Origin of the sequence: Hymenobacter sp. BT491 (assembly GCF_014349165.1) — a bacterium.
Classification (GTDB): domain Bacteria; phylum Bacteroidota; class Bacteroidia; order Cytophagales; family Hymenobacteraceae; genus Hymenobacter; species Hymenobacter jejuensis.
Genome location: NZ_JACSJJ010000003.1, coordinates 1149811 through 1203852, shown reverse-complemented (window position 1 = coordinate 1203852; position 54042 = coordinate 1149811). Strand labels below are relative to the sequence as shown.

The window sequence follows — 54042 nt, the reverse complement described above, 5'->3', positions numbered from 1 at the left end:
CCCTCTTAGAACAGCGCTTTGGCTCGGAACTGGCGCTGCTCTGCTCCATTCCCGGTAGTGGGCGAAAGACCGCGGGCATGTTGCTCTTGTTTGCCAGCGGCTTTGTGCATCTCGATAACTACCGCCAGCTCATCGCGATGGCCGGCTTGTCGCCCCGCGAGCACACCTCCGGTACCAGCATCCGGGGCAAGGTCCGGATTACGAAGATGGGCGGGGGCTTGATTCGGGGTAAATTATTCATGTGCAGCTTCGCCGCCAAGAAAACCAATGCGGCCTGCCAAGCGCTTTTTGACCGCCTCGTGGCCAGAGGCAAGAACAAGAAGCTGGCGCTGATTGCCGTCTGCAACAAGCTGCTCAAGCAAGCCTTTGCCATTGTCAAATCCGGCGTGCCGTATCAAGCAGACTTTACCTCGAAACTTGCCCTCAACCCTTGACTTTTAACACAGTTCATGTAAAGTAACGAAAGTGCTACTGCATGACAGCTTCTTGAACCGCTGCGTCAATCAAAGCTATTGGCTCAGCGCATTAATGTAAGGGCGCCCAAAATGAAAAGAGCCTGATAGGTATATCAGGCTCTCTATCAAGTATATACAAAGTGAGTGTTACAGTGCCTTCTTCCGGCTTTGCTGGAATTTCTTGAGCTGCGGATCAATCACTTTTTTGTCGCCCACGGCGATGATGGTCAGCTAGATAACGTGGGGTTTTGCCCCGCGTCCTCAAAAGCTGCTTTCTGGATGATGGAACCAATATAATCAGGTAAGCGTAATTACATTGTACGTACATTTGCTTCATGAACACGCGCATAATACGAGTAGGCAATTCGCAAGGAATTGTGCTGCCCAAGAAGCTACTGCAACAGTATCACCTCGTCGGCGAGGTCGACTTACAGCCCACGGTTGAGGGCCTGCTCATCAAGCCAGTGGCAAAGCCCCGCCGCGAAGGGTGGGACGAGCGCTTTCAACACGCGATTGCCCAGGGCCAGACCCCAGAGGGCGAACTGCTGGAGGGCTTTTCTGATGACGCCTTTGAGGAAACCGAATGGCAGTGGTAGCGGTGCAACGCTTCGAGGTGTGGCTCGTCAACCTCGACCCGACCCAAGGCAGCGAAATCAACAAGACCCGTCCGTGCGTAGTGCTTTCGCCCGACGAGATGAACCGCTACTTGCGCACGGTCACTATTGCGGCGCTAACCAGCACCCGGCGCGATTATCCCTCCCGCATCGATTGCACCTTCCAGGGCAAGGAAGGGCAGGTGGCCCTAGATCATATCCGGTCAGTTGATAAAACCCGCTTGGTGCGTCGTTTGGGCATGCTGCCCAAAGCCACTGCGCAAGAGATATGCGACCGGTTGCAAGAGATCTTTCAATATTAACGGCCGCTCCTAGCGCACCTCAGATCGTGCAGGGATTTGCCCTATGTACCGCCATCAAGTCACGGTATGCGGTCCCAGACTTGACCGTAGTAGAGCTTGCGGAGCGTCGCCTTCGTTCTGAGGCCGTAGGTAGGACACGCTCCACCCGTAACCGGCGTGGCTAAGACCACCACATGCGGGTATACCTGCCCGCCGACGGTCAGCGCCTGCCCCGGCGACATTGCTACATCGACCGGCAAGTTGAGCGTATAGCATATGGCCCCGCCTTGGGACGCCGGCGGACCCAAGTATTCGTTCCACATGCCCGCGACCACAAACGCGCCGCCGACGGTAGTACCGCTACCCGCCTGCGGGGTCGTGCGCCGAAACGAAAAGTAGCCGGCTTCATAGACCGAATCGACGCGATCCACGATGACTACCCTGCACCCTACGCGGTCACTTTCAACCAGAAGCGTTGAACGTTCTTCGGTTGGCTCGGTATTGCGCGAAGTGTTTCAGTGTAGCTGATTGAGCCAGTCTTGAAACCACTCTTTGGGCAACCTGACTTGATTCAAGTCTATGGCCTGTAGTTCTTCAATTTTATATGTACTCACCAAGTACAAATCCCATTGCGCATCCACATCCTTTAACACTTCATAAGTGGCCTCGTCGATTCCGGCCGCTTCTAATTCCAAGTCATTTACCACGATATACCCGAAGTGTTTGCTGCACCAATTCGCGAAGTCTTGATGACTGTAGGTTGCGTTGCCCTCTACCAGATTCGCTAACAGACTTATGAGATTCTCTTTCGAAAGCGGCAAGGAAATATCTTTTGCCCCCGTTTCTTCTAGAGCACCTCCTTTCTTGAACCGGTATGGCATGGGAGTTCTTTGTGTAGGGTAAAGTTTGTGCTGACGGCCAGCACGCACACTTTGTATATGCTTGACAAAGAGCCTGGTACAACAATCAGGCTCTTTGTTAAGCATATACAAAGTGAGTGTTACAGTGCCTTCTTCCGGCTTTGCTGGAATTTCTTGAGCTGCGGATCGATCACTTTTTTGTCGCCCACGGCAATGATGGTCATTTCTTCGGGACGGATGTATTTCTTCGTCGTTTCGGTGACTTGCTGCGGCGTGATCTGGTAGATGTTCTTTACCTGGTTGGTGAGGTAGCTGTCGGGTAGGCCGTGGAGGTCGAGCTGGTAGAGCTGCCCGATGATGCCTTCCGGCGTCGAGTTGCGCAGCACAAACAGGCCCGCTTCGTAATTCTGAATGCCTTTCAGCTCATCAGCCGACGGTGGCTCTTGGCGCAGGCGGTCTACTTCGTTCATGATCTCCTTCAGCGAATTGCCTGTCTCACTGGTGGTTACGTCGGCGGTTTCGGCCCAATCGGCGGCGCGGTAATGGGTGCTTACAGAGCTATACGGCGAATACGTGTAGCCCTTATCCTCGCGGATGTTGCGGGTGATGCGCGAGCCAAAGGAGCCGCCCAGCAGCGAGTTGGCAATGCGTAAGCGCAGGAAGTCGGGGTTGGACGGATCGACTACGGGCAGGCCAATGACCAGCGTCGATTGCGGCGCGCCGGGGCGGTCCTGCACCATCAGGTCGCCTTTGGTAGTGGGCTTGGCGATGTCGATGTGGCGCTCCGGGCCTTTGGTCCAGTCGCTGAGCGAAGCGGTAATGGCCTTTTGCAGGGCCGCCGCGTCGAACTTGCCGGCCGCGTACAGGTTGGTGCGCTGGGCGCCGTATTGCTTCTGGTAAAACGCATTGACCTGCTCCAGCGTGAAGCCGTCGATCAGGGCATCGCTGGGCAAGCCGCGGCCGTAGGGGTGGCCCTTGTAGAGCGCCGACGAAAACTTGATGCGCGCCTGGGTACCGGGCCGCGAACGGGACAGGTTCATTTCGCGCTTGAAGTCGTTTTTGATGCGCGTCAGCTCCGAAGCCGGGAACGACGGGTGCTGCACCAAATCGGCCATTAGGGCCACGAGGTCGGGGCCGTATTCCGAAAGCACCGAGCCCGAAATTATGGTCTGGTCGGCGCCCACCGACACGTCGATCGAGCCGCCCATGCGCGCGACTTTCTCCGATATCTGGTTGGCCGACAGCGTGGTGGTGCCTTCGCGCATCAGCCGGCCCACGATGTCGGCGAGGCCGTTTTCGTTTTCCGCTTCGTGCACGTTGCCGGCCTGCACAATCAAGCTCACCGATACTTTCGGGATTTCGCCGAAGGGCACCAGCGTCGCCTGCAAGCCGTTGGGCAACGTAAATTCTTGCTTAGCGGGCAACGAAAAGTCGCGGGGCGTACCGCCGGGCGGGGGTGTTTGTTTTTGGGCCAACACGGCCGAAGAGCTAAAAGCCAGCGCCGCGCTGCACAAGCCGAGGAAGAGGAGGTTTTTCATGCGTCGGTTTAGCTTTTAGCCAATGGGTTGATAATCAATACGGTACGATTGGTGGGCCGCAGATACTCTTTGATGGTTTTTTGCATCACGGCTGGCGTTACCTTCCGAAATTCCTTTTCGAGGTTGTTGATGCGGCCGGGGTCGTTGTCGAACAGGGCAAACGTGGCCAGCAAATCGGCCTTGCCGAAGCCGTAGAGGCTGCTGAGTTGGTCGTAGAGGCTGGAGCGCATCTTTACCATCGCCAAATCGAGCGTGGCCTGGTCGACGCCGTTTTTGTCGAGCTTCTCGATTTCCTGGGTGAGCACCGCCACCACCGAGTCGGCCGATACGGTGGGGTCGTAGGTCAGGCTGCCGCCCCAGTGCATCGGGCCGTTGTAGTCGAACATGTTGCCCAAATCGTTGATGCCGCCGCTGACCGAGCCCGCGTAGCCGCGCTTCTGCACCAGCGCCTGGTAGAGCCGGCTGTCGTTTCCCTGCAACAAAATCTGGTCGAGCAGGCCCATGGCGTAGTATTCGGGCGTGTTCTTGTCAGGCATGTGGTAGGCAAACGCCAGCGCCTGTCAGGCATGTGGTAGGCAAACGCCAGCGCCGGCTTGGTGGCCAGCTTGTCGTCTTTGGTGAAGCGCTGCTCCTTTTCCTGCCGGGGCTCCGTGAGGTCCACCTTAGGGGGCTGCGGCGCCGACGGAATGCCACCAAAATATTGCTGCACCCACTTTTTGGCCTCCGCCGGATCGAAATCCCCGACTACTACCAGCGAGGCATTGTTGGGCGCGTAGTACGTCTTGAAAAACGACTGCACATCCGTCAGGTTCGCCGCGTCAAGGTCTTTCAGATCGCCGTAGAAGTTGTGGGCGTTGTGCCAGTTCTTGTTGGCGTACTGCGGCATGTCGAGCCACGGAAACCCGCCGTAGGGCTGGTTGAGCACGTTCACGCGCACTTCGTTTTTCACCACGCCTTGCTGGTTGGTGAGGTTGCTCTGGTTGATGGCTAAGCCGCGCATGCGGTCGGCTTCGGCCCACAGCATAGTTTCGAGCTTGTGCGCCGGCACTATCTCGAAGTAGTTGGTGAAATCAAAGCGCGTGGAGCCGTTCAGAATGCCCCCGTTTTTCTGGATCAGCGAGATAAATTCGGCCTTGCCCAAGTTCTGCGAGCCCTGAAACATCATGTGCTCAAACAAGTGCGCAAAACCGGTGCGGTCGCGCGGCTCGATGCGGAAGCCGATGTTGTAATAAACGGCAATGGTGGTAATGGGCGCCGTTTTGTCGGGCGAGAGCACCACCTTCAGGCCGTTGTCGAGGGTGAAATACTCCACGGGCACCTGGTACGACGCAACGGCGGCTTCTTCAGCCTTCGGGGCGGGGGCGGTGGTGGTCACGCCCGTACTTGTTTTCTGACTACACGAACCCAAGAGCAGCAGTCCGCTCAGGCCCAGAGTCAGGAGTGGAAATCCGATTTTGTCCAAACGCTTCATGTGCATACAAGGCTTAAAACATGGTTTTATCGGCAAAATACTTAAATAAACCATGATACATAGGCGAAATGATATCTAATTATTTTCGCCCAAAATCAGGGAGTCCGAACCGGCTTTTTGTGTGCGCCGTTTCTTGGTTTGTGCTCGAAAGACAGCACGTAAAACCGCAAGGATGCACCTTGTATGTTATTATCTGGCAGTAGTTTATGGAGTACAAAAAAAGCGGGTGTCGCTCTGCGTTTCTCGCAGAGCGACACCCGTTGCAGGTTGCCGACACCATGCTGTTGCTGGCAGCCTAAATCTCTACTTTGAGGGTAGCCGGCTGCTTGGTCACTTCAAACAGCTCGCCGTGGGGCACGATGGTAATCTGGCCGTATTCCTGCAACAGCATGCGATACGCTTCGGCCACGGGGCGGGGCTTGCGGTCGAGGTCGTAGAGGCCGCAGGGGTTGACCTTACCAACTTTCTGGGCCAGCGCAATGTCCCAATCGATCTGATCGATAAGCGAATACCACGTAAAGCCGAGCACCGGCACGCCTTCCTTGCGCATGCGCAGAATATTGACCCACTGCTTCCAGAGCCACGTCGGGGCTTCGTGGGCGTCGAACACGTTGGTTTCGGTGTGCATCACGGGCTTGAGGTAGCGCTGGTAGTACTCGTGGGTGATGTTATACCATCCCAGCACGTCCATGCTGGTGCAGATCTCGCCGTTGGGCAGCACAATGCGTTCGTTGCGGCCGTAGTAGTCGTTGCCCATGATCTGGTAGCCGGGCGGCTCGCCGGCCATAAACCAGTCGTATTCCTTGCGCGTCAGGCCGTTGTCGAGCAAATAGGTAAGTACTTCAGCATCAGGATGATGTGCGTACAATAAATCCAGCGACAAAAACCGCAGTTTGTTCTCGATCTGGATGGAAGGTGTGCGTACCGCGCGCAGCTCGTGGGTAAATTCCGCCGATTCGCTTTGCACGATGATGCAGTCGGGGCGCACTTTGGCAATCTGCTGGGTGGCCATAATGCTGGCGGCCGTCAGGTGTTTCAGGGCCGTAATAAAGCCTTTGTCGGTGCGGAGCTGCTCGTTCCAGACGCCATCTTTGGCGCTGATGCGGGCCGACACATAAATCTCGTTGACGGGCGTGTAGTACCGCACCCACGGATAGCGCCGGGCCACGGCCGCGGCGTATTCGGCAAAATGCACCGGCAGCTCAGGGTTCTGGAAATTGCCGATCCAGTCGGGCACGCCGAAGTGCAGCAAATCCAGAATCGGCGTGATGTCCAGGCGCTGCATCTCGGCCATCACCTGGTCGGCAAACTCCCAGTCGTAATGGCCCGGTGCGCGATGAATATTGTAGTACGGTAGTCCGTAGCGTAACACCTTCAACCCCAGATCTTTCACCAGTTGCAAGTCTTCCTGCCAACGGTCGTAGTGCCCGCACTCCGCCAGCAAATCGCGGCGCGTGCGGCCGTGGTCGATGGTGGGGTAGGAGCACTCGATGCCCGTCGCAAACATGAAGTTGCCCGCCGCACCCGACGGCAGTCCGCTGCCATCGCGCCCACCCGCGCCGCCAAATTCGTCGCCCTCGTAGTGGCCATCGCCGAATTTCTCTTTTATGTGGGTCAGAAAGCCTTTGGGCATGAGCGTTGGAAATGAATAGGTTAGAATTTATAGAGCTAGAAAATCAGCTCCCCTGCTTGCAAAAGGAGGGGAGCTGATTTTCTAGCTCTAGTTCAGGCGTCGCGCCGTCTTTCTTTTTCCAGAAATTTATCGGCGGTGCGCAGGCTCAGGGCCATAATGGTAAGAGCCGGATTGACACTCAAAGCACTGGGAAATACCGAGTTATCACAGATATACAAGTTCGGAACGTCGAAGGCGCGGCCGTTGGCGTCCACCACGGCATCGTCGCCGCTGAGGCCCATGCGGGCCGTGCCAATGACGTGCGCATTGCGCGGAAAGGCCCACACGTCGCGGGCCCCAGCGGCCTCCCAAATGCGGCGCATCACTTGCTCGGCGTGGCGCGTCATGCGGGTTTCGTTTTCCTGGTTAGTGAAGTGGATTCGGGGCTTGGCGATGCCGCGGGCGTCTTTTTCGTCGGCTAGTTCCAGATAGTTATCGGCGTGCGGCAGGCAATCGCCCAGGATGTTGATGCCAGCGATGTGGTTGTATTGCTGCAAGTAGTTGCGAAGCGCCGGACCCCATAGCTTGCGCGCCCGCACCACTTGGCCTGCAAACGTAACGGGCATAACGCCAATGCTTTGCAATAAATAGCCGCCCGCAAAGTCGGCGTCCTGGGGGCGGTGGGTATCTTCAGAAATCAGCGAGCCGGGAATGCCTTTATAGGGCCGAATATCCTCGTCGAAGGTGCCCCACACCTGTATGCCGGTATGGGCCATGAAGTTGCGGCCTACTTGCCCGCTGGTGAGTGCCAACTCGTTGAGCAGCAAGATTCTTGGTGTTTCGATGGCCCCCGCACACAGAAACACGTTGCGACACGCCTGCCGGTGTGGCTGGCCGTTTTGGAGGTACACTACAGCGGTAATGTGGCCTTTTGTATCGCGCTCAATTTCAGTTACATAGCTATTGGGGCGAATGTCGGCGCCGTGGGCTACGGCCAGCGGAATAAACGTGACGTCCATGCTGGCTTTGGCGCCGGTGCTACAACCGGCCTGGCAGAAGCCGCGGTTGGTGCAGGCCTCGCGCCAGCCCACGCCCTCTTGGTAGTAGCGCGCCGATAGCGCCGCGTTGGCGGCCGGCGAAGTCCGTAAGCCCAGTTGTTCGCAGCCGCGCTGCATAAGCTGCGCAGCCCCGTTGAGCGGCAACGGCGCCAACGGATACCCTCGCTTGCGGGCTGGTCCCCACGGGTAGGGCGTCGGCCCCGAAATACCCAGAAAGTGCTCAAGCTCATCGTAATACGGTGCAAGCTCGTCGTAGCCGAAAGGCCAGTCGACGCCCACGCCGAAATCGCGGTTTAGGTGCAGGTCGTCGGGCTGGGCGCGGGGCGTGTAGGCGGTGTAGTGCAGCGTAGAGCCGCCCACGCCGGTGCCGGAGTTGTTCTTGCCAAAAGCCACAGGGTCTTGGCCCGCCGACAGCCGCTCGTCGTTCCAAAACAGGAAATTCTGAGCGTGCTCGTCGGTGGCAAAATCGCGCTGGGGGTTGTGCCACGGCCCGGCTTCGAGCGCCACCACTTTCAAGCCCGCCATAGCCAGTCGAGCCAGTAGGGGCGCGCCGCCCGCTCCGGTGCCAATCACCACACAATCAACCTCTTCTGTGGGAAGCTTCAGCGCAAGTGGTTCGGGCGCGGGCTCCAAAACGGTTTCTTCCTGCATCAGCTGTTTCAGCAACGGATCCTGAATTTCGGGCTGCACAGGGTTCAGCACGCCTTCTTCGGCTACTTCTTCGTCGGGCATAAAGAAAAGGTAAGAATATAATAAGTTATGTAAGTATTTGATTGTCAAATACTTACATGATATTTAAGTTGGCTCTATCGGTTGATTTCGGCATTCTTTTCCGGCTCGCGGGGCTCCAGCTCGCCAAGCTCGATGCGCGACCAGCCGGGCACATCGGCCATGCCGACGTAGCCAATTTCTTCCTGGGCCAGCGGATGCGCGTAGTAGAGTTCGGTCATTTCGGCCAGCATTTCCTCGAAGAACCTTTCGGCTGGCAGCGTCTCCCAAATGGCGCCCGGCGCCCGCGCCTCCTGTATTGCCTGGATTACAGCATCTTTCTGCTGATCAGAGAGTCCCGTGAAGTCCTGCTGATACATTGCCTGGGCGCTTTCCTGAATGCCACCCAGCCCGAGGCGGTACGTCTCGCGGTCGGGCGGCAGAGCGTCGTAGCGCCAACCGTCGCTGCGGCCTTCCAGCAGGCGTTTGTCAATGGCAATGGCCAGCTCGATGGGTTCCTCGCGGTCGGGCTGCGGGAAGATGCGGGCGCACACGGTCCGCAGCAGCTCGTAGGTAGCGGCATCGAAATACGCTGGCTCGTGCACCACCGGCTCCAGGCGGGCAAGTAAGGCCGCACGGGTAGCCTCGGTCACGAGTTCCGTGGCCAGCAGGGCACGCACAGTGCCTTCGGGATAGGGAGAAGCAGACATAAACAGGCAGGTTCAGGCAGCGGCGGTGGGCCACTGTCGAGGTGTAAACTGCTTACGGACAAAATCTTCCCGCGGCGAACCGATAAATTTTTAGAGCCTGCCTGCTTTGGTCACGCTTTACTTGAGCCGCATGATCGCCGCCATGGTTTCGAGGCCGTCCCAGAGGTTGCCGAGGCGCAGGTTCTCGTTCTCGGCGTGTTGATTATTGTCGTAATTAGCCACGGGCACCGTGATGGTGGTCGCGTTGAGCTGTTCTTTAAACGCGTACAACGGCAAGCTGCCGCCGGAAGTCGGCAGCGCCACAACCGACTGATTCGTAGTGGATTGTACGGCCGCCACAATGCTGCGCGCAATGGGCAGATCCATGGGGGTGCGCTGGGCGTTGTAGCCGGCTTTGGGCACCACGCGCACGATGTGCGGGTAGCGCAGGCGTTCGGCGTCGGTGGGCTCGTTGGTAGTCACAAAGAAACCCTGCCGCTGCATGTGGCGCACCACTTTCTGAATTTGCTTTTGGTACTCATTGCCCAGCACGAGGCGCAGATCCAGCACCGCCGTGGCGGTGGTCGGGATGACGTTCGCGGCCTGCGCGCCCACGTTGGCGCTCTGCAACCCGTTGATATTCAGCGAGGGCTGGTTGATTAGCTCGTTCAATGTCTGGCCGCCCCCGTCGGGCCGGACGAAGCCCAGCTCTTCCCGAATGGTCGCGTCGAGGTTGGGCACGTTGCGCACGGCCTGCTGCTCGGCGGCCGTTAGCGGCACCACGTCGTCGTAGAAACCCGCTACGGTGACGCGGCCGGTGCTGTCTTTCATGGAGGCCAGCAGCTGCGCGAGCGTCATGGCGGGATTGGGTGCCCAGTTGCCGTAGTGGCCGCTGTGCAACGGGCGTTTGGGGCCGTACACGGTCAGCTCCACGTTCACGTCGCCGCGGGCCCCAAACACCACCTGCTTGCGGCCCGACTGGTGCACCGGCCCGTCGCAAATCACCCACAGATCGGACTGAAGCAGGCTTTTATTGTTGCCCAGAATTTCGCTCAGGTGCGGCGAACCGGCTTCTTCTTCGCCCTCGAAAAAGAACTTAAGGTTGACCGTAGGCTTGAGCTTACTGGCTTGCAAGGCCTGATACGCCGACAAAATCGACATCACGCCGGCTTTGTCGTCGGAGCTGCCGCGGGCGTAGAGGCGCCACTCGGGGTTGAGGGCGGTGGCGGGCTGGGGCGCGGGCAACAGCTGACCGCCTTTGGCAAGCGAGCCGCTGGCCAGCGTCGGCTGAAAAGGACTCAGACCCGCGGCCCACTGTTTGGGATTGACGGGCTGGCCGTCGTAGTGGGCATAGAAAATCAGGGTGCGCTTGGCGCCGGGCGTGCGCACTTCACCATACACAGCGGGCGCAACGCCCGCAGTAGGCGCGCGCAACAACTGCACGCCGCTAATGCCGCGCCGGCGCATCATGTCGGCGATGAAGTTGGCGGTTTGGCGCAGATTGGCTGTGTCCGCCGCAACGTTCGGGATGGCCAGCAGCTGCATGTACTCGGCAAGTAGCTGATTTTCATGCGATTGCCGAAACTGCCGCACTTTCTGCAAAGCAGAATCAGGCGTGGCAAAACCAGCCAAGAGCAATAGGCCGCCGAGCAGCCCCACACCGTATGCTTTTCTCATGCGGTGAAGTAAAGGCTTCACCCTCAGAAAGCAAGCCGCCGATGCACTTCCGTTACTGGTCGCTGCTGAGTTTGCCGCCCGTTACGTGCACCAGGCTTCCCGTCATAAACGAGCCGTCCTGTGAGGCCAGCAGCACGTAAGCCGGGGCCAATTCTTCGGGTTGGCCGGGCCGCTTGAGCGCCACCTCGTACCCAAACTTGGCGATTTCTTCGGCCGGCATTGTACCCGGAATGTTGGGCGTCCAGACGGGGCCGGGTACTACGCAATTCACGCGTATGTTCTTCTCTCCCAAGTAGGTAGCCAGCGATTTGGTCAGGGCATGAATCGCCGATTTGGTGCAGGTGTAATCAATCAGTATAGGGTTGCCGGTGAGACCTACAATGCTGCCCGTATTGATGATGCAGTCGCCGGCCTGCAAGTGCGGAATGGCCGCCTGTGCCATCCAGATATAACCCAGAATGTTGGTGTCGAAGGTACGGCGAATCTGCTCTTCGGGGATTTCCTCAAATTTTTCCTGCGCCATCTGAAAAGCGGCGTTGTTGACCAGTATGTTCAGGCCGCCGTACTGGGCCAAGGTCTGGCGCACGGCTTGCTTGCATTGCTCGGGGTCGCGCACGTCGAGCTTGAGCAACAGGCACTTGCGTTTGCGTTTTTCTACCTGGCGCTTGGTTTCGTTGGCATCTACATCGTTTTCGTTGTAGAGCACAGCCACGTCGGCGCCTTCCAGGGCAAAGGCTATGGCCACGGCCCGCCCAATGCCCGAGTCGGCCCCGGTGATGAGCGCAATTTTCCCCTGTAACTTATTGGCTGCCTTGTAATTAGCAAAGTCCGTGTCGGGCTGCTGCTTCATGTCGGCTTGTTTGGCCGGATAGGGCTGCTTTTCGGCCTTCATGTCCTTGGCCATCAGGCGTTTCTCGGGTTTGGCAGGCGCCGCTTTCGGGGCAGTCGGAGTCTTTTTGGCAGCCATTGCTAAGGGAGGGATTGGTGAAGTCCTTAAGCTTACGCAAAATCAAGTTCGGCAGTCGATGTACGCACCGGATTAGACGCTCCGTAGACAATAGCAGCAACGAGTACCAACAAAAAACTCCTGCCCGGCATACGCCGAGCAGGAGTTTTTGACAAAATATAACTAACTGACTATTAGCTAGTTATTGTAGTGGCCGTTGGCTTCCTCCGTTTGGGGCTGCTCTTCCAGCGAAGGATAATCAATGAAGCCCTTGTCGCCGGGCACGTAGAACGTGCTGAAATCAGGCGAGTTGAGGGCGGCCCCAACGCGGAAGCGCTCAGGCAGGTCGGGGTTGGCGATGAAGGGTACACCGAAGGCAATCACATCAGCCTCGTTGTTGGCAATGGCCTGATCTGCAGTTTCTTGCGTGTAGCCCCCGTTCAGGATGAAAGTACCGTTGAAGATCTGGCGCAGGTGCGCGGCTACGGCTGGTACGCCTGCCGCGGCTGCCATCGGATGGCCTGGGCGCGCCTCGATTACGTGCAGGTAAGCGAGGTTAAACTTATTGAGCTGCTCGGTTATGTAGCTAAACGTTTTCACGCGGTCAGAGTCCTGGATGCTGGCGCTGCCTTGGGGTGAGAAACGAATGCCCACGCGATCGACGCCCAACTCATCTGTCACAGCTTCAACCACTTCCAATACAAAGCGCGCCCGGTTTTCGAGGCTGCCGCCGTACTCGTCGGTGCGCTGGTTGGGGCCATCTTGCAGAAACTGGTCGAGCAAATAACCGTTGGCCCCGTGGATTTCGGCGCCGTCGAAACCAGCAAGCTTGGCGTTGCGGGCCGCCAAGCGGAACTGCTCCACTACACCCGGAATTTCGCTGAGTTCGAGTGCACGCGGCGTCGGAACTTCTTCAAATCCTTGGCCCGTAAAGGCTTTCACGCCTTCCGGCTTGATGGCCGACGGAGCTACGGGCAACTCGCCATTGTGGAAAAACGGGTGCGAAACGCGACCCACGTGCCACAGCTGAATAAAAATACGGCCGCCCGCGGCGTGCACAGCGTCCGTAACTTTCTTCCAACCAGCTACTTGCTCATCTGAGTAAATGCCGGGCGTGTTGATGTAGCCCACACCCTGTGGCGAAACCTGCGAACCTTCCGTGATGATCAGGCCGGCCGAAGCGCGCTGCACGTAATATTCGATGATGGAATCGGTGGGGACGTTGCCTGGGTTGGTGGCCCGGCTGCGCGTCATGGGCGCCATTGCCAGGCGATTAGGGAGCGTAAGGGCGCCCACTTGAATGGGCGTAAACAGATTTGGAACTTGGCTCATGATTGTAGAATGAAGGGGAGCAGACGCTCAAAAATTGGTTGTGTTCGATTTGATTTTATGCAACTGATAAGGTGTGCAAAAGGTTTTGGCGAGCCTTCCCCCTAGTTTGCTACCACGGCAATGGCTGGCCTTTGTGAAAAAAGCCGCCCGTAGGACCATCGCTGGGCAGCGTCGCCAACTCCACGGCCGTGCGTGCACCTTCTTCGATGCTGAGTGGCGCGCCTTCGCCGCCAAGCTCCGTCTTTACCCAGCCGGGATGCGCCGAATTCACTTTGACGTTGGTGTCTTTTAACTCTCTGGCTGTAAGCACCGTGAGCATGTTCAGCGCCGCTTTCGACGACATGTAGGCCGGCATCAAAAAAGGGCTGTTGCTCATGGCCGTAAGCGAACCCAGGCGACTGCTGTGGTTGACGATGCGGCCCGCCGGACTTTGCTTAAGCAGCGGAAGCAGTGCCTCCGTCACGGCAAAAACCGCGAACACATTGATCTCGAACGTGCTCCGAAACAGCGCCACCGTAGCGTTGCCAGTAGGGTCTTCCTGCACCCCGGCGTTATTGACAAGAATATCAAGCTGGCCAAAATGCTGCTGAAAGAAAGCGGGCAGCGCGGCCACCTCCTCAGCGTTGGTCACGTCGAGCTGCACGACGTGCGCCTCGAAACCCTCCTGACGCAGTTGGTTGGCGGCTGCGTTGCCACGAGCCTCGTCGCGGGCGCCAATCACCACCGTAATGCCTTGCTGGCCCAGTTGACGGGCTATTTCCAAGCCAATGCCTTTGTTGCCGCCCGTAACTAGGGCTACTCTCTTTGCCGGTTCGCTCATGTGTTGCCGCGCTAATCAGTTGCGGCGTATAGAAGCGCTGGCGTGGGCAAAAAGTTACAACAGCTACTTGCTACTCCGGATAATGATTAAAATTCATATTTAGTAATTGATTGATTATCAATACATTGCATTAAAGCCTGTCGGCAAGCTTCCGGCAGTGCCGCATCATTGTAACTGCCTACTGCACAACCACTTCTACCCGACGGTTGCGCGACCGTTGTTTGGGGTCTTGGTTGTCGGCGACGGGGCGCATGCCGCCGTAGCCGCGGGCCGTAAGCCGCACCGAATCAATGCCTTGCTGCACCAGATACTGCCGCACCACACGGGCGCGCTGCTCCGAAAGCCGCAGATTCAGCGCCGCTTCGCCTACATTGTCGGTGTGGCCGGCTATTTCCAGGCGCAGTGCGGGCTGCTCGCGTAGAGTGCGAGCCAAGGCATTGAGCACAGGGCGCGAAGTCGGCAGCAGGGTGGCAGTGCTTTGGGTAAAATACAGGTTGGGCAGCGTCACGACGTCGCCTTTGCCCAACGCCGACATGTCGGGCAGCGCGGCAACTTCGTCGGCTACAGGTGCGAGTGCAGGCGGCGCCTTGGGCTGTGCTAAGATTGCCCGCGGCCGACGGACTGTTGGTAGCGCCGCTTTTAAAGGCGTAAGTATTGATTTTCTGGGAGTTGTTGTCGGGGCGGCTACTACGACGGGCGTACTGGTTGCTGTCGTTGAGCGGGCTGCAACGGTGGGCTGAGGCCGAGCCGATTTAGGCAGAATAGGTACGGCAGAGGTTGGCATAGCCGAATACAGATTAGCAGTCGGGATGGGCTGGGGCGCTTCGGTGGAGTTGGGTAGCTGCCAGGCCAGCAGCGCCCGCGTATCCTTTTCAACCTGATAATAGTCTACCTGCAGCGAGTAGTACCGGCCTGCCGTTAGCCGTTGGTGGGCCGTATAAACGGCGGCAGCCTGGTTTTGCCAAGAGTTTAAGATTTTCCGGCCGCCTACCCGTACGCGCATGCCGTCATCGGTCGTGATTTGAAAAGTGTAAACTCCTGTTACTGGCGCATATAGGTAGCCCGTCCAGTGCACCGAAAACTGCTCGCCGGGTACGTTCGGCCCGGGCGATATCCACCGGCCTTCCCCTCGGGGGCCAATGGTCCAGTTAAAATCGATTGTTTTGTCGATGCGGGTTAAGACCAGCTTCTCGAAGTTCTTGCCGTCGAAATAATCGCCTTTCAAACCGTCGCCGGCGGCAACCTGCGCCATGCTCACCTGCGCTACACCGAGTAGCATCAACGACAGCAACCGTACCAATACTTTCATGCGCAACCTCTGCTAAGTAAGTGATCCACACCGTTGTCGGGCTAACGCAGCAGCTTTTCTTGTTAGTATATAGAAAATAAAATATTGGCGAATACGCATCTGGCGATTAGATAATCGAGCGGAAAACCAAGCCCGCAGCAAGTCCGTTTATTTTTCGGTGTTTAGGATGTACCTTTGTTGTGATACTTATCCAGAAAGACCGAGGGATTGGGCCCTACGACGTCTTGGCAACCTGACCGCGAAGCAAGGTGCCAACTCCCATTTCGCCCTCTTGGAGGAAACGAAAGAAGATAAGTACGGAACCTGCACCCGCAGTTTTCTCTTTCTGGATAGGTTTTTTGTACCTGCCGTTTTGAAAGAGAATCTATGAAGACGCACTGTTCCGACTCGCCCCTCTACTCCATCCTGCAACAACGCATCCTGGTGCTCGACGGCGCCATGGGCACGATGATTCAGCGCTACACGCTGGACGAGGAGGATTTTCGGGGGCCGCGCTTTGCCAATCATCCCAAGCCTTTGCGCGGCAACAACGACCTGCTCTCGCTCACACGCCCCGATATTATTCGCAACATTCACGCGGAATATTTTGCTGCCGGGGCCGACATGGTGGAGACCAATACCTTCAGCGGTACCTCTATCGCGCAGGCCGACTACGGATTGGAACACGTTGTGTATGAGCTCAATTACGAATCGGCGCGGCTGGCCCGCGAAGTAGCCGATGAGTTTACGGACCAAGACCCCAGCAAGCCGCGCTTCGTGGCCGGCGCCATTGGACCGACCAACCGCACAGCCTCGCTTTCGCCCGACGTAAACCGCCCCGGCTACCGCGCTACCACGTTCGACGAGTTGGCCACGGCTTACCACGAGCAGGTGCGCGGCCTCATCGACGGCGGCTCCGACGCGCTGCTGATCGAAACCATTTTTGACACGCTCAACGCCAAAGCGGCGCTCTATGCCGTGCAGCGCTTCTTCGACGAAGGTGGCAAAGTTGTGCCGATCATGATTTCGGGCACGATCACCGATGCTTCGGGTCGCACGTTGTCGGGGCAGACGGTAGAAGCCTTCTGGAACTCGATTCATCACTTGCCACTCTTGAGCGTGGGCCTGAACTGTGCTCTGGGCGCTAAGCAGCTCAAGCAGTACATCCAGGAACTGAGCCGCATTGCCAACGTGCACATTTCGGCGTACCCGAATGCGGGCTTACCCAACGCGTTCGGCGGCTACGACGAGTCGGCGCAGGAGTTTGCTGAAGTGGTGGAGGATTACCTCCGCGATGGCCTGCTGAACGTGGTCGGTGGCTGCTGCGGCACCACGCCCCAGCACATCGGCGAGCTAGCCAAGTTGGCGCCCCAATTTGCGCCGCGCCCCTTGCCCACGGTACCGCAGGCGACGCGCCTCAGCGGCCTCGAACCCTTTGGTATTTACGAAGATAGCCTCTTTGTCAACGTCGGAGAGCGTTGCAACGTGACGGGTTCGCGGGCGTTTGCGCGCCTCGTTCGGACCGGGGCGTACGAGCAGGCGTTGGCTGTGGCGCGCGAGCAGGTAGAAGGCGGCGCGCAGGTGCTCGACATCAACATGGACGAAGGCATGCTTGACTCGGAGCAGGCCATGACCACGTTTCTCAACCTCATTGCCTCCGAGCCCGACATTGCCCGCCTGCCCATCATGATCGACTCGTCGAAGTGGAGCGTGTTGGAAGCCGGTCTCAAGTGCGTGCAGGGCAAAAGCATCGTCAACTCCATCTCGCTAAAAGAAGGCGAGGAGGTTTTCAAGCAGCGCGCCCGCACCGTGCGCCAGTACGGTGCCGCTGTCATCGTGATGGCCTTCGACGAAGACGGCCAAGCCGACTCGTTGGAGCGCCGCAAAGAGATTTGCCAGCGCTCCTACGACATTCTGGTCAACGAGCTGGATTTCCCGGCCGAGGACATCATCTTCGACCCCAATATCCTGACCGTGGGCACCGGCATGGAGGAGCACCGCAACTACGCCCTCGACTTTATTGAGGCCGTGCGGTGGATCAAGCAGAACCTGCCCGGCGCCCGCACCAGCGGCGGCGTGAGCAACATCTCATTCTCGTACCGCGGCAACGACGTGGTGCGCGAGGCCATGAACTCGGCTTTCCTCTACCACGCCATTCGGGCAGGGTTGGATATGGGCATCGTAAACCCCAGTCAATTAGCGGTTTACGACGAAATTCCGCCGGACTTGCTGGAGATGGTGGAAGACGTGCTGCTCAACCGTCGCCCCGATGCTACCGAGCGCCTCGTCGATTTTGCCGAAACCGTCAAGCAAAAAGACAAGGTGGAAGTGGTGGCCGATGCGTGGCGCAGCCTGCCCGTCGCCGAGCGCCTGCAACACGCCCTGGTGCGCGGCATCACCGATTTCATTGAGCAGGATACCGAGGAAGTGCGGCAGCAAGTCGGGCGGCCGTTGGAAGTGATCGAAGGCCCGCTGATGGCCGGCATGAACGTCGTGGGCGACCTGTTTGGCGCCGGCAAAATGTTCCTGCCGCAAGTGGTGAAATCGGCGCGCGTAATGAAGAAAGCGGTGGCTTATCTGGAGCCCTACCTGCTGGCCGACAAGCGCGGACAGGAGCGCCAAACCGCGGGCAAGATTCTGCTGGCCACGGTGAAGGGCGACGTGCACGACATCGGCAAGAACATCGTGGGCGTGGTGCTGGCCTGCAACAACTTCGACATCGTGGACTTGGGCGTAATGGTGCCGCTAGAGAAGATTTTGGAAGAGGCTGTTAATCAACAAGTTGATATTGTGGGCCTGAGCGGCTTGATTACGCCTTCGCTAGACGAAATGACGTACGTGGCCGCCGAGATGGAAAAGCGCGGCATGAAAATTCCGTTGCTTATCGGCGGGGCTACTACCTCGCGCCTGCACACAGCTGTCAAGATTGCGCCGGCATATTCCGGCCCCGTGGTGCACGTGCACGATGCCTCGCGCTCGGTGGGCGTGGCGGCGGGCCTGCTCGGCTCCAGCGAAGCGGCTTATGCGCAGACGGTTGCCGATGATTACCGCCAGCTACGCGAAGACCACGCCGGCCGGCAGCGCGACAAGCACTACCTGAGCATTGAAGCGGCACGCCAAAATCAGTTTAAAGCCGATTGGCAAACGACACCTATCACCAAGCCTACCTTCCTCGGTACCAAGGTGTTAGAAGATTACCCGCTGGCGGAATTGGCTGAGTACATCGACTGGACGCCGTTCTTTCATACTTGGGAGCTGAAAGGCCGCTACCCGCGCATTCTGGAAGACGAAACGCTGGGGGAAGCCGCTCGTAAGCTGTTTGCCGACGCGCAGACGATGTTGCAGGAACTAATTGATAATAAGTCAATTACGGCTAGTGCAGTGCTGGGCTTCTGGCCTGCCAATACTGTTGGCTACGATACCATCGAAGTGTACGCCGACGACACGCGCGAGCAAGTCACCACGGAGTTTTTCACGTTGCGGCAGCAAGGCGAGAAGGGGCCGAAAATCCCGAACCTGGCTTTCTCCGACTTTGTGGCGCCCAAGGAAACGGGCCGACAGGACTACATCGGTGGTTTTGCTGTGACGGCGGGCATTGGCATCGAAAAGCTGATCGAGAAATACGAAGCCGACCACGACGACTACTCCAGCATCATGGTGAAAGCCCTGGCCGACCGCCTCGCCGAAGCCTTTGCCGAGCGCCTGCACCAGCGCGTGCGCGAAGAATTCTGGGGCTATTCGGCCGACGAGAAGCTGACGAAGGAGGAGTTGATTCAGGAGAAATACCGCGGCGTGCGGCCCGCGCCCGGCTACCCCGGCTGCCCCGACCATACCGAGAAAATTACCCTGTTCAAGCTGCTCGACGCGGAGCAAAAAACAGGCATCACCCTTACCGAAAACCTAGCCATGTACCCGGCCTCGTCGGTGAGCGGCTTGTACTATGCGCACCCTGATTCCCGCTACTTCGGCTTGGGCCGCATCGGCCGCGACCAGGTGGAGGACATCGCCCAGCGCAAAAACATGCCGGTCGAGGAACTGCAACGTTGGCTCGCCCCCAACCTCAACTACGACCCGACCAGCATTCCCGTGACGGCGCTATAACGGCACGATTCCCCTCCTTTTTCAAGGAGGGGTGCCCGAAGGGCGGGGTGGTAAAGTCGTTGCTTGGTTGAACGCAAAACTCCTGTAAACAACGCCCTTTACCACCCCAACTCGCGCCGCTTGATGCGCGGAATTTAAAAAGGAAGCTTAGCTTATCATTACAACGACTCTCCAATTGAAAATTGGAGCTGCCCTATGAAAGTAACCGAACATTTAGAGCGCGCCAACGGCAAAACGCTATTCTCCTTTGAAGTGCTGCCGCCGCGTAAGGGCGAGAATATCAAGAACTTATTCTCGAACATCGAGCCTTTGATGGAATTTAAGCCGCCGTTTATCGACGTCACCTATCACCGTGAAGAATACGCGTATCGCAAGCGGCCCGGTGGGTTGCTGGAGAAGGTGACCGTGCGCAAACGGCCCGGGACGGTCGGCATTTGCGCGGCCATCAAAAACCGTTTCGACGTGGACACCGTGCCGCACCTGATTTGCGGGGGCTTTTCTAAGGAGGAAACCGAGAATGCGCTGATTGACTTGCACTTCCTGGGCATCGACAACGTGCTGGCCCTGCGTGGCGACCCCATCAAAACGGAATCCCATTTCGTGCCCGACCCCAACGGCCATGCTTACGCTTCGGACCTGATTGCGCAGGTAGCCTGCATGAACAAGGGCCACTACCTCGACGAAGAGCAGGAAGACTCGTTTGCGACCGACTTCTGCATCGGCACGGCCGGCTACCCCGAAAAGCACTTCGAGGCGCCCAACTACGGCGCCGACATGCGCTACCTGAAGCAGAAGGTGGAGCGCGGTGCCAATTACATCGTGACGCAGATGTTCTTCGACAACGAGCAGTTTTTTGCCTTCGAGAAGAAGTGTCGGGCGGCGGGCATCAACGTGCCTATTATTCCGGGTCTGAAGCCCATGACCACCAAAAGCCAGCTGACCATGCTGCCGCGCACGTTTTATCTCAACATTCCGGAGGCGTTGGCCGAAGCCGTGCACGACGCCCCCGACAACGCTGCGGCCCGCGACATCGGCATCGAGTGGTGCATCAACCAATCGAAGGAGCTGATGGCGCACGGCGTGCCCTGTCTGCACTATTACTCGATGGGCAAGGCCGAATCCATTCGTCGGGTGGCGGCGGCCTTGTTTTAACTATCATGTTATGAGATACTTATAAAAGTGTCTCTGAAATATATTATCACTGGAAAGACCGCTCGATGTAGCGGTCTTTCTTTATTTGGCGTATATCTGTCCGACGCAAGGGCAAATCGTTTCTTCGCAATCCGCACCCCCATGGACCGTCAGCAGCAACTCGACGACTTATTTGCGCAACTGCGCAACGCTGCCGCGCCCGCTGAGATGGAAGCGTTGCAAAACGGCATCTGGCAGCTGTGGCTCGATACCGGCGATCAGCTCCTGAACAAGAAGCTTGAGACTGGTATGCGGCTGCTGGCAGCCGGCGACTACACCACGGCCATTGCCAGTTTCACAACGCTGATCGAGCAGAAACCCGATTGGGCCGAAGGCTGGAACAAGCGGGCAACGGCGCACTACCTGCGCGGCGAGTACCGGGCCTCTTTACTCGACGTGGCCGAAACGCTGCGGCGCGAACCCCGCCATTTTGGGGCGCTGGCCGGTTGGGCTACCATGTTGCGCATGCTCGGCGACGACCGCGGCGCCCTGCACGTGTTGCAGCGCCTCTCAAAAATATGCCCTCAACTGCCGGGACTACAAGACCAGATTCACGATCTGCGCGACCGTCTCGACGACGCTCATGGTTAGCTAAGCAACTATTGCACAACTAAAAGGATACTTGTATATTTCCGGTGTGAAGGTATTGGGGTTTGGCCCCACCCAGGACTCAATACAGGCTTATAGTTCTCAAAAAGCCACTTCACTGAACCTTTTATTTATTTCCCACCCGCCCGTCGTTTGGCTGTAATAGAACGAAACTAAGAATGAATTAGTCTGGTTAAGCGCCTCTTTGAGGTGGCTGGCAGCGCGTTTCTTCTGGTTTAGCATTTCTACGCACCCTTATGAAAAAACACGTACTCATTTTTTTACTGCTTCTGTTGCCCGCCTTGTGCTGGGCCCAACGCGTCCGCAAAACCGAATGGGAAAGCGGCACCCTTGAAAAAGGCGATAAAGTAGGAGTCTGGGAATACTATGGCTACACCCGCGACGGCAGCCAGGTTATTTTGCAGAAGTACGACCACACCACCAAAAAGCTCCTGTTTTTCCGGCCCATCGAAGACATTTTCTACGACGTAGAATTGCAACCCGGCCAATGGACCAAAAGCCGCGTCGATCAGCCGCCGATGTTCATTGGCAGTGATCCGGCCCTGGCCACTTACACGGCCAAACTTAATTACCCCTTGGCCGCCCAGGACCGGAAGCTGCAAGGCAAAGTCATTGTGTCGTTTGCCATCGACACCCTAGGTCAGATATCGAACCACAAAGTGGTGGCTGGCGTGGGCGGTGGTTGCGACGAAGAGGCTCTGCGCGTGAGCCGCACCATTCCGAACCAATGGATTCCGGCCCGCAAAAACGGGCGTGCAGTACCCGTTGTTTACGAGATGCCGTTTGTGTTCCGGCTCAAGTAGCATCCTGGGGGCGGGCCTTTGCGTATGAAACGCCCATGAACTCCCTCACGCCCCGCTTTTCGCTTTTTGCCACCGGCTTACTAGTCGGAAGTGCCACCTTTTTGCTCACCGCCTGCGACTCAACGCCCCGCGAGCGGCAGGAGGTCGTGCGCAATGAAGCCCGCAAACTGGATACTCTCGCCGACCGCGCAGGCGACAAGCTCAAAACTGCTGGCCGGCGCGCGGCGCGCTACGACTCAGCGGCTCGGGTGCGGGCGCGCCAGCCACTCGACGCGGCAGCTTCGGCTACTTTAACGCAGGAATTGCTGGGCACGTATTCCAATATCGATGGCCTAACCGCCGAAACCATCGATCCGGCCTACACCCAGTTCATGCGCCAAGTTCGGGAGCGCCGCCGCCAATGGACGCAACGTGACTGGGACTATGCTACGGCGGTGTACAGACGCCTGAATGCCCGCCTCCGCGACGTGCGCCTCGATGTGCGCGCCCGCAATGAAGTGCACATCCGCGCCTTGCAAACCGAATTCTTAGGTTTGGAAAATGGGCGCGATGTAAAGGACTTGAGAGAAGCAATGAAAGATAAATAATTGATAATCAGTTATTTATATGAAATAGACTAGAGATAAAGAGCTAGCTCCCCTCCTTTTTTAAGGAGGGGTTGGGGGTGGTAAAAGTCGTTGAACAACAACTAGTTCTAGCTTTCTAATTCTAACCAATCACCCCCAACCCCTCCTTGAAAAAAGGAGGGGAGCTTTAGCTTCTAGACATAGTCATAAAAGTCTGATATAAAGCATTTTAAATCACCGAAATTGCGCCGCTTTCTTCTTTGGTTTGTACTGTTGGCGATAGGCATGGAGGTCCATGCTCAAACCCCGCTGATCGAAAGTGCCGAAACGGTGCCGGCGGCCAGCCAGTGGCTACAGCCTGGCGATCGGTTGCAGGTGCGACTCAAAGGGCAGCCCGGCAGCAAGGTTACGTTTTTGGGTAATCAGCCCATGACGGAGCTGGATGCCGCGCTGACGAAGGGCCAGCGTGGTATTTACCAAGGCACGTACGTAGTGCAACCCGGCGACACGCTGCACAATCGCCTGATTATCTTTCAGTTACTAACGCCTGATAGCCTGCAAGCCACGGCACAGAGTAAGGCGCAAATCCGGTTTCTGAACCCCAACGAGCCGCAACTTGCCGTTACCAAAGGCGCGCTGCCGTACCTGAATTACGGTTTGGGGGAAGACCGACTGGGCGGCGCCAAAATTGGCTACCTCGATTCGTTGGTGCAGCTGCACATCACGGGCCGTGTGGGCAACCTATATCGGGTGCAACTGGCTGAAAACCAAACGGCTTGGGTGCCGCAGGAAGTTGTGCGCCTGCTGCCGCCCGGCGGCTTTGTGCCGACCTCGCTGACCGGATCGTGGAGCGTATACGGCGATTCGCTCTACGACTATGTGCAGGTACCGCTTGAGGCCCGCCTACCGTACCGCTCTCAGCTTCTGACCGAACCCACACGCCTGGTGGTGGATGTATTTGGAGCCACTTCCAACACCAATTGGATTACGCAGCGCGACGGTCTGCAAGAGCTAGGCGACGTTCATTACGAGCAGCCCCAGCCTGATGTGTTCCGCTTGGTGCTTAACCTAAAGCATATCCAGAGTTGGGGCTATTCTATTGGTTATCGCAATAATACCTTGGTAATCAAGGTGAAACGTCCGCCGCAAAAATTGCAACTGCGCGGCCTCACTGTCGCGGTAGATGCCGGGCACGGCGGCACCAACGTGGGCGCTACCGGGGCCAGCGGCGCCCGCGAAAAAGATCTGACTCTAGCCATTGCCCAAAAACTGCGGCACGAGCTGGAACAAGCCGGCGCCCGCGTCATCATGACGCGCGAAGCCGACGTTACCGTCGAAAACGTCGATCGGGTATTGTTGCTGCGCAAGGCCAACCCGGATTTGCTGGTCAGCGTGCACGTCAATTCGGCGGGGGGCGGGGTGAGCCAAGGCACCAGCACCTATTACCGCTACGTGGCGTTCCGGCCGTTGTCGGTGGCGCTCTACGATGAGATGCGCAAAACCGGCCTGCGGGGTGCCGGCAACGTCGGGAGCTTCAACTTTGGCCTCAACGGACCCACTGACTACCCCAATGCGCTGGTGGAAACGGCCTTCGTTTCGAACCCCGAAGATGAGAAGCGCTTGATTGACCCGGCGTTTCAACAGCTGATGGCTGAGCACATGGTGGCAGGGCTAAAAAACTTTCTGCGCAACACGCGGGCAAAAGGGCTGCGGGGCTGGTTGCAACACGAGCCCGCCGAGCAGTAAGCGGGGCTTTTTGGACGTGCTACAACCGGCAACTGCCAGCTATAGTTTTTTAGCAAAAAATATCCATTGCTTCTCGCAGATCGGTTTGGAAAGATTCTACCTTGTTGAAATTCAACACGTATAGTAACCGCCTGCTGGTCGGGCCGAGGAGCTATCGGTATCTATTTTCCCCACCAAATCCCATCATCTCATGGCAACCGCTTCCATTCTGGACCGCAGCCGCACCATTGCGGGCCCAGGCTTCAACCGCTGGCTGATTCCGCCGGCGGCGTTGGCCATTCACCTTGCTATTGGGCAGGCCTATGCCTTCAGCGTGTTCAAAAATCCGCTGGGCTCGCTCATCAGCCACGACGTCGCCAAGCCCGCCCCGGAAGACTGGACGGCCGGCCAGATTGGCTGGATCTTCTCGATCGCTATTGTGCTGCTGGGGCTTTCGGCCGCGGTGTTTGGCAAATGGCTGGAACGCGTCGGGCCCCGCAAAGCCATGCTGGCGTCGGCGCTGTGTTTTGCGGGCGGCTTTTTTATTGGGTCGCTGGGCGTACACCTGCACTCGCTGCCGCTGCTGTATTTCGGCTACGGCTTCGTGGGCGGAATTGGGCTGGGCATCGGTTACATTTCGCCGGTCAGCACCCTGATTAAGTGGTTTCCCGACCGGCCGGGCGTGGCTACAGGCATGGCCATCATGGGTTTTGGCGGCGGCGCCATGATCGCTTCGCCGCTGTCGGTAGCGCTCATGGACCGTTTCAAATCGCCAACCGACAACGGCGTAGCCGCAACCTTTATCGTGCTTGGGCTTATCTATTTGGTATTCATGCAGTTAGGTGTCTGGACAATTCGGGTGCCCGCCGATGACTGGAAGCCCGAAGGTTACGTGCCCAACGCCCAGCACAGCGCCCTCATCACCACCGGCAACGTGCTGGCCGACGAGGCCATCAAAACGCCCCAATTCTGGATGCTGTGGGTTGTGTTGTGCATGAACGTGACGGCCGGCATTGGCATTTTGGAAACCGCCTCGCCGATGATTCAGGAGATTTTTTCTGACAAATTTATGGGCACCGGCAAAGGGGTGACGGCTGCCGCGGCGGCAGGTTTTGTGGGCTTGCTGAGCTTGTTCAACCTGCTCGGTCGCTTCTTCTGGTCGTCGGCCTCCGACAAATTGGGCCGCAAAACCAACTACATGATCTACTTCGGCTTGGGCATTGTGCTGTATGCGCTGCTGCCGACGCTGGGGCGTAATGTTTCGCTAACGTTCTTTGTGATAGCCTGTTGCGTAATTCTGAGTATGTATGGTGGTGGTTTTGCTACGCTCCCCGCGTACCTGAGCGACTTGTTCGGCAAAAAGCAGGTGGGTGCCATCCACGGCCGTGTGCTCACGGCGTGGTCAACGGCAGGCATTTTGGGGCCAACGCTGGTTAACTACCTGCACGACAATGCGAAAGCCAAAGGCCTGACCGGTGCCGCTTCGTTTCAGTCGTTGTTTTACACCATGGCGGGCCTGCTTGTGATTGGCTTTCTGGCCAACTTGGCCATAACGGCCGTCAACGAAAAGTATTTTGTGCACGAAGAAGCCGCCCGCAAAGTTCCTGCTTAATTTTCTTCTCTTTGTAACTGACTGACAATCATATGGAACCGAAAGTAGATCCCGTTGTGTCGGAGGAGCCAACCTCAGGGCTGGCGCTGGCCATTTCGTGGCTGTTTGTGGGCGTGCCGTTGCTGTGGGGCGTGTCGCAAACGTTTATAAAAGCCTTGGCGCTGTTCCAATAGAGCACGAGCTTTTACCTGCAAAAAGCCCTCAATGTAGCATTGAGGGCTTTTTTATGCATTGCAAGTCAGTGATTTAAGCCCGAAAGCGCCACACCGGAAAGACACTGCCCGCAGTGAATAGCTCCGGTTCGGGTGGCAACTCCAAAAATCCATCGCATTGCAGCAAACCGGCCAAATCACCGGAGCCGCCGGCCCGTTGCGGATGAGCCATTAGGCGGCCATCCGGTGCGGCTTCGAGGCGCACATTGAGAAAATGGGTAATGTGCGGCTTGAACGTGAAGTCGGCAGCCAAAACAGCATACGATAAAGCAGTAGGTTGTAAATCAGGGCGTTGGCTACACTGTAGCCACGGCTGCACGTAGCGGTAGTAATTGACGAAGGTTGAAACCGGATTGCCGGGCAAGGCGAATACCACGGCGCCCCCGGCCTGCTGCCCAAACCAGAACGGCTTGCCCGGCCGCTGCTGCACCTCGTGGAAAATCTGTTCGACGCCCAATTCGCGCAGCGTAGCCGGCAGAAAGTCGGCCTGCCCTTTCGAGACGCCGCCGCTCAGAATTACGGCATCAAAACCGCGCAACAGCCCCGGTAGGCCTAGGCGCAGCGCTGCTGGGTCGTCGTTGAAATGAAAAGCCTCAGCCGTGGCACCCGTCGCCGACAAAGCGGCCTGTAGCATGTAGGTGTTCGAGCGCCTAATCTGGTGAGCAAGAGGTATTTCGGTGATGTCCACTAGCTCATCGCCAGTGCTGACCACCGCCAAACGCGGCAGACGCGTAACCGGCAAAGTAGCCGCGCCAACCGTGGCCGCCACCGCTATTTCGGCCGGCCCAAGACGCGTACCCGCGGGCACCAATACATCGCCCTGACGGCGGTCGGCAGCACGGGCATGCACGTTGTGGCCCGCATGCGGCGGGGCCACGACGACGGTGGCAATTCGCTGGCCGTTGGGGGCGGTGGCGATGGTAAGGTCTTCGTATCGGACCACCGTATCGGTGCCGGGCGGCAGCACGGCGCCCGTCATGATCTCGACGGCAGCTTGCGGGCTTTGCAGGGGCTTGGGAGCCTGTCCGGCAAACTGGGTGTGTTCAATTGGAAAATCAAGAACGTTGTTTTGTATTGCGCTGAAATTCAAAGCGATACCATCCATTGCAACGCGGTCGAAGGGCGGGAAATCACGATCGGCGCGCAGGTCGGTGCGCAAGGTGCGGCCCGTGGCCTCGGCAAGCATGACAGTTTCGGCAGGCAAAAGCCGAGCAGTGGCGAGCACGCGGCGGGTGGCTTCTTCGACGGAGAGCATAGAAAGAAATTTAGCGTCAGCTTTGTGGGGGTGGTTGCGTAACGTCTGTACGAAATTGTTGTTTAGGTAAGTAGCGCAACGCCCTGCTGCAAGGCGCCTTCGTACAACGATTGTGCAAGCTCTCAAGCCCACTCAAAGCCCACAAAGCTGACGCTAAATTTCATGTCTGATACTTCTCCTAATTCTAAGCTTACTCACCTCAATGCCGCCGGTCAGCCCAGCATGGTCGATGTCGGTCAGAAAGCCGTAACGCGCCGCGTGGCCAAAGCCCGCAGCCGCGTTGTGCTAGGCGCCGAAATCCTGAAGTTGGTGCAGGCTGGCGACCTGCCTTCGCACAAAGGGCCGGTGTTCCAGACTGCGATTCTGGCCGGCGTGATGGCAGCCAAGAAAACGGCCGACCTCATCCCGTTGTGTCACCCGCTCGGCCTCGACGACTGCCAAGTGCGCATCGAAGTGACTTCCCACGACACCATTACCATCGAATGCACAGCCACGGTAACGGGCAAAACCGGAGTCGAAATGGAAGCCTTGACGGGGGCCTCGGTAGCTGCACTTACCGTATACGATATGTGTAAGGCCTTGTCGCACAATATTTTAATTCAAGAAACCCGCCTCATCGAAAAAACGGGCGGCAAACGCGATTTTCATCATGTCGACGAATAATTCCGGTTCCGCCGGTCATACCAAGCACGCGGCACTGGTGCGTCCAGAAATAGGCGAGTTCAACCGGCACGAACTAGCGATTTTGGGCGCGCCGTGTGGCAAAATCAAGGAGTTGGTGGCGCGTCTGTTGCCGCACCTTACGCCTGCGTTGCAGGTCGCGTACGTGGACGCCGACCACGCTGCGGGCGACGAAGCCGAGCAGGGCGGAGCAGGCGGTGCCAGCGCCGTATTGCAAGCCGGAGCTGCCGCCGAGCTGACCGACAAAATTCATTTTCGGCGCCTCGACGCGCGCCGGGAGCTGGACAAGTTTTCGCAGCAAGAATGGCTGGGCGCGCAGAGCTTTGTTTTGGTCAACGGCAATCACTTCCGGGCCAAGCAACAAATCATCATCATTGACCCCGCCAAGCCCCTCGACCGCAAGCTCGACCGTCTGACCGCTGTGCAACTCGTGCTTCTGAGCGAAGGCGTAACGGAAGTGCCAGCCTATCTGCAAGGGCATCTGGTTGATAATCAGCCTATCATGCAATTGTCTGATACAGAGTCTATTGCAGCTTATATCCGCGAGTGGTGGCAGAAAAGCTTACCGTCTTTGCGCGGTTTGGTATTGGCCGGCGGCAAAAGCCAGCGCATGCAAACCGATAAAGGTCGCCTGCGCTACCACGAGCTAGAGCAGCGCGAATACGCCGCCCAATTGCTTGCGGCCGTGTGCCAAGACGTGCACGTTTCCTGCCGCCCCGATCAGCTTGCTGATCTGCCGCCTGGGCTTACGCCGCTACCGGATCGCTTCCTGGATCTGGGGCCGATGAGTGGGCTACTCAGCGCCATGCAACTCGACCCAAATGCCGCGTGGCTAGTTGTGGCCTGCGACCTGCCTTTCCTCTCCGCAGCGACGTTGCAGCACCTCGTCGAGCACCGCAACGCAGGCAAAGTGGCCACCGCCTTCCAAAGTCCGGACAATGAGTTTCCGGAGCCACTGATCACGATTTGGGAGCCGCGGAGTTACGCCGTATTGCTGCGGTTTTTGGGCTTGGGGTATTCGTGTCCGCGCAAAGTGCTAATCAACAGCGACATAGAATTGCTTGCTGCGCCTGCGCCCCAAGAGTTGCGCAACGTAAACACACCCGAAGAGCGCGAGGCTGCGCAGCAGGAACTGAGTGGTAAGAGCATGTAGCGCGGCGAAGACTGGCGCTTACGGGTGCGCCGCTACCCAAACCTGACCGTCTTCGTAAAACTCTTTCTTCCAGATGGTTACTACCTGCTTAATCGTGTCGATGATGTACTGGCAGGCGGCAAACGACTCGGCACGGTGCGGCGTAGAAACGGCCACGATCACGGCCACGTCGCCGATGTAGAGCGTGCCTTTGCGGTGAATTACGGCTATTTGTTGCAGCATCGGCCAGCGTTCCTGGGCTTGTTCGGCTACTTTGCGCATCTGGTGCACGGCCATGCTGTCGTAGGCTTCGTACTCGAGCCGCACCACAGACCGGCCGGTCGATTGGTTGCGCACCGTGCCGATGAAGGCATTGACGGCGCCCGCGCCATCGGCCTGCACAGCGGCCAAGGCCGCAGCGACATCAATCGGCTGATCGGTTAATTCAATAAGCATACAAACCTTCTTGAGCTCAGAATCTCTACTTGCTTATCTTTGCAAGTAGTTGTTAATTAAATGGTTACGAATAATGCCCTTATCCGCCGCTGACCGGCGGAATCAGCGCAATTTCGTCGCGTTCGTGCAGGCGGTAGTCGGTGGCAGCGTACTCGTTGTTTACGGCCACGGCAAAGCTGGTGAGCTGGCGCAGGCCGGGGTAGGCACTTTGCAGCTGTTGCATGAGTTGCTCCACCGACTGGCCTTCGGGCGCGGTAAGCTCTAGCTGCGATTGGCCCACAATTTCTTTTGTGATGCCGAACAAGGCAATTCGTAAGTTCATTGGTTATACAACAATATTGGGTCACCTTACGTGTGAAAGGGCTGAACCGAAAAGCTGCTCAAACGTTTTTTGTTCGATTGGCGTTTTCATCTCATTGCTTCTACTTGCTTTATGGCTGTTGCCTCGCCTGTGCTATACGATAACCACGGCCGTCCGCTCGAATACGTGCGGCTGGCCGTTACCGACCGCTGCAATCTGCGATGTTTTTATTGCATGCCGGCCGAAGGTATTCAGTATCTGCCAAAACGTGAGTTGCTGACCTACGAAGAAATGGAGCGCGTAGTCGCCATTTTAGCCGGCTTGGGCGTGCGCAAAGTGCGCCTGACCGGCGGCGAACCTTTCGTGCGCCGCGACTTGGTGCCGTTTATCGAGCGTCTCAGTCAGATCGAGGGTATTCACGATATCAGCCTGACTACCAACGGGGTACTCACGGCACCCCACATTCCGGAACTGGTGCGCTTGGGGATTCGCACCGTCAACTTGAGCCTCGATACGCTCGACCGTACCCGCTTCGCGCGCATTACCCGCCGCGACGAGCTGCCCGCCGTGATGGATACGTTTTTCGCACTCTTGTCGGCTGGTATTCGGGTGAAAATCAACGCCGTCGTGATGGATGGCCAAAACACCGAAGACTTGGTGCCATTGGCCGAGCTTACCCGCGAACTTCCTGTGGATGTGCGCTTTATCGAGGAAATGCCCTTCAACGGCGGCAGCCACGACGCCGTACTGCTGCCCTGGAACCATGTGCGCATCCGCGAACACCTGAGCCAGCATTTTCCGGGCTTGCACGCCATCCCAACGGACGCGGGCGCCACAGCCACCGAATATGCCATTCCGGGTCACATGGGTACGGTGGGCATCATTGCGGCGTATTCGCGTACGTTTTGCGGCACCTGCAACCGCATCCGCCTGACGGCCGAAGGTGGCCTGAAAACGTGTCTCTACGACCAAGGCGTGCTCGACGTGCGGGCTTTATTGCGCAATGGCTCAACGGATTCCGAGATTCGAGAGGCGCTGGTTTCTGCGTTCCAGCACCGCGCCGCCAACGGCTTCGAGGCCGAGCAGCGCCGCCCGTTGCACCAGCTCAGCTTCGAGTCCATGTCCACGATCGGGGGATAGTTTTACGACTTAACCATACATTTTTTATTGCCAAAACACCCAGGATAAATTATTGATTATCAATAATTTATCCTGGGTGTTTTGGTGTTCCGCGATCCGAATGCTGCTTGCCTTACTTGTATTGCAGTGGCGTAGCCGACGGTTGAGCCGCAACGCCGAGGGCGGGCTCCGACGCGTCCTGAGGAAGGGCGAGGGTAACAGGTGCGGTGGCCGGCGTGGAGGCTGCCGGGGCCGTCGACGAACGGCCTTTCAGACGCAGGAAGGGCTGCTCAAACAGACGGTAGCTCAACCACGCGACCGCACCACTCACCGGCAGCGACAGGCCCGAATACAGCAACACAAAGCTGACGTTAACGGGCCCGGTCCAGTAGTGCCGTACCACCAGCAGCACGGCCTGAATGCAGATAAAGTGGAGGCAGTAAAAGCCGTAAGTATAAGTACCCCAATAGCTTAGAAAGCGATTATTGCTAATTTTCCAGAGGGATCGGGTGGTGTAGCTCTGCTCCAGAATCACGAATACAAAGAAAAACGCCAACAGCACCCGCTGCACCACGACAAAGGGCGTGATGGTCCATTCCTGCGGAATCACGATCAGCACCAAGCCAATGCCGTAGCCGATGGCCACGCTCTTGCGCGACCAGTTTTGCACCCAGTTGCGGAACCCCTCGTAGTTGAAGCACAACCACGCCGTGGCTCCGCCCATCACCAAGTCCGACATGACGGAGAACGTATGCTGGTAGAGTATCAAGAACTCATGGGCGTGCACGTAGCGAAATGCCATCGACGCCGCAATAAGTAATAGAAAGACAGCCAAGCGGTTGCGCCGAAAGATGAGCAGGAGTAGCGGCCACACCAGATAAAATTGCTCCTCAATGGCCACCGACCACAGCACGTTCAGGTTCACCGCCGATGCTTCTGTATTGTTGAAGATGGCGTCGAAGTTGGCCAGAAACGTGACAAACAGCATAGGATCGGCTGGCTCATGCCAGGGCTGGCCCGAATGCGTTTTGGCCCACCGCATTACCACAAAGCCAAAAAACACGCATGCGTAATACAGCGGCCAGATGCGAAAGATGCGCCGCCGGTAGAACGCCCCGATGGCGTAGCGCCCGTTCTGGCGCTCCTCTTCGAGCAGCAGATACGTGATCAGGAAGCCCGAAAGCACGAAAAAGAAGTTAACGCCTAAGTTGCCGTTTTTAAAGACGTTCAGGCCGTAGCGGTACACCCACGATTCTAAGACGCCCTCTCTGGTAACGGCAAAAAAGCTGTGGCAGCAGAACACTGCTAAGCACGCTATAGTACGCAAACCGTCCAGGTTGGGAAAGTAAGTACGAGTAGACAAAGCGGTACTGGTTAAAATTTGTTCATAAAAATATGCTAATAAGCTGAGAGCCAATCCTTCAGCGAATCAACCGTTTCCAAGAGCGTCATAAATTATGCCCTAATAACGTAAGGTCTTAAAATAAAGTTAAAATTTCACTTTTCTGTGCTATTATAGTGTAATTTACAGTTGAGCTTGCATATGAGTTCTGTTATAAAAACGTCACCAACTCACCTGGACAGTTAAATATTGAGTACAACCAATTGATATACTGATGGTTGCGGGTATTTATTGATTTTCTATAAACTCTTCTAAGCCGTTATCCTTGAAAGAAAATGATTTTGCTAGGTTTGCTATCTGCGGTTTCAGTCCAAGAAATTCCTGATTAAGCTTTTCCTAAGCCAGTGGCACGAATGCCTGTTTATGAAGTTTGCTGAAATGCCTCGTTCGTTGCCTGTGGTGGGCAGCCGTCTGCCGGTATTGTTTGCCGTGGTAAAGTTTGCGACGGGCTTTCTGTCGATCAACCCGGCGTACGAGCTGCACCGCGACGAATACCTGTACCTCAACTACGGCCGCCATCTGGCCTGGGGGTATCTGGAAGTGCCGCCGCTGCTGGCTGCCCAAAGCTGGGTTACGCTCGCGCTGGGCGGTGGCTACTTTTGGGTAAAATTCTGGCCTTTGCTGTGGGGTAGCCTGACGGTGTACGTGGTCGTGCGGCTTGCCCAACGGCTGGGTGGCAATACCTGGGCGCAACTGCTGGCTGGGTGCTGCTTTTTGTTCTCGGCCTTTAGCCGTTTGCACCTGCTGTATCAGCCCAATGCCTTCGAGGTATTTGGCTTTACCTTAAGTACTTACCTGCTCGTGCGTCTGGTGCAGCCCGATGCTCGTCCGCGCCACCTGTACGCGCTGGGCATCACGCTGGGGCTGGCAGTGCTGAACAAATACACTACCTTTTTCTTTGTGGCGGCTTTGCTGCCTGCACTGTTCCTGACGCCGCTGCGCCGCTTGCTCACAACGCGGTCCTTCTGGCTGGCGGCAGGGCTGGGGCTACTGGTTTGCGGTCCCAACCTGTGGTGGCAGGTAAGCCACGGACTGCCGTTTCGGCACCACATGGCGCTGTTGCGCGAAAGCCAGCTGGTGCACGTTTCGCTCGCCGATTTCTGGAAGGACCAGCTCCTGATGTGCTTTCCGGCCCTTATTGTGTGGGTGCCCGGATTGTGGGCGGCGCTGCGGGGCCGGCCGGCGCCGGAAGCGCGCTGTGTAGGCATTCTTTACGTAGCAGGGCTGCTGATCCTGAGTGTGTTACACGGCAAAAGCTATTACGCACTGGGTTACTATCCGGCCTTATTTTCGGTGGGTGCCGTATGGTGGCAGGCCACGTTGGCCCGACGGCCGCGCTTGGGATGGATGCTGCGGCCCGTACTGCTGGCGATCCCTTTTCTGCTGTTGCTGCCGGGGTTTCCGTACTTCTTGCCCGCGTTTTCACCTAGCGAAATGGAGCGGCTCGGGCACGTGCCGTTTTACCAGAAATCGGGGGCAACGCGCTGGGAAGACGGCCAACTGCACCCCCTGCCGCAAGACTACGCCGACATGTTGGGCTGGCAGGAACTAGCCGATAAGGCGTGGCTGGCCTACCAAGCCCTACCCGATTCGACGCGCGCAGCAACTCTAATCAAATGTGATAACTACGGCCAGGCCGGAGCCATTAACTACTACAACCGCCATCGGGCGATGCCAGCGGCCACCAGCTTCAACGGCAGCTACGCTACCTGGTTTCCGGACCCGCCCGCCCGGCCTTACCGGCACTTGTTGCTGGTTGGCGAAGGCTACCCCAATGACTTAATCCCCTATTTTCAGTCCCTTCGGAAAGTAGGCGAAATCACCAATCCGTACGCCCGCGAGAAGGGCACGACCATCTACCTAGGCACGGGTCCTTCGGCGGCCTTGCTGGACCGCGTTCAAAGAGAGCGTCAGCAAGCGTTGGCCGCTTGGCAAGGTGGGTTTGGTAAGTAATTGATAATAAGATAGTTGAAAAGGGTTACTTTCCGATGCCTACCCAGCCGCGGCGCATGGCGTAGTAAATAGTGGTACCCACTACCAAGCCTACCAAGTAGCCATACGGCAAGCCGGCGCACAGTAGGCCCACGAGCAGCGCCACCAGCAAATCGGCGCGGGTGCCGGCGATGTCGCGCAGCAGAGCTGCCAGCGTCAGGGCTTCGAACAACAGCAGTACCCCCAACACCGGCAGCGGAAATATCTGGACGACCTGCGCGAAGCCTTGGCTGAAAAACAGGCCCAGCACCAAAAACAAGCCGCCGTACAGCACCACCGAGCCGCCCGTGCGGGCCCCAAACGCGTAGTGACCCGCCAAGCCTCCCGACCCATGGCACACCGGAAACCCGCCCAAGAAAGGATTCACCAAATTCATGAGGGCGTAGGTGAAGCTGATCTGCCGCACCGTAATGTGGCGCTCCGGAAAGTGGTCGTGCAGTACCTGTTTGGTGGCCAAAATAGAGTTGCCCAACGACAGCGGAATCTGGGGTAAGGCCAGCAGCACGGCCCCCGTCAGGATGTCGGCGCGGGAAGGCGTATGCCAGCTGGGCCCATGAAACGCAAAGGCTTTCTGGGCGGTGGCCAAGTCCAGCTTAAAGATCAGTGCGTAGATAACTCCCAGAGCAATAACAACTAACGCCGCCGGCCAACGCCGATTGCCCAGCAGTGCAACCGTCGCGGTAAAAGCCGCCGCGGCCAGCGCATAGCCTCCTAGTCCGTCGGCGGGCACGTAGTCTTTCAGGGCCAGCGTAGCGAGCTGTAAGGCCAGGCCAAACTGAATCCCACGGATTACCGGCTTTGGTACTAGGCGCGCCAGTGCATCAATAAGACCCGTAGCGGCCAGCACCAACATGCTGACGCCAATGGCCAGGCCACCGCCATAGATGACGCGCCCTGGAATTTTTTGGGCGATTACCAGCGCCGCAAACGCCTTGAGCGGCTGCACCGGCATGGGCAAGCCGTACCACAGCCCCGAAAACACCTGCATCAACCCAAACATGACCAAGACGCTGGCGCTGTCCATGCCCGAGGCTGCGATCACGCCGATAATCAACGGCAAGTCCGTGCCCAGGTCGCCGAAAGCCCCGGCCAGCTCGTTGCGGTCGAAGCGGATGCGGCGGCGTAGTGGGGGGGTGGCGGTAAGCGGCATGCTGTATTAGGTGGGCTTGTAACTGATTAATAGATAGGTAATTATGATTCAGATGTCTCAGGCTTCGCTCAAGCCGAATTTTCTCAATACTGCGGCATCGTTGGGTCTACTTCGGTGGCCCAGGCATGAATACCGCCGGTAAGGTTGGTTAGGTTATTGAAGCCTAACGTACTGTGTAGTAACTGAATAGCTTTGGCGCTGCGGCCGCCGTGATGGCAGTACACGACCACCGGATGATGGCGCGGCAGTCGGGCGGCCATTTCCGCGAGCTTTTGCAAAGGTACCAACGTGGCGCCGGCCAAATGCACCAGCGCATACTCATCGGCCTCGCGCACGTCGAGCAGAAACGGCGGCGTGGCCGAGGCCAGCTGCGCTTGCAGCTCCCGCGCCGAGATGGCAGCAAATACCGGCTGACACAGCTCGGCGTAATCAGCTTGGTCGGCCGTGTCGAGGTTGACGAGCGCGCGCTCGGGGTGGCGCGGAAAACGCAATGCCCGCGTCTGAAAGGTCAGCGCATCGAACACCCAAAGCCTGCCGCTGAGGACTTCGCCCAGGTTTAGGATAACCTTCAGCGTTTCAGTGGCTTGGGCGCAGCCGATGATGCCAGGTAACACGCCCAGCACGCCGGTCGCGTCGCAGTTGGGCGCCTCGGCGGCCGAAGGCGGCTGCGGAAACAGGCATCGGTATGTGGGGCCGCCCTGGTAATTAAATACCGAAACTTGGCCTTCAAACTTATAAATGGCGCCCGAAATCAGCGGCTTGCCCAGACTAACGCAGGCGTCGTTGAGCAGGTAGCGGGTCGGGAAGTTGTCGGTGCCGTCGACTACCACGTCGTACTTGGCTACCAGCTCGCGCACCGTCGCCCGATCGACGCGGTATGGGTAGGCTTCGTGCCGCACCAGCGGGTTGAGGCGATGAACTACTTCGGCTGCCGCTTCGGCTTTGGAGCGGCCCACGTCGGCGGCGCCGTACAGGATCTGGCGCTGTAAGTTGCTGATTTCCACGTGGTCGGCGTCGGCAATGCCGAGTGTGCCCACGCCGGCCGCGGCTAGGTATTGCAGCACCGGGCAGCCCAAGCCGCCCGCGCCCACCACCAGCACCCGCGCGGCTTGCAGGGCCAGCTGCCCGGTCTCCCCGATTTCGGGAAGCTGCAAATGGCGGCGGTAGCGTTGCTGTTCGAGGGAAGTAAGCACCATCAGGCTAATTAAAGGGAGAGAAGTAGGTGGCGTTTATCTGAATATATAAATAATTGATAGTCAAAACCTTGCAAAACCATAGCAAAAAAACGCCGTTGATAGGAAAAAGCAGCTGCAAGGTCGGTTGCTGCTACAAACTTCTAACGCGCCAGAAGGTTAGAGAGGCAGCGGCTTGCAAACGCGCCTCGGCTGCTCCTTCAACGCTTAAAACGTCCTACCCGTGCTGCCTGTTTTCCTGCCTGCCACCAGTTACGAATACGCTACCGTGCAAAAAGTAGCGGGCGATCACTTCGTAACGGAATCGGATGTGGTAGCGGCCGAAGAACCCTTGGAAATCCGGGTGGGCTTTGGGCCGACGGGTGCGCGGGAGCACCGCACGCTGGCCATCACGATGCGCACACCCGGCCACGACTTCGAGCTGACGGCGGGCTTTCTGCTCACCGAAGGCCTCATCCAAAGCCGCCACGATCTGACCGGCGTGATCTATTGCCCGGATGTGGAAAAAGAAGAGGAGCGCCACAACGTGGTGCGCGCCGAGCTCGCGCCGCACGTTGTGGCCGATATGCCGCGCCTCGAACGCCACTTCTACACGTCGTCGAGCTGCGGCGTCTGCGGCAAAACCAGCATCGACGCGGTGCATGCGTCTTCCTGTCCCGTGCTGCCTACGGCGGGTCCGTACGTGGCGGCCCGCGTTATTCATGAATTGCCGGCCCGCCAACGCGAAGCCCAGGCGCTGTTTGAACAAACCGGTGGCCTACACGCAGCGGCGCTGTTTTCGGCTACGGGCGAACTGCTGTTGCTGCGCGAAGACGTAGGCCGGCACAACGCCCTGGATAAGGTGATTGGGGCTGCTTTGCTTAATGAGCAACTGCCTCTGCATGAGCACATTGTGTTGGTGAGTGGGCGGGCCAGCTTTGAGCTGGTGCAGAAAGCAGCCGTGGCGGGCATTCCGGTGCTGGCCGCTGTGGGCGCGCCGAGCAGCCTGGCCGTGCAAGCCGCCGCCGACTTCGGCATGACCTTGTTGGGCTTTGTGCGGCAGCAGCGCTATAACATTTATACCGGTGCGTGGCGTATTCAGGCGGAAACCCCCGCCGATCCTTCCACCCATCACGCCACCCATTCTGCATGAAGCTCCGCATCGAAGACAACTCTGTGCGCCTGCGCCTGTCCGACGACGAGGTGCAGCACTTCGGCCGTACCGGTCGCGTCTCGTCCAGCGTCCGGCTTGGTCCGCACCCCGACGATCAGTTGAAATACTCGCTAGAACGCCTGCCCGAAGGCGACCCCAGCGACACCGTTCGCATACTCTACGCCAGCGGTTCGATGGCCGTGCGCGTGCCCGCCGCCCTGGCCCAGCAATGGGTCGCGGGCTCGGACATTGGCTTTTCGGAGAAGCTGCATGTGACTGAAACCCAGGAATTACGTATTCTAGTTGAGAAGGACCTCGATTGTCGGCACTGATCTGGTTTTCCGGATTTTATAGCTGATTCCACCCCGAAATTACCTCGCAGCCCCCATGGAAAAATCACCCGCCGAAGACCCCAGCAAAGCCGGCAAAACCGAAGAGCAGCACGCCGAAACCAACGTTCCGAAAAGTGGCGAGCGCCCCGACCAAGGCGCTGCCCCTACCAACGATCATTACCGGCTTGACCCTCAGGGAGATCGTGATGAGAGCCGCATTCCGGCCCCGGAAGTAGCATTTGCCAAGTACGTTCATCCGGTGTTGGCGCAGCCCGTGGACAAGCTGACGGGCCTCAAGCTGGAAGCCCGCGCGAAGGTGGCCGCCGGCATTACGGCCGTGGTGAAGTCGATGGAGTTTAGCTGGACGGAAGGCGGCCTGACCCGCGGCACCAAGGGGCTGCTCAACATGAACCAAAAGGACGGCTTCGACTGCTCGAGCTGCGCCTGGCCCGACCCCGACGACCACCGTTCCATCGCTGAGTTTTGCGAAAACGGCGCCAAAGCCACCGCTTCCGACGCCGACGACAAAGCCGCGGGTCCGGAGTTTTTTGCCCGGCACAGCCTAGCTGAGCTTTCGCGCATGAGCGACCGCGACCAAAACAACGCGGGTCGCCTGACGCATCCCATGGTGAAGCGCCCCGGCGACAACCATTACTCGCCTATTGCCTGGTCGGATGCTTTCCAACTCATTGCCGACAACCTGAACGCGCTGGATTCGCCCCACGAGGCCGTGTTTTATACCTCGGGCAAAGTACCCAACGAGCCGGCGTTCCTGTTTCAGTTGTTTGCTAAGATGTTCGGGACCAATAACTTACCCGATTGCTCCAACATGTGCCACGAGAGCAGCGGCGCGGCCCTCAGCCCTACGCTGGGCTTGGGCAAAGGGTCGGTTACGCTCAACGACATTTACGATGCCGAGGTCATTCTCATCATCGGGCAAAACCCCGGCACCAACCATCCGCGCATGCTCACGGCTTTGCAGAAGGCCAAACGCAACGGTGCTAAAATCATCAGCGTCAATCCGTTACTGGAGGCAGGGCTCAACCACTTCCGCAACCCGCAGGATTTCATGAATCCGCTGCGGGCGCTGGGCGCTCTGATGGGCGACGGCACGCCGATCACCGATGTGTTTTTGCAAGTGCGCGTAGACGGCGACATGGCCCTGCTGCGCGGCATCATGAAGCACCTCTTCGAAGCCGAAGACCTGAACCCCGGCCACGTAATCGATCAGGTGTTTATCAAAGAGTTCACTACGGGCTTCGAGTCGTTTGAGCAAAATATCCGCAACACGTCGTGGGAAGACATTGAAGAGCTTAGCGGCATTACGCGGGCGCAGTTGCTGGAAGCTGCTAACCTGATCGCGACCAAGCAAAAGATCATTACCTGCTGGGCCATGGGCGTGACCCAGCAGCGCCAAGGCGTACAGACGATCCAAGAGATTGTGAATCTGCACCTTATGAAGGGCGCCATCGGCAAGCCCGGTGCGGGTACCTGCCCCGTGCGCGGTCACTCCAACGTGCAGGGCGACCGCACGATGGGCGTGTGGGAGCAGCCTACCAAAGAATTTCAGGATGCCTTGGCCAAGGAGTTTCACTTCACGCCGCCCTACGAGCACGGCCTGGATACAGTCGAGGCCATCAAGGCCATGTACAAGGGCAAAACCAAGGTCTTCTTTAGCCTCGGTGGCAACCTGCTGGCCGCCGGCCCCGATACCGAAGTCATTGCCGAAGGCATGCGCAAGCAGAAGCTGACCGTGTTTGTGGGCACCAAGCTTAACCGCGGCCACCTCACCACGGGCGAAACCAGTCTGCTCTTGCCCTGCTTTACGCACGCCGACATCGACATGCAAAAGTCAGGACACCAGATGACGTCCTGCGAGAACTCGATGGGCGTCGTGAGCCAGAACAAAGGCGTGCTGGTGCCGTTGGCCGGCCAGATGATGAGCGAAGTGGCCATCATCAGCGGCGTGGCCATTGCTACGTTGGGCGAACGGACGAATATCGCCGACTGGGTAGCCATGACGGAAAACTACGACGTCATCCGCGACCACATCAGCCGCGTGATTCCGGGCTTCGACAACTTCAACGAGAAGCTGCGCAAGCCCGGCGGCTTCTACCTGCCCAACGGCCCGCGCGAACGCAAGTTCACCACCAAAAACGGCATGGCGAACTTCACCACCACCGAGCTAGAAAAGTACAAGCTTGAGCCCGATCAGCTCGTGCTGATGACCGTCCGCAGCCACGACCAGTTCAATACGACCATTTACGAGTACAACGACCGCTACCGCGGCATCCACGGCGAGCGCCGCGTGCTGTTCATGAATGAGCAGGACATGGCCGCGCGCGGCATCAAGAGCCGGGACCTGATCGACATCACCAGCCACTTCGAAGGCGATCAGCGCACCGTGCTCAAGTTTGTGGCCGTACCCTACGACATCCCGAAGGGCAACGTGGCGGCCTACTTCCCTGAGGCCAACCCGCTCGTGCCCGTGGCCAGCGTAGCCAAAACCAGCAACACGCCCACTTCGAAGTACGTGGTCGTGACGGTGGTGCCTACGCAAGCTGCTACCGCCGAAGCCGAAGCCAAACGCCGAGGCTTGGCCGTTGAAGCATAAGTGCTTGATAATAAATAATTTACGCAAAAGCCCGTCTGTGTACAACAGACGGGCTTTTGCGTGCTTGCGTGTTAAGGAGTGCAGGCTAGATAAGAGGCTTACAGCCAACGCCTTGTGGTGCGCTTGTAGTCCTGGTATTGTTGGCCGAACGCTTGTTCCAAGTAATGCTCCTCGTGTTTGATAACGAACTCCTGCACGATGAGGATTAGGAGGGGCAGCAAAATCAAGTGCCACCAGCCACCGACCAGGCAGGCCAGGCCTGCATACAGCAGCAGCAGGGCGAGGTACATCGGGTTGCGCGTCAGGTGATACACGCCGGTAGTCTGGAGGGAGTTGGCGCGGTGTACGGTTACGACTGTGTTATGGGTTCGCTGGAACTGCGTAACAGCCGAAACGAGCAGCGCAAAGGCAGCAATACAAAAGGCCCCGCCCAGCACCTTCACCGACATGTGCTGCCACAGGGCATCATCGAGCGGCAGCAGCCAGCGCTGGAGCAGAAAGGCCGCCAAGAAGATCAGGACGTACAGGAAGGGCGGCGGCACCACTACTCCCGGACTGTCCTTGTGGATGAAGCTGGATTTCATGGGTGAAGTGTTTAGGAGTGACCGGAAATGTACAGGGTTTGTTGGTGTAATATGTTGATTATAATATAGTTAAATATGGCCTCAGATGCAAGCCTGAGCCGGATTTTGGCGCTGGAATAGTCTGTCTGTCTCAGGATAATGGGGTAAAGCAAAGCTGGTCTGCAAGCGATGGAAGTGGGTTGCTACGGAGTTGAATTTCGTTGGTGAATGGCAACCGGAGCGAAAAGAAGAATTAGGAAGTAGTTTTCTCCGTCATTACCTTACCTATGCGGAAAGTAACGTGCTATCCGCCAGTACTCTACCTAACCCTCCCTTTCCACTGTCTCATGAAAAAAACTCTGCTTTTCCTGCTGACCAGCGCCTTGCTGGCCACTTCGGCTACGGCCCAGAAAAAGCCTATGGTGAAATCCGTTGGCGCTATTGATGCCCGCTCCCAGGCGGCCACCTACAAGCTTCAGCCGCAGCTAAGTACGTTGGGCTGGGTGGGCAAAAAGGTAACCGGTCAGCACACCGGCACCATGCAGTTTAAAGAGGGCAGTGTGCTGGTAAAAGGCAATCAGGTGACGGGCGGCACGTTTGTGGTGGATATGACCACGGTGAAGGACGAAGACCTCACCGACGCCGGCATGAATGCCAAACTGGTGGGCCACCTCAAGTCCGACGACTTTTTCAGCGTGGAAAAGAACCCGACTTCTACGTTCAAAATCACCAGCATCGCCCCGATTGCAGGGGCCGCGGCCGACGCCAACAACATGACCGTGACCGGCGATCTGACCATCAAAGGCATTACCAACAGCATCACGTTTCCGGCGAAGGTGGGCGTGAAAAACGGCATCGCGGCTGCCAGCGGCTCCGCCACCGTCGACCGCACCAAATACGACATCAAGTTCCGCTCCACATCGTTCTTCGAAAGCCTCGGCGACAAGGCCATCGACAATGATTTTACGCTGAATTTCAACGTGATTGCTAAGCAGGACGCAGTAGCCAAGCAATAGCCGATCGGCCCAAAATCAGGATAAGCAAAAGCCCCGGCACTTACCAGTGCCGGGGCTTTTGCTTGGTGGCGCGGGGCGTAGCAGCCTAGAAGGGATACCCGATCGCGATGTTGAGCTTAATGACTTTGTAGCCCGTCTTGTTGGCCGAGTAGATGATCGATGGGTCGCCGGGATTGGTGCCGGGGACTTCCAGAGACTCGTTGCTGTACGGATACACCAGCGGGTAGGCCGCGTCGAGGCGAATGACGAAGAACTGCACGTCGATGCGGATGCCCGCGCCGGCCCCGACGGCCAGCTGTTTCAGGAACGTGTTGAACCGGAACTGGCCATCCTGAAAATCGCGGACGGGCTGGCCGTTTTCGCCTTTCACGTAGGTAGCCCGGCTGGGATCGGCGTTGACCAGCCAGATGTTGCCCGCGTCCACAAACAAGGCGCCCTTCACGTACGGAAACAGGTCTTGGCGGTATTCGGCGTTGGCCTCCAACCGGATGTCGCCTACTTGGTCGTAGAAGCCGTTTTGCTGGCTATCGGGCGTGCGGTAGGTGCCGGGGCCGATACCGCGGGCGTTGAAAGCCCGCACGCTGTTGGGTCCGCCTATGCCGTACTGTTTCAGGTAGGGCAGCACATTGGAGTTCTGGTAGGGCAAGCCCACGCCCACCAGCAGGCGCGTGGCGATCTTGTTGCCGCTGGTTGGGTTGACCGAAGTGCGGTAATAGTTGCGGAACTCCAGATCGAACTTCGTGTACTGCGAGTATTCCTGCCCAAAGAGCGCGTAGGCCCCAGTATCGGTCTTTTTGGCGCCGCCCAGGCTTTGCAAGGCGTGGGCTACGTTGCCCGACAACGACACGCCGCCGCTGAAGTACATCTGGTTGCGGCGCTGCTCCAGCACTTGCTGGTTGTAGGTGTAGGTATAGCTGCTGCCCAGAATGAACTGCTGCCGGAAGCTGTTGGCCAGAAACGGCCGCGCCGCCAACAAATCCTTAAATACCTTTTCCTGGTTGCTTAGTCTAAGGTATTGTAAGTCAATGGGTTGCAATTGCTGCTCATTGGTGAGCTTGGTTTTCCAGCTGTAGCCGTAGCCCAGGTTGAAGATGTCTTCCTGAAAGTATTTGGTACGCAGCACGTACTTGTAGCCTGCATTAAAAAACGTCCGCGGCTGGAAGTCGGAGTTAACCAGCCGGATGTCGAAAGGCGGGGTAATGAGCCGCGGTACAAGCAATTGACCATCAATGCCATATTGCGTCGAGGTAACGCCCGATAGCGCGCCTTTGCCGGTTTCCAGCGAAGCGTTGGCGTTGATCAGCAACTGCTCGGCTCCGCGCAGCGCCGAGCGGTTGCGGTATTGCACCACAAAGGCCGGCCCCGTGAAGATGTTGGACGTATTCATCTGCAACTCGGCCCGCAGCGACTTCTTGGGTACCTGCGTCATGCGCACGGTGGCGTTGAGGTGGCCGTAACCCGCCGAGTCGGGGAGGTTGCGGGCCGGGCGGAAGCGGGTATCTACAAACTTAAACGTGCCCAGGCTCATCAGGCGGCTCAGCGTCTGGTCGGCGCGGCGGCGGCGGTAGAGGCTGTCGGGGTAGATGAAGACGGCGTTGGTAATGGCCCGCGCCCGAAACACCTGCTCGTCAGGCACATAGCGATAGCCCCGGAACATAACCGGACGAGTTGTTTCGGTGGTGTCCGAGAGCGAATATTGCGTGTTGAGCGTCACACGCTTGAGCACGTAGGGCTTCGCTGCCCGCGGCGGAATGGTTTCTTTTACCTTCAGATACACATTGGCTTCGTTGTCGAGCGTGCTATCTACCTGAAACAGAAGGTAATCGGGCGAGAAATAATAATAGCCTTGGTTTTTGAGTACCGCATCAATGCGAACGCGCTCATTTACAAATGTTTGCAAATTATAGGGGTCGCCCACCTTCAGCAACGAGCCCGACTCGGTGGCCTTGATGGCCCGCGCCAGCAAGCCCGTCGAATCCGGAAAATGGATTTCCTTGATGGTGTAGGGCTTGTGTACCGTAGCCGTGTAGTCGACGGAGGCGGTGTTGGCCTTCACTTTCACCTCGCTGCTGACCGTCGGATGGAAGTACCCGCTGTTGTTCAGCCGGTTAGCCATCAAATCCTGAACTTTCGCCGTGTCTACTTTGCTGAGCAACACTGGCGCTTCGCCGTATTTATCGGCCAGCAAGTGGCCCAACCCTTTGGTTTTGCCCTCGCCCATGTGCCAGAAATACAGCTTCGGCCGCATCCCCAAAATCGAGCTGTTGGGCTTGGGCGTAATCACCGCTTCCAGGGTAGCCGTCAGCACCGACTCGTTCGGGATCGAGCTCTGCGACTTGACTTTTACGGCGCCGCCGGTGTAGAGCTTATCGCCTTCCGGAATAAACTTGGTGCCGCTGCAACTTCCTGCTAATAAAGCGATCGTGAGGCCAACTCCGCGAAGCAGCCAAGCGGAGCCATACAACGACTTGCCCCAGAGCATCTCGCTCCTCGGGGCCTCGCGGCGCGGAGCGAGAGGGGTGAGGTCTAGGCGTCGGAATCGTAACATATTAGGTAACTAAATGATTGTCAATTATTTATCTCAGACCTGTGTATTTGCCCTTAGCGCCCCGAAGTGGTGGGGCGGCGTACTACGCGGGTCGAGTCGCGGCGGGGCGCTTCGGTCACGGTTTTGACGGAATCCTGGGCGGCTTGCTTGTCCTGCTTGTCGCGCTGCTTGCCCTCTTTGCGCTCGGTTTTCAGGTTTTTGTCGATGCCCTTAAACAAGTCGGCCAGGTTCTGGTAATCGCGCTGGAAAATGAGCGATGCCCCGTTGCGTACGTATTGCCCGTCGATGTCGCCGTAAGCGTTGTTGCGGTAGGCGCGCAGGCGCAGACGGCCGTTGGCCAGAATGTCGTATTCCACGCTCACGTCGCCGGCAAAGCTGCTGATGCTTTGCTGCCCGCTGGAGGCTTGGTTGCCGCCGGCCAGCGGCACGTCGGTGCCCAGGCGCACGGTGACGCGGTCGTTGAACAGTTGCCGCCGCACGGCCACATTCAGGTCGGTCCGCGTTTTTTCGGAGCCGGAGGAGAAGTCGGCCTGCGAGTTCACGCCCAATTCCACGCCGAGGTTGGAAAGGTAGCTGCCCGTGAGCTTGTTGAGTTGACTGGTAAGCACTTGGCTGGCGCTGCCGCGGAGCTGTTCGTTTACGATGCTGCCGCCGCTCGACTCAAATGGGTTTTCAGCCAGGAAGCGGTTCAGTACCAGCAGCGAAAACACTTGCTTGTTGAGGGCATCGACTTGACTAGGCTCGCGCAGTTGTGCAAGGCGGGCCTCGATCTGGTTGCGTACGTTGGAACGGGCTTCTTCCGGCAACCGGATGTCGAAGCTAATCAGGGGTTTAAGTAGATCGCCGTCCACATTCAGGTACACCTGGAAAGGCAGCGTATTGCGCACCGTGGGGTCGTCGATGGTCGTGCCCTGGCCCGACAGCAGCTCAGCCGGCGCCGCGCGCACCTTGTAAATAGCCGACACGTCGACTTGGGCATTGTAAGGATCGCCGGACCACGTGATGGTGCTGCCCTTGGCAATGTCGAAATCACGCTCAGTCAGGTCGTAGAGCGACATGTGGTAGTGGCCCTGCTCCACGGCAAGGCGGCCGCTGAGCGTAATTGAACCCGCCTGATCGATGCTGGTGCTCAGCGTGCCGTTGGCCTGCACCTTCAGGTTATCGCCCGACGTCTGATCGACGATGATGGTGAACGGCGTCGCGTCCGTGACCGTGATGGTGGCGCTCACGTTATAGCCGCTGGCGGCCTGGGCAGTCAGCTTGGTTTTGCGGGCCAGCATGGTATCCAGCGGCGCGCTCATGTCCACAAACTCCACGATACCAGTGCTTTCCACGCGGCCTGCGTCGTCGTTGGGCACGACTACTGTCAGGTCTGAAGGCTTCACCACGGTCGCCGTCGTGCGGATCACGGGCAAGTTGAGCGTACCTGAAATGCGGGTATCGGAGTCGACCACCAACTTGCCGTAGTACAAGGGGTTATCGCGCGCGGTGCTCTGCACGGCAATGAAATCTTTGGTAATAGCCCGTAGCTGGAAGCGGTAATCGTCGATGTAGTTTTTGGTGTAGACGTAGCCATTTACAATGGCCTTGTTTTGCAGCGAATCCAGAATCGTAAAGTCCCGGAACGCAATGCCTTGCTCGTCAAACGTCAGGCTTTCGTTGGGCAGAGTAAACGGCGCGCCAAGCTGCGTCAGCGTAAATCCCGCGTCGTTGGTTTGTATGCTGCCCCGGATTTGGGGCGCCGCAGTCGTGCCGCGCACCGTAAGCGCACCGCTCAGGTAACCCTTGGTTTGCTGAAGCTGCCCGGCCGAGAAGGGTTCGGCCGTGTTCAGGTTAAAGCGGTTCAGGTTCACGACCATGTCGAGGGCGCCGCTAGCCAAATACGAGCCGGTCGCCCGCACATCGTTGTTGTTGGGGCCGCCGGTCAGGCGTGCATCCACGAGGTAGCGGTCGGCTGTAGGGTTGGTTGCTTTGAGCGCTACATCGCCGATGACCGATTTGTTGTAGGCTAAGTTGCTCAGCATCAGATCGGAAGTAAAGGCCATGCGCGGCTGCCCGATGGCCCGCACTACGGCCTGCCCGTTGAGCGTACCGCCATACAAGGAATCTTGCTGACCCGCGGCGGTGGCCAGCATGTTGAGGTCGAGGTTGCCGAGGCGGGCTTGCAAGGGGTAATCGGCGCCGGGCAAGGTTTGCAGTTCGATAAACTGACTGCCTTGGCTCAAGCGCACGTTCTGCGCCCGAATCGCTCCGGTTGGCAGGGTGTAGGCGATCTGGTTGCCGGGCGCTACCGTCCAGTTCATGTTGTTGACTACCAGCTTCGGATCGAAGCTGAATGCATATGTATTGCCCTGATTCAGAACCTGTAACACGCCCGCTAGGTCAAGCTTCGTAGCGCTGTCCGACTCGGCAATGCGCAGGTGCGTGCCCACGCGGTTGTTCTGAATGTTGCCCGTCAGGCTCGGGTTGGGCAGGCGCAGCGTCGTGTCCTGCGAAGCCTGCCGCAGCCGCACAGCATACTCTAGCTTCTGCGGATCGGAGTCGACGTTGAGGCGCAGCGAATCGAGGCGGTAGCCGGTGTACACAATCAGCGGCACCCGCGATTGGACCGTGAGGTTGGCCGCGCGGCTGTCGAAGCTGCCATTCAGGACGAAAGGCGAAAGCTCCGTGAGGCCCGGAACGAGTTTTGTAATGGTTTGTGTATTAAGTACTTGCGCGTTGAAGGTAAAATTGCGCGCGGGCCCACCCGGTTGGTAGCGCACGCCGGGCAGGTCGAAGTAGCGGTCGATGTGTTGTTGCAGCACGGTGGCCACGTCGCCCAGCGGCGTGTTGCCGGCAAGGTTGGCTTTCACCAGATTGGAGTTGAACACCAGTTCCGTACGGCCCGGTCGCTGCACAATGCTGCCCTGCACCGAGTCGATGGCAATGGGCTGGTTATCACGCACAATCACGAGCTTATTGCCCGAAAAAGTACCGTTGATGGAGTTGGCGTCGGCCCCGCTCAGGTCGGCTACGAGGTTGCCCTGCACCCGCAAGTCGCCGCCGGTGTAGAAGCCCAGCTTGGTTAGGTTAGCGCCCTGCAAATTCACGTTGAACGCGTATGCCGGTACGTTGGCATTGCGCAGATTCACGGTGCCATCGAGGTTGAAGGCTAGGTTCGGGTCGTTCTGGCTGCGCGCTACGATGTCGTATTTGTTGCGGTCGATGTCAACCGTCGCGTTGATATCCTGATAGGTATATCCTTGGTAGCGAGCGCTTTGCACAGTAGCCACCAGGCGCCCCTGCATTGTGGCTGGGTCGAGGCCGCGGGCATTGAGCGTGCCGCTGGTCGTGATGCGGCCGATGGTGGGGTCGCGCAACACCTTGCCCACATCGAAACCCTGCACGTTGAAGCGGGCCGTAACGGGCTCCCGACCGGCCGGACCGGGCTGCATGTTCACCACGGCCGTGGCGTTGCCGAAGCTGGTATTCACCTTCAGGTTGGTGTCAAACACCATCGCCGTTGGCCGGCCGCGGAACGTGCCGGAAGCTGCGATGCGGGGCGGTAGGCTGTAACCCGCCGGAATTGTGCCCTTCGGCACCAAGCTGCGAATGTCGGCTTCGGAAGTCGTGAACTGAGCGATGTTCAGGTCGGTGTATAAGCGGCGATCCACTTCGGGCAAGCCCTGAATGCGACCGCTGGCGCGCAATGTAGTATTGCGAAAGCCCACAAAATCAAGGTTTTGCACTCGGAAGTCGCCCACGCGGCCGTTCACCCGCCCGCTTACCAGCACCGATTGGTTAGGCCCCGTAGTAAAGGGTGGGGTAGAGGCCAAATCGGGTGCTAAGTACAGAATGTCGCGGAAGCCCAGGCGCACGTCGCGTAGGTCGCCTTCGATGCGCAGATTAGGCAGCTTTTTCACGTCGGCCAAGGCATCGAGGCTTTCGTAGCCCATGGCCAGCGTGCGGCGGATGCGCGTGTGCGGCGTAATCAGGTCGAGGTTGTCGAGGCGGGTTTGCACCGAATCGAACACGACATCCGCCTCGGTGTGGTCGATCTGAAAGCCGCTCTGCTCCTTGCCGGCCAACTCGTTGATGCGGCCTGTAGTGCGATTTTCGGAGTAAAATAGATTATCAGTGTTGAGTTTTAAATCACTAAAATTCAAATGATTGTAGTCCATGCCGGGCACGCGGGTGCGCTGCTTGGGCTCGTTGAAGTTGTCGAAAACAACGCCCAGCCCGCTCACGTCGGATTTCTTCAGCGTCACGACCCAGCTCGTGGGCTGGCCCGTAGCTTTTTCCACCGATTCGTTCAGGTTGCGTACCGCTTCGGCCGGGTTGACCACGCGCTGCTCGGTGGGCACGTTCTCGTTTTGGGCGTAGGCAAGGCTGCTGTTGCGCAAACGCAACGTATTCAGGTCAATGCGCGAACGAATCAGGTCGATGTTGTCGGCGGTGGCTTCCGCTTGCCCGATGCGGGCGTTGATGTACTGCGCCGACGGGTTGTTGCGGTAAGTCAGGCTCACGGTATCGAGCGTGACCTTGTTCAGGCCAAACGTGAGCGTGAGCGGCTCCGAGGGCATGTCCGGCGGCACTTTGGTCTGCGTAATATTGAAGCCCGAGCGGCGCAGTAACGCATTGTCTATCTTATAGATAGACTTATCCACGTTCACTTCGTCCATGGTCACGGCCAGCTCACCGACGCGGCTTCGCACGTTCATGCCATCGACTTGGTCATTGTAGGTGAGGAAAATATTGGTCAGGCGCAGATCGCCGATGTCGTATTTGAAACCGCCGGTGGTGTCGGCGGGCGTAGTGGTCGTGGTGTCGCCGGCCGAGAAGGCGTTAATAATGTAATCGAAGTTGTAAACGCTGTCGGGCTCGGTGCGCTTGATGTGCACGGTGCCTTCGTTGAGTTCGAGCGAGCTGACGTTGATCTGCGATTTGGTCAGGGCCCACAGGTCGATGTTGACGCCCAAATGCCCCACCGACAACAACGTATCGCGCTGCTGGTCTTCGATGTAAACGCCATCCAGAGAAATGGCATGCCGGAAGTCGGAACGAAATTTTCCGATGCGAACCTCCGTCCCTATTTTTTTCTGCAAGTATTCTGCTGCTTTGCGAGCGGCAAAATCCTGCGTGGCCGGAAACTGCAAAGCCACTACCACCCCAATGACGAGGAGGAGCACAAAGGCCAGCAAGCCCAGCACGATATAAAGAGTGCGGCGAACGTACGTAGGCAAGGGTATGGGATAAATGGGTTAGCGGGTTCTCTGGAAGCCAACGGAAAAACGCGGCCTGGGGTTGGATTTGCTGGCAGCGTATTGATAATCAGATGCATAGCAAACGCCTTGATACAGGCGGTATTGCGGCCCCGCGGAAAGAGGCGTTAAACTCTACCGAAAGCTGTGCGTAGGGTGCAGAAGATTGTGGTGCGGTTATTCAGGCAGCAGCGGCTTTGCGGGCGCTGCAAAACGGATTGGGCCGTAGCCGGCTGGCCGGGCTTTCTGCTATCTTTCGTCTCCAATCCGATTGCATTCCCATGATTCTTCGTTTTTCCCTTCCCTTCCGCACCACTTGGGGGCAGCGCCTCGTGGTGTGCGGTTCAGCGGCCAGTTTGGGCTCCTGGAATCTCGACCACGCGCTCAGTCTGCACTACGATTCCGACACGGGCGTCTGGAGCCAGGAGATTACCCTGCCCGATGACGCGCCTGGCACCGTGGACTATAAGTACGTGCTGCTCAACGAGCAAACCGGCAACCAAGACTGGGAGTGGGGCCCCAACCGCACCATCGCCTACGACAGCCGACAGTTTTCGCGGCTGCTGACGGAAGACTTCTGGCGTGCCCCGGCCCAACCCGACAACGAACTTCACACCGCCGCTTTCACGCAGGCCCTGATGGCGCGCCCCATCACGGAAACATCCGTCGCGGCCGTTTCCGACCGTCCGGCGGCGCGTCTGGCCGACTCGGTGGTGCGCTTTCAGCTGGTTGCGCCGCGCGTCGATACCAATCACCAGATTTGCGTGCTCGGCTCCGACCCCGCCTTGGGCGCCTGGGATGCTCGCAAAGCCGTTTTGCTATCCGACAAAAACTACCCCACCTGGCAGGCCGACGTGGCGCTGGAGCAGCCCGAGCAATACGTGCAATACAAATACGGCCTCTGGGACCCGCAGGAAAAGCAAATTGTGCAGCTAGAAGGCGGCGACGACCGTTTTATCGTCCCTTCGCAGGAGCCGCACACGCTGCGCATCAAAGCCGACGAAGGCTTCCGCTACACCACCGGCAACTGGCGCGGCGCCGGCGTAGCCTTGCCCGTGTTTTCGCTGCGGAGCCAGCGCGGCTTGGGCGTGGGCGAGTTTCCGGACCTTAAGTTGCTGGTTGACTGGGCCGTAAGCACGGGGCTGAAAATGGTGCAGATTCTGCCCATCAACGACACGACCGCCACGCATACCTGGGTCGATTCGTACCCGTACGCGGCCATTTCGGTGTTTGCGCTGCATCCGCTGTACCTCAACCTCGACGCCGTAGCTCAGCTGGCCGAGCCCACCGATCAGGCGGAACTCGAACGGCTGCGCCAGGAACTCAACGACCGCGACTTCGTGGACTACGAGCCGGTGATGAATGCTAAGTGGTTGTTTATTAAGAAGTTATATAAACAAGAAAAACAAGCATTTCTGGCCGATCCGGAGTTTACGCAGTTCCTCAATGAGCAGGGGCAGTGGCTGGTGCCGTACGCCGCCTTCTCTGCGTTGCGCGACCGCTTCGGGACGGCCGACTTTCAGCAGTGGCCGCTGGAGTTTCGGGCACCGCGCGGCCTGGAGCAGCTCACGGCGCAGGATGGTCCTGATTTTGATGAATTTGGCATCCACTTCTTCACCCAGTTTCACCTCGACAAGCAGCTGCGCGAAGCCGTGGACTACGGCCGGCGCCGGGGCGTGGTGATGAAGGGCGACTTGCCCATCGGCATTTACCGGCACTCCGTCGATGCCTGGACGCAGCCCGAACTTTACCACATGGACCGTCAGGCCGGCGCGCCACCGGATGATTTTTCGACCACCGGCCAAAACTGGCGCTTCCCGACCTACAACTGGGAGCGCATGGCCCAGGACAACTACCAGTGGTGGCGCAACCGCCTGAGCCACTTGGCCCGCTACTTCGACGCCCTGCGCATCGACCACATCCTGGGTTTTTTCCGCATTTGGGAGATCAACGGCGACTCGGTGGAAGGCTTGTTGGCGCACTTCGCGCCCGACCTGCCGCTGCACCGCCACGAGATCGAGCAGCGCATGGGCTGGTTCGACTACAACCGCTTGTGCGAGCCCTACATCCGCTGGCATTTGCTGCACGACATTTTTCAGGGCCAAGCCTCGGCCGTACGCGACGAGTTTCTGGAAGAGCACGACCATGGCGTACTGCGCCTGAAGGATTACGTGCGCTCGCAGCGGCAGATTGAGGAAGTGATAGAACAGAAAATTGCCGCTGATCCCAGCAACGCCGACCATTTCCGGTGGCTGCGGACGGGCTTGTTTAAGCTGGTCAACGAGGTGCTGTTTCTGCCCGCCGGCAACGACTTCTACCATCCGCGCATCACCCTCGACAAGACCTACTCTTTCCGCGAACTCGACGACTCCACGCGGCACCGCCTCCACGAGCTTTACATTGATTTCTTCTACCGCCGCCACGAGGAATTCTGGCGCGAGCAAGGCATGATCAAGCTGCCGGCCATTCGCTACGCCACCAACATGCTCATCTGCGGCGAAGATTTGGGCATGGTGCCCGAATCGGTGCCAGGCGTAATGAAAGCCCTTGGTATTCTGGGGCTTAACATTCAGCGCATGCCCTCCGACCCCAAAGTAGAATTTGGCAACCCGGCCACGGCGCCGTATCTGTCGGTGGTGAGCCCCGGCAGCCACGACATGAGCACGGTGCGCGGCTGGTGGGAAGAAGACCGCGTAAAAACCCAGCGCTACTTCGAGCATCTGCTGGGCCACTGGGGCGAAACCGCACCTTATTACTGCGAGCCGTGGGTGGCCCGCGAAATCACGGCGCAACACCTGTACTCGCCGGCCATGTGGGCCATTTTCCCGCTTCAGGATTTGCTGGCGATGGACGAAACCTTGCGGCGCCCCAACCCGCAGGACGAGCAAATTAACGTGCCGGCCAACCCGCAGCACTTCTGGAAATACCGATTCCACCTGAACCTGGAAGCGCTGATCGGCGAGGCTGGCTTCGGCGGTCAGTTGCGGCAACTCGTCGATAGCAGCGGCCGCAACAAAACGTACTAATTCAACCCTACATAAATGCTTGCGGGATAAGCTCCACCTGGGAGCTTGTTCATACTTAACTCTCAGAAAACGCTTCGGCCCTTTGGTCGGAGCGTTTTTGTTTCTGTGGGTCGGAGAAAGATCGGGGGATGAAATCTGGCCATTACTACCGCAAGGTCATCAAGTCCCGGCGATACGATTGGCAGGCGTATCTGCTTGTTCTTTGAAATGTATACTGAACGCTTTGATAGTCGTTACCTGCCCCGCAAGCGGAGGGCGGACCTTTGTCTTGTCATTAGCTAGCTGGTGGCGACAGCGCCGACGGCTCACCGAGGCCGGCGTTTTAGACAAGCAAGCCCGGACTGGTTTGTGGTTGACGTTTCCGCTTTTCAGTCATTAGGTTACCATTAACTGGTTTTATATAAATAATTTATAATCAAATAGTTGTGAATAAAAACCGAATGTTGGGCAAGTACTTCTTACGCTAACTACCGTATCACTTTCTTATGAGCAACTCCACCAACACTCCCCAAACCCCGGCCGGCACGAAGCGCGCCGCGGCGGAAAACTTCATCGGCACGGCCTGGGTCACGATGCTGGCCGGCGCAAACCCCACCGACTGCACCGTCGGCGACGTGACGTTTGAGCCGGGCGCGCGCAACAACTGGCACTCGCACCCGGCCGGCCAGATTCTGGTCGTGACGGCGGGCGTGGGCTATTACCAGGAAAAAGGCCAGCCCGCC

42 protein-coding genes, 1 pseudogene and 1 riboswitch (1 of these 44 only partly in view) are annotated in these 54042 nt (G+C 58.1%); of the genes and pseudogenes, 21 read left to right on the top strand and 22 right to left on the bottom strand.

The window, feature by feature from the left end; all coding sequences use genetic code 11:
• From H9I52_RS16695 to H9I52_RS16685, 3 genes are all read left to right on the top strand, one after another.
• Positions 1-434, top strand: a 434-nt coding sequence (locus H9I52_RS16695) for a transposase (protein WP_187454771.1), incomplete at its 5' end; no start/stop codon positions are given.
• A gap of 356 nt (positions 435-790) precedes the next feature.
• A complete protein-coding gene (locus tag H9I52_RS16690; protein WP_139515484.1) occupies positions 791-1051 on the top strand; it encodes an AbrB/MazE/SpoVT family DNA-binding domain-containing protein in 261 nt (86 codons plus the stop codon).
• Entirely contained in the window at positions 1039-1371 is a 333-nt protein-coding gene (locus tag H9I52_RS16685) for a type II toxin-antitoxin system PemK/MazF family toxin (protein WP_139515485.1), read from the top strand. Before H9I52_RS16690 ends, H9I52_RS16685 begins: the two co-directional genes overlap by 13 nt.
• 59 nt (positions 1372-1430) lie before the next feature.
• On the opposite strand, the gene H9I52_RS16680 is transcribed toward H9I52_RS16685, so the two are convergent.
• The 13 genes and pseudogenes from H9I52_RS16680 to H9I52_RS16625 form a co-directional block, all read right to left on the bottom strand.
• Positions 1431-1781 (bottom strand): hypothetical protein, encoded by a 351-nt coding sequence (locus tag H9I52_RS16680; protein WP_187454770.1) that lies wholly within the window; start codon positions 1779-1781, stop codon positions 1431-1433.
• Between the two features lie 84 nt (positions 1782-1865).
• On the bottom strand, positions 1866-2336 hold the full coding sequence (locus H9I52_RS16675; protein WP_187454769.1) for a hypothetical protein: 471 nt from the start codon (positions 2334-2336) through the stop codon (positions 1866-1868).
• 14 nt (positions 2337-2350) lie between these two features.
• A complete protein-coding gene (locus tag H9I52_RS16670; protein WP_187454768.1) occupies positions 2351-3748 on the bottom strand; it encodes a M16 family metallopeptidase in 1398 nt (465 codons plus the stop codon).
• An 8-nt stretch (positions 3749-3756) separates the two neighbouring features.
• On the bottom strand, positions 3757-4251 hold the full coding sequence (locus tag H9I52_RS23095) for a M16 family metallopeptidase (RefSeq protein WP_262386121.1): 495 nt from the start codon (positions 4249-4251) through the stop codon (positions 3757-3759).
• 146 nt (positions 4252-4397) lie between these two features.
• A pseudogene (locus H9I52_RS23090) lies at positions 4398-5219 on the bottom strand (M16 family metallopeptidase); the annotation flags it as partial.
• Positions 5220-5514: 295 nt separating this feature from the next.
• The gene (locus H9I52_RS16660; protein ID WP_187454767.1) at positions 5515-6852 is read right to left on the bottom strand and encodes a family 1 glycosylhydrolase; all 1338 of its coding nucleotides are present in this window, start codon (positions 6850-6852) and stop codon (positions 5515-5517) included.
• A 92-nt stretch (positions 6853-6944) separates the two neighbouring features.
• A complete protein-coding gene (locus H9I52_RS16655) occupies positions 6945-8540 on the bottom strand; it encodes a GMC family oxidoreductase (protein WP_410403033.1) in 1596 nt (531 codons plus the stop codon).
• Positions 8541-8695: 155 nt separating this feature from the next.
• Complete coding sequence (locus tag H9I52_RS16650) at positions 8696-9307, bottom strand: gluconate 2-dehydrogenase subunit 3 family protein (protein WP_187454765.1); 612 nt, start codon at positions 9305-9307, stop codon at positions 8696-8698.
• 117 nt (positions 9308-9424) lie between these two features.
• Positions 9425-10963, bottom strand: a complete 1539-nt coding sequence (locus tag H9I52_RS16645) for a M20/M25/M40 family metallo-hydrolase (RefSeq protein WP_187454764.1) — start codon at positions 10961-10963, stop codon at positions 9425-9427.
• A gap of 52 nt (positions 10964-11015) precedes the next feature.
• Entirely contained in the window at positions 11016-11867 is an 852-nt protein-coding gene (locus tag H9I52_RS16640; RefSeq protein WP_187454823.1) for an SDR family oxidoreductase, read from the bottom strand.
• A 240-nt stretch (positions 11868-12107) separates the two neighbouring features.
• Positions 12108-13241 (bottom strand): alkene reductase, encoded by a 1134-nt coding sequence (locus tag H9I52_RS16635; protein ID WP_187454763.1) that lies wholly within the window; start codon positions 13239-13241, stop codon positions 12108-12110.
• Positions 13242-13350: 109 nt separating this feature from the next.
• Entirely contained in the window at positions 13351-14061 is a 711-nt protein-coding gene (locus tag H9I52_RS16630; RefSeq protein ID WP_187454762.1) for an SDR family oxidoreductase, read from the bottom strand.
• A gap of 178 nt (positions 14062-14239) precedes the next feature.
• A complete protein-coding gene (locus tag H9I52_RS16625) occupies positions 14240-15370 on the bottom strand; it encodes a PA14 domain-containing protein (RefSeq protein ID WP_187454761.1) in 1131 nt (376 codons plus the stop codon).
• A 183-nt stretch (positions 15371-15553) separates the two neighbouring features.
• Positions 15554-15667, top strand: a riboswitch (SAM riboswitch).
• A 69-nt stretch (positions 15668-15736) separates the two neighbouring features.
• Between H9I52_RS16625 and metH the strand changes: the two genes are divergently transcribed.
• The 8 genes from metH to H9I52_RS16585 all read left to right on the top strand — a co-directional run bounded on the left by metH (position 15737) and on the right by H9I52_RS16585 (position 26129).
• The gene (metH, locus tag H9I52_RS16620; RefSeq protein ID WP_187454760.1) at positions 15737-19450 is read left to right on the top strand and encodes a methionine synthase; all 3714 of its coding nucleotides are present in this window, start codon (positions 15737-15739) and stop codon (positions 19448-19450) included.
• Positions 19451-19645: 195 nt separating this feature from the next.
• The gene (gene metF, locus H9I52_RS16615; protein WP_139515497.1) at positions 19646-20602 is read left to right on the top strand and encodes a methylenetetrahydrofolate reductase [NAD(P)H]; all 957 of its coding nucleotides are present in this window, start codon (positions 19646-19648) and stop codon (positions 20600-20602) included.
• A 141-nt stretch (positions 20603-20743) separates the two neighbouring features.
• Entirely contained in the window at positions 20744-21232 is a 489-nt protein-coding gene (locus tag H9I52_RS16610) for a tetratricopeptide repeat protein (RefSeq protein WP_139515498.1), read from the top strand.
• Positions 21233-21486: 254 nt separating this feature from the next.
• Positions 21487-22053: an energy transducer TonB gene (locus tag H9I52_RS16605; protein ID WP_187454759.1), complete on the top strand. Its 567-nt coding sequence runs from the start codon at positions 21487-21489 to the stop codon at positions 22051-22053.
• Between the two features lie 35 nt (positions 22054-22088).
• Entirely contained in the window at positions 22089-22640 is a 552-nt protein-coding gene (locus H9I52_RS16600; protein WP_187454758.1) for a hypothetical protein, read from the top strand.
• Between the two features lie 264 nt (positions 22641-22904).
• Positions 22905-24365 carry an N-acetylmuramoyl-L-alanine amidase gene (locus H9I52_RS16595; protein WP_222940528.1) on the top strand — a complete coding sequence of 487 codons (1461 nt, stop codon included), beginning with the start codon at positions 22905-22907 and terminating at the stop codon, positions 24363-24365.
• A 190-nt stretch (positions 24366-24555) separates the two neighbouring features.
• Positions 24556-25956 carry an OFA family MFS transporter gene (locus H9I52_RS16590; protein WP_187454756.1) on the top strand — a complete coding sequence of 467 codons (1401 nt, stop codon included), beginning with the start codon at positions 24556-24558 and terminating at the stop codon, positions 25954-25956.
• Between the two features lie 32 nt (positions 25957-25988).
• On the top strand, positions 25989-26129 hold the full coding sequence (locus tag H9I52_RS16585) for an oxalate:formate antiporter (RefSeq protein ID WP_139515503.1): 141 nt from the start codon (positions 25989-25991) through the stop codon (positions 26127-26129).
• A 73-nt stretch (positions 26130-26202) separates the two neighbouring features.
• Here the strand turns inward: H9I52_RS16585 and H9I52_RS16580 are convergent, their stop codons facing one another.
• On the bottom strand, positions 26203-27423 hold the full coding sequence (locus H9I52_RS16580) for a molybdopterin molybdotransferase MoeA (protein ID WP_187454755.1): 1221 nt from the start codon (positions 27421-27423) through the stop codon (positions 26203-26205).
• 162 nt (positions 27424-27585) lie between these two features.
• Between H9I52_RS16580 and moaC the strand changes: the two genes are divergently transcribed.
• Together moaC and H9I52_RS16570 are read left to right on the top strand one after the other, a co-directional pair.
• Positions 27586-28086, top strand: coding sequence for a cyclic pyranopterin monophosphate synthase MoaC (gene moaC, locus H9I52_RS16575; RefSeq protein WP_139515505.1), 501 nt, complete (start codon positions 27586-27588; stop codon positions 28084-28086).
• Positions 28073-29257, top strand: a complete 1185-nt coding sequence (locus H9I52_RS16570; protein ID WP_187454754.1) for an NTP transferase domain-containing protein — start codon at positions 28073-28075, stop codon at positions 29255-29257. Before moaC ends, H9I52_RS16570 begins: the two co-directional genes overlap by 14 nt.
• A gap of 18 nt (positions 29258-29275) precedes the next feature.
• Here H9I52_RS16570 and H9I52_RS16565 read toward each other — a convergent pair whose 3' ends face one another.
• The gene (locus H9I52_RS16565; protein ID WP_139515506.1) at positions 29276-29692 is read right to left on the bottom strand and encodes a molybdenum cofactor biosynthesis protein MoaE; all 417 of its coding nucleotides are present in this window, start codon (positions 29690-29692) and stop codon (positions 29276-29278) included.
• A 79-nt stretch (positions 29693-29771) separates the two neighbouring features.
• Positions 29772-30014, bottom strand: coding sequence for a MoaD/ThiS family protein (locus H9I52_RS16560; RefSeq protein ID WP_187454753.1), 243 nt, complete (start codon positions 30012-30014; stop codon positions 29772-29774).
• A gap of 129 nt (positions 30015-30143) precedes the next feature.
• Between H9I52_RS16560 and moaA the strand changes: the two genes are divergently transcribed.
• Positions 30144-31133, top strand: coding sequence for a GTP 3',8-cyclase MoaA (moaA, locus tag H9I52_RS16555; RefSeq protein WP_187454822.1), 990 nt, complete (start codon positions 30144-30146; stop codon positions 31131-31133).
• A gap of 112 nt (positions 31134-31245) precedes the next feature.
• Here moaA and H9I52_RS16550 read toward each other — a convergent pair whose 3' ends face one another.
• On the bottom strand, positions 31246-32475 hold the full coding sequence (locus H9I52_RS16550) for an acyltransferase family protein (RefSeq protein WP_187454752.1): 1230 nt from the start codon (positions 32473-32475) through the stop codon (positions 31246-31248).
• Between the two features lie 417 nt (positions 32476-32892).
• On the opposite strand from H9I52_RS16550, the gene H9I52_RS16545 reads away from it, so the two are divergent.
• Complete coding sequence (locus H9I52_RS16545) at positions 32893-34467, top strand: glycosyltransferase family 39 protein (RefSeq protein WP_187454751.1); 1575 nt, start codon at positions 32893-32895, stop codon at positions 34465-34467.
• 25 nt (positions 34468-34492) lie between these two features.
• On the opposite strand, the gene H9I52_RS16540 is transcribed toward H9I52_RS16545, so the two are convergent.
• Positions 34493-35656 (bottom strand): putative sulfate/molybdate transporter, encoded by a 1164-nt coding sequence (locus tag H9I52_RS16540; protein WP_187454750.1) that lies wholly within the window; start codon positions 35654-35656, stop codon positions 34493-34495.
• Positions 35657-35739: 83 nt separating this feature from the next.
• Complete coding sequence (gene moeB / locus H9I52_RS16535; RefSeq protein WP_222940526.1) at positions 35740-36852, bottom strand: molybdopterin-synthase adenylyltransferase MoeB; 1113 nt, start codon at positions 36850-36852, stop codon at positions 35740-35742.
• Positions 36853-37072: 220 nt separating this feature from the next.
• Here moeB and fdhD point away from each other — a divergent pair, with 220 nt between their 5' ends.
• The 3 genes from fdhD to H9I52_RS16520 are packed head-to-tail and all read left to right on the top strand — an operon-like array spanning position 37073 to position 40927.
• Positions 37073-37981: a formate dehydrogenase accessory sulfurtransferase FdhD gene (fdhD, locus tag H9I52_RS16530; protein WP_316248045.1), complete on the top strand. Its 909-nt coding sequence runs from the start codon at positions 37073-37075 to the stop codon at positions 37979-37981.
• Entirely contained in the window at positions 37978-38313 is a 336-nt protein-coding gene (locus H9I52_RS16525) for a DUF7009 family protein (protein WP_187454749.1), read from the top strand. The genes fdhD and H9I52_RS16525 overlap by 4 nt, the downstream gene beginning before the upstream one ends.
• A 55-nt stretch (positions 38314-38368) precedes the next feature.
• Positions 38369-40927 (top strand): FdhF/YdeP family oxidoreductase, encoded by a 2559-nt coding sequence (locus H9I52_RS16520; protein WP_187454748.1) that lies wholly within the window; start codon positions 38369-38371, stop codon positions 40925-40927.
• 98 nt (positions 40928-41025) lie between these two features.
• Here the strand turns inward: H9I52_RS16520 and H9I52_RS16515 are convergent, their stop codons facing one another.
• Complete coding sequence (locus H9I52_RS16515; protein ID WP_187454747.1) at positions 41026-41511, bottom strand: methyltransferase family protein; 486 nt, start codon at positions 41509-41511, stop codon at positions 41026-41028.
• A gap of 326 nt (positions 41512-41837) precedes the next feature.
• Between H9I52_RS16515 and H9I52_RS16510 the strand changes: the two genes are divergently transcribed.
• Complete coding sequence (locus H9I52_RS16510; protein ID WP_187454746.1) at positions 41838-42506, top strand: YceI family protein; 669 nt, start codon at positions 41838-41840, stop codon at positions 42504-42506.
• Between the two features lie 85 nt (positions 42507-42591).
• Here H9I52_RS16510 and H9I52_RS16505 read toward each other — a convergent pair whose 3' ends face one another.
• Together H9I52_RS16505 and H9I52_RS16500 are read right to left on the bottom strand one after the other, a co-directional pair.
• Positions 42592-45054: a BamA/TamA family outer membrane protein gene (locus tag H9I52_RS16505; RefSeq protein ID WP_187454745.1), complete on the bottom strand. Its 2463-nt coding sequence runs from the start codon at positions 45052-45054 to the stop codon at positions 42592-42594.
• A 53-nt stretch (positions 45055-45107) separates the two neighbouring features.
• Positions 45108-50276 (bottom strand): translocation/assembly module TamB domain-containing protein, encoded by a 5169-nt coding sequence (locus H9I52_RS16500; protein WP_187454744.1) that lies wholly within the window; start codon positions 50274-50276, stop codon positions 45108-45110.
• Between the two features lie 299 nt (positions 50277-50575).
• Here H9I52_RS16500 and H9I52_RS16495 point away from each other — a divergent pair, with 299 nt between their 5' ends.
• Positions 50576-53320, top strand: coding sequence for a 4-alpha-glucanotransferase (locus H9I52_RS16495; protein WP_187454743.1), 2745 nt, complete (start codon positions 50576-50578; stop codon positions 53318-53320).
• A gap of 485 nt (positions 53321-53805) precedes the next feature.
• On the top strand, positions 53806-54042 hold the 5' portion of the coding sequence (locus tag H9I52_RS16490) for a cupin domain-containing protein (protein ID WP_187454742.1). 174 nt of this gene lie beyond the right edge of the window; 237 of the gene's 411 nt are visible here — the first part of the coding sequence; the start codon lies at positions 53806-53808; its stop codon lies off the right edge, out of view.

Bases quoted from the DNA above. Each gene is read 5' to 3' on its own strand.
- H9I52_RS23095 (WP_262386121.1), bottom strand. From the start codon at position 4,251: ATGGGCCTGCTCGACCAGATTTTGTTGCAGGGAAACGACAGCCGGCTC.
- H9I52_RS16525 (WP_187454749.1), top strand. From the start codon at position 37,978: ATGAAGCTCCGCATCGAAGACAACTCTGTGCGCCTGCGCCTGTCCGAC.
- H9I52_RS16605 (WP_187454759.1), top strand. From the start codon at position 21,487: ATGAAAAAACACGTACTCATTTTTTTACTGCTTCTGTTGCCCGCCTTG.
- H9I52_RS16540 (WP_187454750.1), bottom strand. From the start codon at position 35,656: ATGCCGCTTACCGCCACCCCCCCACTACGCCGCCGCATCCGCTTCGAC.
- H9I52_RS16635 (WP_187454763.1), bottom strand. From the start codon at position 13,241: ATGAGCCAAGTTCCAAATCTGTTTACGCCCATTCAAGTGGGCGCCCTT.
- metH (WP_187454760.1), top strand. From the start codon at position 15,737: ATGAAGACGCACTGTTCCGACTCGCCCCTCTACTCCATCCTGCAACAA.
- H9I52_RS16560 (WP_187454753.1), bottom strand. From the start codon at position 30,014: ATGAACTTACGAATTGCCTTGTTCGGCATCACAAAAGAAATTGTGGGC.
- H9I52_RS16670 (WP_187454768.1), bottom strand. From the start codon at position 3,748: ATGAAAAACCTCCTCTTCCTCGGCTTGTGCAGCGCGGCGCTGGCTTTT.
- H9I52_RS16640 (WP_187454823.1), bottom strand. From the start codon at position 11,867: ATGGCCAAGGACATGAAGGCCGAAAAGCAGCCCTATCCGGCCAAACAA.
- H9I52_RS16650 (WP_187454765.1), bottom strand. From the start codon at position 9,307: ATGTCTGCTTCTCCCTATCCCGAAGGCACTGTGCGTGCCCTGCTGGCC.
- H9I52_RS16565 (WP_139515506.1), bottom strand. From the start codon at position 29,692: ATGCTTATTGAATTAACCGATCAGCCGATTGATGTCGCTGCGGCCTTG.
- H9I52_RS16520 (WP_187454748.1), top strand. From the start codon at position 38,369: ATGGAAAAATCACCCGCCGAAGACCCCAGCAAAGCCGGCAAAACCGAA.
- H9I52_RS16505 (WP_187454745.1), bottom strand. From the start codon at position 45,054: ATGTTACGATTCCGACGCCTAGACCTCACCCCTCTCGCTCCGCGCCGC.
- H9I52_RS16510 (WP_187454746.1), top strand. From the start codon at position 41,838: ATGAAAAAAACTCTGCTTTTCCTGCTGACCAGCGCCTTGCTGGCCACT.
- H9I52_RS16645 (WP_187454764.1), bottom strand. From the start codon at position 10,963: ATGAGAAAAGCATACGGTGTGGGGCTGCTCGGCGGCCTATTGCTCTTG.
- moeB (WP_222940526.1), bottom strand. From the start codon at position 36,852: ATGGTGCTTACTTCCCTCGAACAGCAACGCTACCGCCGCCATTTGCAG.
- H9I52_RS16585 (WP_139515503.1), top strand. From the start codon at position 25,989: ATGGAACCGAAAGTAGATCCCGTTGTGTCGGAGGAGCCAACCTCAGGG.
- H9I52_RS16675 (WP_187454769.1), bottom strand. From the start codon at position 2,336: ATGCTTAACAAAGAGCCTGATTGTTGTACCAGGCTCTTTGTCAAGCAT.
- H9I52_RS16630 (WP_187454762.1), bottom strand. From the start codon at position 14,061: ATGAGCGAACCGGCAAAGAGAGTAGCCCTAGTTACGGGCGGCAACAAA.
- H9I52_RS16595 (WP_222940528.1), top strand. From the start codon at position 22,905: ATGGAGGTCCATGCTCAAACCCCGCTGATCGAAAGTGCCGAAACGGTG.
- moaC (WP_139515505.1), top strand. From the start codon at position 27,586: ATGTCTGATACTTCTCCTAATTCTAAGCTTACTCACCTCAATGCCGCC.
- H9I52_RS16660 (WP_187454767.1), bottom strand. From the start codon at position 6,852: ATGCCCAAAGGCTTTCTGACCCACATAAAAGAGAAATTCGGCGATGGC.
- H9I52_RS16600 (WP_187454758.1), top strand. From the start codon at position 22,089: ATGAACTCCCTCACGCCCCGCTTTTCGCTTTTTGCCACCGGCTTACTA.
- H9I52_RS16625 (WP_187454761.1), bottom strand. From the start codon at position 15,370: ATGAAAGTATTGGTACGGTTGCTGTCGTTGATGCTACTCGGTGTAGCG.
- H9I52_RS16690 (WP_139515484.1), top strand. From the start codon at position 791: ATGAACACGCGCATAATACGAGTAGGCAATTCGCAAGGAATTGTGCTG.
- metF (WP_139515497.1), top strand. From the start codon at position 19,646: ATGAAAGTAACCGAACATTTAGAGCGCGCCAACGGCAAAACGCTATTC.
- H9I52_RS16580 (WP_187454755.1), bottom strand. From the start codon at position 27,423: ATGCTCTCCGTCGAAGAAGCCACCCGCCGCGTGCTCGCCACTGCTCGG.
- H9I52_RS16515 (WP_187454747.1), bottom strand. From the start codon at position 41,511: ATGAAATCCAGCTTCATCCACAAGGACAGTCCGGGAGTAGTGGTGCCG.
- H9I52_RS16545 (WP_187454751.1), top strand. From the start codon at position 32,893: ATGCCTCGTTCGTTGCCTGTGGTGGGCAGCCGTCTGCCGGTATTGTTT.
- H9I52_RS16590 (WP_187454756.1), top strand. From the start codon at position 24,556: ATGGCAACCGCTTCCATTCTGGACCGCAGCCGCACCATTGCGGGCCCA.
- H9I52_RS16655 (WP_410403033.1), bottom strand. From the start codon at position 8,540: ATGCAGGAAGAAACCGTTTTGGAGCCCGCGCCCGAACCACTTGCGCTG.
- H9I52_RS16495 (WP_187454743.1), top strand. From the start codon at position 50,576: ATGATTCTTCGTTTTTCCCTTCCCTTCCGCACCACTTGGGGGCAGCGC.
- H9I52_RS16570 (WP_187454754.1), top strand. From the start codon at position 28,073: ATGTCGACGAATAATTCCGGTTCCGCCGGTCATACCAAGCACGCGGCA.
- H9I52_RS16685 (WP_139515485.1), top strand. From the start codon at position 1,039: ATGGCAGTGGTAGCGGTGCAACGCTTCGAGGTGTGGCTCGTCAACCTC.
- H9I52_RS16610 (WP_139515498.1), top strand. From the start codon at position 20,744: ATGGACCGTCAGCAGCAACTCGACGACTTATTTGCGCAACTGCGCAAC.